The sequence below is a fragment of the Actinomyces sp. HPA0247 genome, assembly GCA_000411415.1.
Lineage (GTDB): Bacteria > Actinomycetota > Actinomycetes > Actinomycetales > Actinomycetaceae > Pauljensenia.
The window spans coordinates 93,104-150,774 of the sequence record KE150452.1 but is presented as its reverse complement, the minus strand read 5'-3'; the positions used below and the strand labels follow the sequence as shown (position 1 = coordinate 150,774).

Genomic DNA, 57,671 nt, shown 5'->3' with positions numbered 1-57,671 from the left:
CGAGGCCTACGTCCCCCAGACGGACACGTTCATCGAGAAGGATTCCTCGATCAACGACGAGGTCGAGCGCCTGCGGCACAGCGCCACGAACTCCCTGCTCACGCGGCGTGATACCGTCGTCGTCTCCTCCGTGTCCTGCATCTACGGCCTCGGTACTCCCGAGGAATACGTGGCCCGTATGATCGAGCTCGAGCGGGGCATGATTATCGACCGTGACGCGCTGCTGCGTCGCTTCGTCGCCATGCAGTACGTGCGTAACGACATGGCGTTCACGCGCGGCACCTTCCGCGTGCGCGGCGACACGATCGAAATCATCCCGGTGTATGAGGAGCTCGCGATTCGCATCGAGATGTTCGGCGACGAGATCGATTCTCTCGCGGTGCTGCACCCGCTGACCGGCGACGTGATCGACCAGGTCGACCACACCTACCTGTTCCCCGCCTCGCACTATGTGGCGGGTGAGGAGCGCATGAAGAAGGCGATCGCCTCGATCGAGGACGAGCTTGACGACCGTCTCGCATGGTTCCGGGCGCAGAACAAGCTCCTCGAGGAGCAACGCCTGCGCATGCGCACGACCTTCGACCTGGAGATGCTCAAGGAAATCGGCTCCTGCTCGGGCGTCGAGAACTACTCGCGCCACATCGACGGGCGAGGCCCGGGCACACCCCCGCACACGCTCCTGGATTACTTTCCCGACGACTTCCTGCTCATCATCGATGAGTCCCACGTGACCGTCCCACAGATCGGCGCGATGTTCGAGGGCGACATGTCGCGCAAGCGAACCCTTGTCGACTACGGATTCCGCCTGCCCTCGGCGATGGACAACCGCCCGCTCAAATGGGATGAGTTCACGCAGCGCATCGGCCAGACCGTCTACCTCTCCGCGACCCCCGGCCCCTATGAGCTTGAGCGCTCGGACGGCGTGGTCGAGCAGATCATTCGTCCGACGGGCCTCGTCGATCCGCTCGTTGTCGTCAAACCCACCGAGGGACAGATCGATGATCTCCTCGAACAGGTGCGGCTACGCGTTGAACGCGACGAGCGCGTCCTCGTCACCACCCTCACCAAGAAGATGGCCGAGGAGCTCACGACCTACCTGGCCGAACGCGGCGTCAAGGTCGAGTACCTGCACTCCGATGTCGACACGCTGCGCCGCGTCGAGCTGCTGCGCGAGCTGCGCCTGGGCACCTTCGACGTGCTCGTCGGCATCAACCTGCTGCGCGAGGGCCTGGACCTGCCCGAGGTCTCCCTCGTCTCCATCCTCGACGCCGACAAGGAAGGCTTCCTGCGCTCCACCCGTTCCCTCATTCAGACGATCGGCCGCGCCGCCCGAAACGTGTCCGGCGAGGTCCACATGTACGCCGACAACATGACGGATTCGATGAACGAGGCCATCTCCGAGACGATGCGTCGTCGCGAAATCCAGATCGCCTACAACAAGGAACACGGCATCGATCCGCAGCCACTGCGCAAGAAGATCTCCGACGTCACCGACATGCTGGCACGCGAGCAGGTCGACACGCAGACGTTGCTTGAGGGCGGATACCGCAAGGAGAAGAGTAAGCGGGAGCGCACCGACGCGACCGGTGGGGGTCGCGCCGTGACGTCGGGCCAGCGCGCCGAAGCTGAGCTCGCCGAACTCATCGAGGAACTATCCGCTCAGATGATGACCGCCGCTCAGCACCTCCAATTCGAGGTCGCTGCTCGTCTGCGCGACGAAATCGAAGACCTCAAGAAGGAACTGCGTGCCATGAAGCGAGCACACTGAGCGTGCTTTCTGCCCGGCATGGTCAGACATGGGAGGTAGCCCCGGCCTCGTCTTGTGGGAGCAGCGCGCATCGTCAAGGCGACAGACGCCACTTGTCATGAATCACCGGACAGCGGCTGTGTCCGACTAGGATAGAGATGTAAGCGGAGGGGAGTACTCCCACCAACAGTGGCGTCGTCATCACGACGGCCCGCCCACGCGGCGCGGCCTCCGGTGTCACTGGCCAGGTATTTCTGGCGGGAAGAGACCTCCGGTACCCGACTCGTACCGGAGGCACCCGTATGCACGTGCACGCGCTCGCCTGGATCGTTTTGGCGGCCATCATCCTCACCATGATCGTTGTCGACATCGTCGGCCACGTCCGTACCCCCCACGAACCCACTCTGAAGGAAGCGGCTTGGTGGTCGCTCGCCTACATCGTCATTGCCCTGATCTTTGGTGGCATTGTCTGGGCTTTGTGGGGGCCGGAATACGGCCAGGAATACCTCGGCGGCTACATCACCGAGAAAGCACTCAGTATTGACAACCTCTTCGTGTTTGTCATCATCCTGTCCTCTTTCCGCGTGCCGCGTAAGAACCAGCAGGAGGTCCTGCTGGCGGGCATCGTCATCGCCCTCGTGTTGCGGCTTCTTTTCATCCTGGCGGGCGCCGCGCTCATCGAAAACTTCTCGTGGGTCTTCTACCTTTTCGGCGCGTGGCTGCTGTGGACTGCGATCAGCCAGGTCCGTGAAGGATCTGGCGACGATGATGATGAGGAGTACCGTCCGCCGTCAATTGTGCGCTGGGTGTCGAAGATTGTTCCGGTCACCGATGGCTTCATCGGTTCGCGTATGCTCTACCGTCACGGGGGCCGCACCTACATCACACCGATGCTCCTGTGCGTGATCGCGATCGGCACCGCCGACGTCATGTTTGCCGTCGACTCGATCCCCGCGATCTACTCGCTGACCTCCGAGGCCTACCTGGTCTTCGCTGCCAACGCATTCTCACTGCTCGGCCTGCGTCAGCTTTACTTCCTCATCGACGGCCTGCTGGATCGTATCGTCTTCCTCCACTATGGCCTCGCCGCTATTCTCGGCTTCATCGGTTTCAAACTCATCAACCACGCGCTGCACACGAACGAGCTCCCCTTCATTAACGGCGGTCACGAGGTTTCTGCCATTCCCGAGCCATCGATCGCGTTCTCGCTCTGCTTTATCGTGGTGACAATTCTCGTCACGGTCATGGCCTCTCTCGCGGTTTCTCGCAAACGGCGTGCGCGAGAAGAGCTTGGCTCGGCAGAGCGCTAAAATTTCCTCGTTAGATAGTTAAGAGGTACTCATGGTTGTTCATCCGTGGGCGTGGGGCATTCTCGCCCTCGTTGCCATCGGTTTGGTCGTGCTCGATTTCCTCGGGCATGCGCGTAATCCACACCCGCCCACGGCTGGCGAGGCTGCTCGCTGGACCCTGTTCTACGTTGGTTTGGCCGCCATTTTTGGTGTTGGTATCTGGCTGACCAACGGGTGGCTCTACGCCCAGGAGTTCTACGCGGGTTGGGCGATGGAATGGTCGCTGTCAGTCGATAACTTGTTTGTGTTTATCCTGATTCTGAAGGCCTTCCGGGTTCCGCGCGAGAATCAGCAAAAGGCGCTGCTGTTCGGCATTGTGATTGCGCTGCTGCTGCGCCTCGTGTTTATCCTGCTGGGCGCAGCCCTCGTTGCGCGCTTCTCGTGGGTCTTCTTCCTCTTCGGACTGTGGCTCCTGTGGACGGCGTTTTCCCAGATCAAGGAGACCATTACCGGTGGGGAAGACGATGAGGAGTACGAGGAGAATGCGTTCATTCGTATCGTGCGTCGCGTCCTGCCGATCACGGACGGTTTCATCGGCAACCGCATGCTGTATCGCCACGGTGGACACACTTATCTGACGCCGCTGTTCGTGGTTGTCTTGGCGCTCGGTTCTGCGGATCTAATGTTCGCCTTCGACTCTATTCCCGCGATTTTTGGCATCACCTCGCAGGCTTTCCTCGTGTTCGCGTGCAACTTGTTCGCGCTGATGGGCCTGCGCCAGCTCTTCTTCCTCGTGGATGCGCTGCTGGGCAAGCTCGTGTATCTGGGCTACGGCCTCGGTGTGATCCTGAGCTTCATCGGCATCAAGCTGATTCTCGAGGCTTTGCACACCAACACGATCCCGTTTATCAACGGTGGCCGGGGATTCGAGTGGGCGCCCGAGATTTCCGTGTCGGTGTCGCTGGGCGTCATCGTTGTCACCTTGGCGATCACAGTCGTCGCCTCGCTGGTGCGTACTGCCATGGATGAGGGGAGCGGCGGTGACCGTTGAGAACGTGAACATCGATGAGCGCGGCCTGAGTGCCGCTGAGGTGGCCGAACGTGTTGCGCGCGGCGCTGTCAACCGCGTGAAGGACCGCACCTCTCGGTCGATGGCATCGATTATCCGTGAGAATGTGCTGACGTTGTTCAACGCGATCATCGTCGCGGCGTCGGTCATCGTTCTGCTCTTCGGAGACCTGCGCGACGGCATTTTCGGCGGCGTCATGATTATCAACGCCGTGATCGGTATCGTCTCTGAGCTGCGTGCGAAGCGCACCCTGGATTCCCTCGCGATCGTCGATGCCCCGCAGGCGACGGTTCTGCGCGACGGCACGCTGCACGTTGTCCCGGCGCGAGACGTTGTTCTCGACGACGTCATCGATCTGACGCTTGGTGACCAGGTGAGCGTGGATGGTACGGTGCTCTCCTCGGCAGGCCTTGAGATCGACGAGTCGCTGCTGACTGGCGAATCGCGCCCCGTCAAGAAGAAGCAGGGCGATCAGCTGCTGGCGGGCACGAGCGTCGTCGCGGGTTCGGGACGTATGGTTGCCACGGCGGTCGGCGAGCGGGTCTATGCTCAGGGTTTGTCTGAGCAGGCGCGCGCCTTTACGCGTACGGTCTCCGAGATCCAGACCTCGATCAACCGGGTGCTGCAGGTTGTCTCGGTGATGCTGCTCCCGATTGTCGTCCTCACGTTCTACTCGCAGAATCGCATTGCTGGCGGTCACGGGGGAGACTGGCGCGAGGCGCTCGTGCTGTCGGTTGCCTCGGTGATCGGCATGATTCCGCAGGGGCTCGTGCTGCTGACGTCCATGAACTTCGCGATCGGCTCGGCGACGCTGGCCCGCCGTGGCGTGCTCGTTCAGGAACTCCCGGCGGTTGAGGTACTCGCGCGCGTGGACTGCCTGTGCCTGGACAAGACGGGCACGCTCACCACCGGCGGTATCCGCGTGCATCGCGTCGAGGTCGTCTCTGGCGACGAGGCCGTGGTCCTTCGTGCGCTGGCGAGCGCCGCGAGCGACCGCACGAATGCGACCGCCGAAGCGATCTGGCAGCACCTGGGAGAAGCCGAGCAGACCGGCGCCACCGAGCGCATCGAGTGGGCCGTCCCCTTCTCGTCGGCCCGTAAGTGGAGCGCGTGGGGGAGCGAGGACGCATCCTGGATCCTCGGTGCTCCCGAGTTCGTTATTGACGAGGCCTCGGATGACAACGCGCAGCTCCTGGCCACGGTGCGTGGCATCGCGCAGGAGGGCTCCCGCGTCGTCGCGCTGGTTCGCGCTGATGCGGCCGTCGTCAATGATGAGCTACCCGCCAACCGTGCGGTGGCTGCCCTTGTCGTGCTCGAGGAGGACCTGCGCCCCGACGCCGCTGAAACACTGGAGTATTTCCGTTCGCAGGACGTGCATGTGCGCGTCATCTCGGGTGACAATCCGACGACGGTCGGGGCGCTGGCCGCGCAGGCTGGCCTGACCGCCCCCGACGGGTCGCCCGCTCGCCTCATGGATGCGCGCGATCTGCCCGAGGACCTCACCTCCGAGGCGTTCATCGACGCGATCGAAAACCACGATGTGTTCGGGCGCGTGACGCCCGAACAGAAGCGTGCGATGGTCGGTGCCCTGCAGGCTCGTGATCACTGCGTCGCGATGACGGGCGATGGCGTCAACGACGCCCTTGCGCTCAAGGATGCCGACCTCGGTATCGCAATGGGCAACGGAACACAGGCCACGAAGGCGGTCGCCCAGATCGTCCTCGTCGACTCGAAGTTTTCCGTCCTGCCGGGTGTCCTGTCCGAGGGACGCCGCATCATCGCGAACATGGAGCGCGTGTCGTCGCTGTTCCTGGCGAAGACCACGTACGCGGCCGTGCTGGTCATCGTGACGGCTCTGGTCGGCTGGCGCTACCCGTTCCTGCCGCGTCAGTTCAGCTACATCGATTCGCTGACGATTGGTATCCCCGCGTTCTTCCTGGCCCTGTGGCCGAACCCGCGTCGCTACGTGCCGGGATTCCTCAAGCGCACGCTGTCGCTCGCGATGCCCACGGGCGTGATTCTTGCGGCGGCCGCCCTCACTGCCTTCGGCATTGTTGACGGCCCGCCGCAGTCGCGCGAGTCGACGGCCGCGATCCTCTCGCTCATGCTGGGTGCGATCTGGCTCCTCGTCATTACCTCACGACCGCTGTCGACCTGGAAGTGGGTCCTGCTGGCGTGCGTCATCTCGGCTACGGTCGGTGGCGTTTTCATTCCACAGGTTCGTGGTTTCTTCTCGATGGTTGCACCCACCGGCCACGAGTGGCTCGTCATCGTGTGCGTCGGTGCCTGCGCCGCCCTCCTCATCGAGGTTGCTCAGCGCATTTTCTACGCGCACCAATTCAAGCGTTCCCTGGAGGGCTAAGCCAGAGTCGATACGAGTCGAGGCCGGTGTCGGGTGATAGACCCGGCCCCGGCCTCGTTCGTCTGTATTAGTCAGAACGCCCGGATCACGGGGTTCCACTCGCGGATGAGGCGCGCCTGGATGACCTCGGCGACGTAGAAGGGATCCTCGTTGAGGATGCGCTCAACGTCGGCCTCGCTCTCGGCGTTGATAAGGAGAAGTGCGCCGGGGATTTCGCCGACGAGGGGACCGGACGCGATGTTGATCCCCTGCTCGAGCAGGCCGGACAGGAACGCGCGGTGCGTCGGACGAACCTCGTCCATGGTCTCGGTCATCGACGGGTTGTAGACGTATTCAACTGCATAGTAAGCCATACGCATAACACTAGACCTGATCCCGGCATTTGCCTAGATGGCGGATAGTATCGAATGGTGCATGACAAGCTAATTATCCAGGGTGCTCGCGAACACAACCTCAAGGACGTCAGCCTTGAGCTGCCCCGCGACTCCATGATCGTCTTCACCGGCCTGTCCGGCTCGGGTAAATCATCCCTCGCCTTCGATACGATTTTTGCCGAGGGGCAGCGCCGCTACGTCGAATCCCTGTCCTCCTACGCGCGCCAATTCCTCGGGCAGATGGACAAACCCGACGTCGACTTCATCGAGGGTCTGTCACCCGCCGTCTCCATCGACCAGAAGTCGACGTCGCGCAACCCGCGCTCGACCGTCGGCACGATCACGGAGATCCACGATTACCTGCGTCTGCTCTACGCCCGCGCCGGTGTGGCTCACTGCCCTGAGTGTGGGGCGCGCATTCAGGCGCAGACTCCTCAGCAGATCGTCGACCGCGTGCGCACGATGGACGAGGGCACGCGCTTCCAGGTGCTCTCCCCGGTCGTGCGCGGCCGTAAGGGCGAGTATCAGGACCTCATCGACGAGCTGCGCTCCGAGGGCTATACGCGCGCGATCATCGACGGTGAGATGGTCCGCCTCGAAAACGCCCCTAAGCTGGAGAAGAAGCTCAAGCACACAATCGAGGTTGTTGTTGACCGCCTCGTCGTGCGCGAGGGCATGCGCCAGCGCCTGACCGATTCCGTCGAGACCGCGCTGCGGCTCTCCGACGGCCTCGTCGTCATCGACTGTGTTGACCTGGACGCCGATGATCCGGAGCGCCGTCGCCGCTTCTCCGAGAAGCGTGCCTGCCCCAACGACCACCCGCTGATGCTCGACGAGATCGAGCCGCGTACCTTCTCTTTCAACGCACCCTATGGTGCCTGCCCGGATTGCTCGGGCCTCGGCTTCCGCCTGGAGGTTGACCCGGAGCTGGTCGTGCCTGACGAGGAGCTCTCCCTCGCCGACGGCGCGGTCATCCCCTGGAACTCGAACTTCAAGTACCACAAGAAGCTTCTCGAATCCCTCTCCAAGGAGTTGGGCTTCGCGATGGGGACGCCCTGGAAGTCGCTGCCGAAGAAGGTCAAGGACGCTGTCCTCTACGGCAAGGACTACGAGGTCACGGTGAAGTTCCGCAACCGCTGGGGGCGCGAGCGCTCCTACACGACCGGATTTGAGGGCGCGGTCAACTACATTGAGCGCAAGCGCGAGGAAACCGAGTCGGCCGCCGTGTCCGAGAAGCTCGACTCTTACATGCGCGAGATTCCCTGCCCGACGTGTCACGGGGCCCGCCTGCGCCCCGAGGTCCTGGCCGTTCGCATCGGGGACAAATCGATCGCCGAGCTCTCCGACATGTCGATCTCGGATGCCCGCGAATTCCTCGCGAACGTCGAGCTCGAGCAGCGAGCACGTTCGATCGCCGCGCCCATCCTCACCGAGATCGAGGCACGCCTGGCCTTCCTCGTGGACGTGGGCCTGACCTACCTGACGCTCTCCCGCGGTGCTGGCACGCTGTCGGGTGGCGAGGCGCAGCGCATCCGTCTGGCGACGCAGATTGGCTCCGGCCTCGTCGGCGTCCTGTATGTGCTCGATGAACCCTCGATCGGCCTGCACCAGCGAGACAACCGCAAGCTCATCGCGACGCTCGAGCGCCTGCGCGATCTCGGCAACACGCTCATCGTCGTCGAACACGACGAGGAGACGATGGAAGCGGCCGACTGGATTGTCGACATCGGTCCCGGCGCGGGCGAAACCGGCGGCTGGGTCGTCCACTCGGGCCCGCTGGCCGAGCTCCTGAAGAACCGCAAGTCGCTGACCGGCCAGTACCTGTCCGGTAAACGCCGTATTCTCCTGCCGCCGACGCGACGTCCCGTCGACAAGAAGCGCGTCGTCACAGTCAAGGGCGCGCGCGAAAACAACCTGAAGAACGTCGATGTGTCCTTCCCGCTCGGTGTCTTGACTGCCGTGACCGGTGTGTCCGGTTCCGGTAAATCGACGCTGGTCAACGGCATCCTGTACCGCACCCTGGCCTCGCGCCTCAACGGTGCGCGCATGGTGCCCGGCCGTCACCGCACGATCACGGGCATCGAGCAGCTCGACAAGGTCGTGCACGTGGACCAGAGTCCGATCGGCCGTACGCCGCGTTCGAACCCGGCGACCTACACGGGCGTGTGGGACCAGATCCGCAAGCTGTTCGCCGAGACGCAAGAGGCGAAGGTGCGCGGCTACGGTCCCGGTCGATTCTCCTTCAACGTCAAGGGTGGGCGCTGCGAGTCCTGCAAGGGCGACGGCACCCTGAAGATCGAAATGAATTTCCTGCCCGACGTGTACGTGCCCTGCGAAGTGTGCCATGGCGCCCGCTACAATCGCGAGACCCTCGAGGTCGAGTACAAGGGCAAGACCGTCGCCGACGTGCTCGACATGCCGATCGCGGAGGCCGCTCAGTTCTTCGCGCCGATCTCGCGCATTGCCCGCCACCTCAACACGCTCGTCGAGGTGGGCCTGGGCTACGTGCGCCTCGGCCAGAGCGCCACGACCCTGTCGGGCGGCGAGGCCCAGCGCGTGAAGCTGGCCTCCGAGCTGCAGCGACGTTCGACCGGCCGCACGGTGTACGTGCTCGATGAGCCCACGACGGGCCTGCACTCCGAGGACATCCGTAAGCTCCTCCTGGTGCTGCAATCCCTGGCCGACAAGGGCAACACCGTGATTGTCATCGAGCACAACCTGGATGTCATCAAGAGTGCCGACTGGATCATCGACATGGGTCCCGAGGGCGGCGCAGGCGGCGGCGCGGTCGTCGCGCAGGGCACGCCCGAAGAGGTCGCACAGGTGAAGGAATCCTTCACCGGCCAATACCTCGCCGAGGTGCTTGCGAAGGAAGCCGAGCGCGACGCCGCAGCCGTGTAGCGGGAGCGGTTAGGATGGGCCCATGCGCTACTACGGCCACATGTACTACTGGCCCGGATGGGTCCATCTGATCGTTCTCCTGCTGATCGGCGTCTCTGTTGCCATCACGGTGCAGGCCCTCATGGCGCGTTCGGCCGGACGCTCACGCGTCTTTGGGCTCTCGTGCGGCTTTGTGGCTGGTATCGGAAATCTCAGCATGTGCGTGCTCGCGCAGGCGGAGGCCCGCCACACGTGGCAGATGTCGATGGTCGGTGCGCTCTACATTCTCGCGGGCACCTTCGTCCTGATCACGCTCGCGTCCCTGTGGAAAGACGGCTCCGGCGGTTTCGCCTGGTCGCGCGCATTCCACCTGTTCCTGCTCGTCGGCCTGGTCGTGGCCGCGATCATGGAGTTCGCGTATCGCCTGGCGTACTGGATCCCGCTGCCTGTCGCGGGTGTCGCGGTCCTGCTTGCGCTATTTGGTGCGTTTGTCGCCGGTCGCAACAGTCGAGACTAGGAGACGTTCAAAGCACGAAGTGGCCCCGGCCTCGTATGTTACGAGGCCGGGGCCGTTTCGTCGGATCGGGATCCCTGGGCTGGTCGCCGGGTTACTCCTGGCTCTTCGCAGCCTCGCCCGAGGCGTACAGGGCGTCGACCTCGTCGGCGTAGTCCGCTAGGACGCGGCGTCGCTTGAGCTTGAGGGAGGGCGTCAAGTAGCCGTTCTCGACGGTGAAGGCCGCATTGACGATGCGGTAGCGGCGGATTGACTCGGCGCGCGAGACTGCCTTGTTGGCGCGGGCGATCGCCTTCTCCAAAGACTCACGCACTTCGGGCAGGTTCGCGGCCTGCGCGGCATCCACGACGGGCAGGCCGTGAGTGGCCAGCCACTCGGGCAGCATCTCCGTGTCCAGGGCGATGAGCGCGCCGATGTAGGGGCGGTTGTCGCCCACCACGACGATGTTCGCGATGAGCGGGTGCGTCGACAGCGACTCTTCGAGGATCTCGGGGGAGACGTTCTTGCCGCCCGCGGTGACGATGAGTTCCTTCTTGCGACCCGTGATGCGCAGGTGACCGCGATCGTCAATCGACGCGAGGTCGCCCGTCTTGAACCAGCCGTCGACGTAGGCCTCGGCCGTGGCCTCGGGCAGGTTGTGATAGCCCTTCGACACGGAGATGCCCTGGACGAGCAGCTCGCCGTCGGGAGCGATCTTCATCCGGTTGCCGGGCCAGGGGAAGCCCACCGAGTCCGGCGGGAAGTCCTGCGGCGTCTCCACGGAGATCGGGCCGGTCGTCTCGGAGAGGCCATATCCCTGCAGGAGCGTGATGCCCAGGCCGCGATAGAAGTTCGCGAGGTCGAGGGCCAAGGGAGCACCGCCCGAAATGATGGTATGCAGGTTCGGGCCCAGGATTGCGCGGACCTTCGACAAGACAAGTGCGTCGGCGACACGGCCGCGCAGCTTCAGCGCGGTCGACGGACCGGGTGAGGGCATTGCTGACGCGTCGGGGACGGGTGTGGTGTCGGGGCCGGGACCCGCAACGGCGGACTCGGGCAGGGGAGAATCCACGTAAGCGGTGGCCCGAGAAAGTGCGCGTGCCTGCTTGGCTGCCCAGGCGAACATGCGGCCCTTCACGCCGCCGCCCGCCTTCGCGGCCGCAGCGTTGTAGACCTTCTCCATGACGCGCGGAACCACGAGGAGCATCGTCGGTTTGAATGTCGCAATATCGTTCACGAGATTACGAGTGTCGGGGGAGAACGCGGTGACGCCTTGCCCCGCGAGCAGGCAGTACATGACGAAGCGCGCGAGCACGTGGGCAACCGGCAGGAAGAGGAGGGAGCGAGACTTCGGGTCGTTGATGAGCACCGGCAGGAAGTCGTAGGCCTGCAGCATCGGCGAAATGAAGTTGCCGTGCGTGAGGACAACGCCCTTGGGCATGCCCGTCGTGCCGGAGGTGTAGATAACTGTCGCCTCGTCGCTCAGCTTGACGGCGTCGGTGCGCTCGCGCACCTGCTCGACCGTGACCCCCTGAGCGGCGCCCGTCAGCACTCGCTCGGCACCGCGGTCGAGGGAGAGGATATGACGGACGCCCTCGGTACGCACGGACTCGACCAGCTCGGCCTGCTGGGTGGTCGCCGTGATGACGATACGTACATCAGCATCAGTCAAAATATGCGCGATCTGGGACGCAGAGTCCGTCTCGTAGATCGGGACCGTGATGGCACCACAGGACAGTGCGGCCACATCGATAAGTGCCCACTCGTAGGAGGTGGGCGCCAGGATCGCCAGGTGCTCGCCGGCCTCGAGGCCCATGCCGATGAGACCGCGTGCGATTGAGTCGGCTTCGCCCAGGAACGTCTCCATGGTGACCCGGCGCCACGCGCCGACGTTGGAACGCCGCTCAATCGCGACCTGGCCGGGGTGAGATGCCACGCGCTGGTGGAGCATCTTCGGCAGGTTCATGTCCTCGGTGGCCTCTCGCGTTGCGATCGACTCCCAAGAGCCGTCTGCGAGCCTGCGTACCGTCATTGCGGTCCTTTCGTGGGGTGAGCGCGCTGCGCTGTGTTGGTGGAATCAGTTCTTCTTGGAGCGGTGGAAGAAACCACGCTTCTTCGCCGGCTCGGCGGAGACGGGGCCGCCGTACAGGGCGTCGACCTCGTGCGCATAGTCGGTGAGCACCTTGCGACGGCGCAGCTTCATCGATGGGGTCACGTAGCCGTTCGCGACGGTGAAGGTGGCGTCAATAATGCGGAACTTGCGGATCGACTCTGCGCGAGAGACGGCCTTGTTGGCGCGTTCGACGGCCTTCTCGAGTGACTCGCGCACGGCGGGCAGCTCGGCGGCCTCGGTGGGCGAGCACTGCGGCAGACCGTGCTTGGCAAGCCAGTCGGGCAGCATGTCGGCGTCGAGCGTGAACAGGGCTCCGACGTAGGGGCGCTGATCGCCCACGACAATGACGTTGGCGACGAGCGGGTGCGTGGCGAGGGAGTCCTCAAGGACCTCGGGGGAGACGTTCTTTCCGCCCGCGGTGACGATGAGTTCCTTCTTGCGGCCGGTGATGGTCAGCTGCCCCTTGCGGTCGATGGAACCCAGGTCGCCGGTGTGGAACCACTTGCCGTCGGGCATGACCTCGGCGGTCTGCTCAGGCAGGTGGTAGTAGCCGGGCATCACCGACTGGCCGCGCACGAGGATCTCCCCATCCTTGGCTGTCTTAATGAAGTTGCCGGGCAAGGGGAGTCCGACGCCACCGACGGGATTCTTGCCGATGTGCTGGACAGCGATCGGTCCGGTCGTCTCGGACAGGCCGTAACCCTGGATGAGGGTGAGTCCCATGCCGGCGTAGAAGTGCGCGAGATCGGTGGCCAGGGGTGCGCCGCCGGAGACGATGTAGCGCAGGTTGGGTCCGAGGATGGCGCGGATCTTCTTCAGGACGAGCGCATCGGCGATGCCATGGCGCATCTTCTTGAACATGCCGGGTCCGAAGGTCTTCTCAGAGGCGATCGAGTAGGTGCGTGCCTGCTTGGCGCTCCACGCGAACATGCGGCCCTTGATGCCGCCGCCCGCCTTGGAGGAGGCTGCGTTGTAGACCTTTTCGAGGACGCGGGGGACGACGAGGAGCACGGACGGCTTGAAAGCCTGGATGTCCGGCAGCAGGTTCTTGATGCTGGGAGAGAACCCGAGCACGCCCTGGCCGGACAGGATGACGTGCATGACGAGGCGGGCGAGCACGTGGGCGACAGGGAGGAAGAGGAGCAGGCGTGTCTCGGGCGAGTCGATCACCTCGCCAAGGACCTGGCGCGCACCTTGCGCGGTGGCCACGAAATTCGCGTGCGTGAGGGCGACGCCCTTGGGGTTACCGGTCGTCCCCGAGGTGTAGATGATGGTTGCGATATCCGAAGACGAGATGGTGGCGCGGCGCTGCTCGACGTTCTCGATGGTGATGCCGGTGGCGGCGCGGGCGATCATGCGCTGTGCGCCGCGATCGAAGGAATCGATGGCAACGGTGTGTCCGGGGGCGACCGAGTGCACGAGCTCGGCCTGCTGCGTCGTGGCCGTGAAGACGCGGGTCACGTGTGCGTCGGTGAGGATGTGCTCGATCTGGGCGGCTGAGTCGGATTCGTAGATCGGGACGGTGATTGCGCCGATCGAGAGCAGCGCGAGATCGAGGAGGAGCCACTCGTACGAGGTCGGGGCCAGGATTGCGACCGCGTCACCTGCCTGCACGCCGAGGCCGATGAGGCCACAGGCGGTGTACTCGACCTGGCGCTGGAGCTCGCCGGCGGTCAGAGAGCGGGTGGAGCCGACGGAGGAGCGCTGCTCGACGCACACCTGGTGCGGGTGGGTGAGGGCCCGCTTGGCCAGCATGTCGGGCACGATGTCATGGTCGCCGACCTTGTACGTCGGCTTGATCGTGTACGAGCCATCGCGCATGCGCTTCATCGTGTCCTCCTGGGTATCGGTTCAAAGACTGAACAACAGGTCCGTTGTGAGTCTACTGGGTATGGCGCGGCCCCCGCCCCATAATCGGGGCGGGGGCCGCTGAGTGACGATTAGATCACAGGTCGTAGTAGAGCTGGTACTCGAAGGGGTGCGGGTAGGCACGCATCGGGGCGACCTCGTTGGTCTCCTTGTATTCGAGCCAGGTGTCGATGAGGTCCTGCGTGAAGACGTCGCCCTCGGTGAGGAACTCGTGGTCCTCGCGCAGTGCGTCGAGGGCGGCCTCGAGGGAGCTCGGCAGCTTCGCGATGTCCTGGTACTCGGCCGGGGGCAGCTCGTACAGGTCCTTGTCGATCGGCGCGGCCGGCTCGATGCGGCGCTTGATGCCGTCGATGCCCGCCATGAGGCACGCGGAGAACGCCAGGTAGGGGTTCGCGCTCGGGTCCGGCACGCGGTACTCCACGCGCTTGGCCTTGGGGGATGTGCCCGTGACGGGGATGCGGATGCACGCGGAGCGGTTGCGCGCCGAGTACACGAGGTTGATCGGAGCCTCAAAACCGGGAACCAGGCGTCGGAAGGAGTTCACCGACGGGTTCGTGAAGGCGAGGAGCGCGGGCGCGTGCTCGAGCAGACCGCCGATGAACCAGCGGGCCGTGTCGGACAGGGAACCGTAACCGCGCTCGTCGTAGAAGAGGGGCTCGCCGTTCTTCCACAGCGACATGTGGGTGTGCATACCCGAGCCATTGTCACCGAACAGCGGCTTGGGCATGAAGGTCGCGGAATGGCCGAACTCAAGGGCGGCGTTCTTAATGACGTACTTGAACTTCATCATGTCGTCGGCCGCAGTCTGCAGCGTCGCGAAGCGGTAGTTGATCTCCTGCTGGCCGCCCGAGCCGACCTCGTGGTGGGCGCGCTCAATCGTCAGGCCGACCTCCTCAAGGAGGCGGCTCATCTCGTCGCGCACGTCGGCGTACTTGTCGGCGGGGGAGACGGGGAAGTAACCGCCCTTGACGGCCACTTTGTAGCCCATGTTGCCGCCCTCTTCGACGCGACCGGTGTTCCAGTACGCCTCGGGCGAGTCGACGGAGAAGAAGGTGTTGTTCGGGGTGACCTGGTAGCGCACGTCGTCGAAGAGGTAGAACTCTGCCTCGGCGCCGATGAAGCACTCGTCCGCGATCCCGGTCGAGCGCAGGTAGGCCTCGGCCTTCGCGGCCACCTGACGCGGGTCGCGAGAGAAGGGCTCGTCAGTGAAGGGGTCGACGATCGAGAAGTTGACGACCAGGGTCTTGCGATCGCGGAACGGGTCCACGAACGCGGAGGAGATGTCCGGGATGAGCTTCATGTCGGACTCGTGAATCGCGGTAAAGCCGCGCACCGAGGAGCCGTCGAACATCAGGCCGTCCGACAATGCGGCGTCCAAGAATTCGCTCACGGGGATCGTAAAGTGCTGCTGAACCCCGGGGACGTCGCAGAAGCGCACGTCGACGAGTTCAATGTTCTGCTCGGAGATAAAGTCTGCGACCTCTTGAGTGGAGGTGAACATGAACGTCCTTCTTAGTGGGAGAGCTGTACTCATTGGTCAAGAATGGGTCAATTCGTAACCAAGACCAGTATATGCCTACAGGTGGCGAGCGCGCGTATTGGTTTCAATATTCAAAGGTTTCATGACATAGAGCACGCCCGCGGTGGGCATCGGGCGCACCCAGCCCCGGCCTCGTACCCTGGGAGCGTGGCTGATCCTTCGACGTACCGACCCCGCACGGGAGATATTCCGACCTCGCCGGGCGTCTACCGATTCTCCGACCCGCAGGGCCGCGTCATCTACGTCGGCAAGGCCAAGAACCTGCGCAATCGCCTGACGAACTACTTCCAGGACCTGGCGAATCTGCATCCGCGCACCCAGCAGATGGTGACAACCGCGAGCGCCGTCCAGTGGACCGTTGTGCGCTCCGAGGTGGAGGCCCTCACGCTGGAGTTCACGTGGATTAAGGAATTCAATCCGCGCTTCAACGTCATGTTTAAGGACGACAAGTCCTACCCGTACCTGGCGGTGTCGATGGGGGAGCGTTTCCCCCGGGTGCAGGTCACGCGTGAACGCAAGCGCGCGGTGTCGCGCTACTTTGGTCCGTACACGCAGGTGTGGGCGATTCGCGAAACGATCGATCAACTCCTGCGAGTGTTTCCGATGCGCTCATGCTCGGCGGGCGTGTTCCAGCGGGCGAAGGCGCAGGGACGTCCGTGCCTGCTCGGCTACATCGATAAGTGTGCGGCGCCGTGCGTGGGCCGTATTTCGATGGAGGAGCATCGCGAGCTCGCCGAAGGGTTGTGTCAGTTCATGGAGGGTCGTACGGGGCCCGTCATCCGTGACCTGGAGGAGCAGATGCGCCAGGCGTCGGCGGAGCTGAACTTCGAGCGTGCGGCGAAGCTGCGCGATGACGTCAAGGCGCTGCGCACGGTGCTGGAGCGCAACGCGGTCGTGCTGGATGATGGCTCTGACGCGGACGTATTCTCCCTCGTCAGCGACGACCTGGACGCGGCGGTACACGTCTTCCACGTGCGCGGTGGGCGCATCCGAGGCACGCGCGGCTGGGTGATTGAGCGCGTGGACGGTGCGGACGATGCCGCGCTCATGGCTCGCCTCCTCGAGCAGGTGTACTCGTCGGCGTCGACAGACGAGGCCGGGGCCGGGAAGGCCGCCAAGGTAGCGGCCGTCAGCGTGGACGATGTCGCGCACACGCCCACATCGGCGATTCCGCGCGAGGTGCTCGTATCCGTCGAGCCAGAGGAGAAGGAGACGATTGCGCGCTGGCTGCGGGAGGTGCGCGGCGCGTCCGTGTCCGTGCACGTTCCCAAGCGCGGTCCAAAGGCTCAGCTCATGGAGACGGTGACCGAGAATGCCCGGCAGGCCCTGGCTCTGCACCGCACGAAGCGGGCGGGCGACATTACGGCGCGCTCGAAGGCACTCGAACAGCTCGCCGAGAACCTTGATCTGCCGGCAGCACCTCTGCGCATCGAGTGCTACGACGTGTCGCACACAGGCGGTGAGAACCAGGTTGCGTCCATGGTGGTTTTCGAGGACGGCATGCCGCGCAAAGACGCCTACCGCACCTACAACATCCGCGGCGAGGACGGCAGTGGGACGCCAGATGATACGAGCGCGATGAACGAAGTCCTCACCCGACGCTTCTCGCGACTGCTGGCCGAGGAAGCGGGCGTCGAAGGCGAAGACGAGGACGGCGTCGCCTATGCGTCCGGTCCCATCGACGCGACGACGGGGCGCCCCAAGCGCTTCTCCTACCGCCCCGATCTGGTTGTGGTCGATGGTGGCCTCCCGCAGGTGAATGCCGCGCGAGCCGCTCTGGACGCCGTGGGTGCGGACGTGCCCGTCGTCGGGTTGGCAAAGCGCCTGGAGGAGGTATGGATCCCAGGTGACGAGTTCCCTCTCATCCTGCCGCGCACGTCGGAGGCCCTCTACCTTCTGCAGTACCTGCGCGACGAGTCCCACCGCTTCGCAATCACGAAGCACCGCAAGCGCCGTTCGAAGGCCCAGCGTCGCTCGGTCCTCGATTCCGTCCCAGGGCTTGGACCTGCCCGTCAGGCCGCGCTCCTGAAACATTTCGGCTCCGTTAAGCGGATCCGCGAGGCATCCGTGGAGGACATTGCCGAGGTCAAGGGCGTGGGACTCGGTCTCGCGCGCACGATTCGCGATAGGCTTGCGACATCGTCGAGGGAGGACACACCATGACATTGACGCTTCCCGTGCCGCTGCCGGCGCGCGTGCTGCTGCTTGGATCGGGCGAACTCGGTAAGGAAGTGACGATCGCTCTGAAGCGCTACGGATGCACCGTCATCGCATGTGACTCCTACCCGAATGCCCCCGCCATGCAGGTTGCGGACGAGTCGCGCGTTGTCGATATGAGTGACCCCGAGGCCTTGCGTGACGTGCTCAACGGCGTCGATGTCGACCTTATCGTTCCCGAAGTGGAGGCCATCGCGACGGACGAACTGAGTGCATGTGAGGATCGCGGCGTGCGCGTCGTTCCCAACGCTTTCGCCGTCCAGGCCACGATGGACCGCCAGCGCATCCGCACGCTCGCTGCGTCCCTGTCCGGCGTGCGCACCTCCGCATTCCGATTCGCACGCAGCGAGGCCGAGCTGGCTACCGCCCTCGACGAGGTCGGATACCCCGCCTTCGTCAAGCCGACGATGTCCTCCTCAGGGCACGGCCAGTCCCGCGTGACAGGACCCGAGCAAGCCGCGTCCGCCTGGGCCCACGCAGAGGAAGATGCCCGCGCGACGACGGGCGTCGTCATCGTCGAAGAAGGCGTCGACTTCGACTACGAGATCACGCTGCTCACCGTGCGCTCCTGGGACGCGGCATCGGGCACGGTGACGACCAGCTTCTGCGCGCCCATCGGGCACCGCCAGGAGGGCGGTGACTACGTCGAATCCTGGCAGCCCATGGCCATGAGTGAGGCCGCCCACGACGCCGCCCGTTCGATGGCCAAGGCCGTCACAGACGCCCTCGCCGAGGCCGGAAACGGCCCGTGCCTGGGCATCTTCGGCGTCGAGTTCTTCGTGCGCGGCGATGAGGTCTGGTTCTCCGAGCTCTCGCCCCGACCCCATGACACCGGCATGGTGACGATGGTGACGCAAGCACAGTCCGAGTTTGAACTGCACGCCCGCGCGATCCTGGGCCTGCCCGTCTCGACGACGCAGAAGACGCCCGGTGCCTCTGCCGTCGTCAAGTCGACCAGCGCCATCGACGTCCCCGTCTACAACGGCGTGGCCGACGCCCTGGCCACCGCCGACATCGTAGGTATCTTCGGCAAGCCGATCAGCCGCGCCGGCAGGCGCGTCGGCGTGGTCGCCGCCACCGCAAGCACGCCGAAGGAAGCACGAGTCATCGCCAGACGCGCCGCCGCAGGTATCTCCATCGACGAGGCCCCCGCGCCTTGCGCGTAACCGCTCCCACCCACCAGCCCAGCCCACCCGTCAGGAGGACGCCATGCCCGACCACACACCCACGGACGACCTCGATGAACGCCAAGCCCAGGCCTCGTCGATGAACGAGGAGAACCCTCCCACGGTTCCCGAGGGCATCGCCGTGCGCGACATGATGCGGGTGAAGTACGAGCCGCGCGCCTCGAACGAAGTCCTCATCATCACCGGCTACTCGGGAGCGGGCCGGACCGGTGCCGCTCGCGCGCTTGAGGATCTGGACTGGTACGTCGTCGACAACCTGCCGCCGACTATGCTGCCCGCTCTCGTCGGCATGATGTCGAATGACCCCGCGGCCGGCGTGCACCGCCTGGCGGTCGGCGTAGACGTTCGCTCGCGCACCTTCTTCCGCACACTGGACGCCACACTCGAGCAGCTCAAGGGCGCTGGCATCGCCTACCGCATTATCTTCCTCGAGGCCAACCCCGAGACCCTCGTGCGCCGCTACGAATCCAACCGTCGTCCCCATCCGCTCCAGGGTGCCGGCACGCTCATGGACGGCATCAAGGCCGAGATGCGTCTCCTCGCGCCCCTGCGCCGCGCCGCCGATGAGGTCATCGACACGTCCACCATGAGTGTCCACGATTTGACCCGGCGCATCCGTGACATCGTGGCGGGGGAGGAGCACCCCCTGCAGGTGACCGTCGAGTCTTTCGGTTTCAAGCACGGCCTCCCACTCGACGCCGATCACGTCGTTGACGTGCGTTTTCTCAAGAACCCGTACTGGGTGGACGAGCTGCGTCACCTCACCGGCAAGGACCAGGCCGTCGCCGACTACGTACTCTCCCAGCCGGGTGCGCGCGATTTTGCTCTCGGATATGCCGACCTACTGGCCCCCATGCTGAGCGGGTATCTGGCAGAATTGAAGCCATTCGTCACGATCGCCGTCGGATGCACGGGCGGAAAGCACCGCTCGGTTGCTTGCTCCGAGGCGATCGCCAAGCGCCTGCGCACACACGGATACACGGTTCGCGTGATGCACCGTGACATTGGGAGAGACTAATGCCCTATCTTGATGCAGCCGGCTGGGTTCAACGTGGAGAATCCGGCCAGAACATCGTCGCCCTCGGTGGCGGACACGGCCTGTCCGCCACCCTGCGCGCACTGCGCCACATCACCCGAGCGCTCACGGCAGTCGTGACCGTCGCCGATGACGGTGGTAGCTCCGGCCGTCTGCGCCAGGAGATGCCGATCCTGCCCCCCGGTGACCTTCGAATGGCCCTTGCATCCCTGTGCGAGGAGTCCGAGTGGGGACTGACCTGGCGAGACGTCATGCAGCTACGCTTGGATACGAGCGGGCCACTCAACGGCCATGCGCTCGGCAACCTGCTGATCTCTGGCCTGTGGCAGCTCCTCGACGATCCGGTTGAGGGCCTCGACTGGGTCGGCCGTCTCCTTGGCGCGCAGGGCCGCGTCCTGCCCATGTCGACGACGCCCATTGACATCGAGGCAGACATGAACGACGGGGGACGCCGCTACGTCGTGTCCGGTCAATCGAAGGTCGCCGTCGCCCCCGGCACCGTCGAGCACGTGCGCATCACGCCTGAAGCCCCCGAGGTCCCCTCTGCGGTCACCGACGCCATCTCCGAGGCCGACTGGGTCGTGCTGGGTCCTGGCTCCTGGTACACGTCGGTTATTCCGCACCTCCTGGTCCCCGACATCAACCGCGCGCTCGCGACGACGGACGCGCACCGCGCGCTCGTACTCAACCTGGCACGCCAGCGCGGCGAAACCGACCTCATGTCAACCGCCGATCACGTGCGTGTTCTGCGCGAGTACGCGCCCATGCTCAAGCTTGACGTCGTTGTGGCAGACCCCACGGCCTGTGATGACATTGACGAGCTCATCGTTGCAGCCGAGGAGCTCGGCGCGCGCGTTCTTCTGCGCCAGGTTCGTACGGGAGACGGCGCCCCGCATCATGACCCGTTGCGCCTCGCCGCCGCCCTGCGTGACGCATTCGACGGCTTCCTTGGTGAGGTCGGACAGCCTGAAACGTGGTTACCTTAGAACCTGTTGCCTGTTGACAAACGACATCACACCCGAGGAAGAATCCGTGTCTCTGACATCTGACATGAAGGACGAGCTGGCGCGCGCCGTCATCACGACGCCGTCCGAGGTGGCCGCCGAGGTGAGCGCAACACTGCGTTTTGCGGGTGGCCTGCACCTCGTGGGCGGTCGCATCCTCGTCGAGGCCGAGCTCGACTCACCCGTCGCCGCGCGACGCCTGCGTACCTATCTGCAGGCGCTGTACAACGCCGAGTCCTCCGTCGTCGTGGTGTCCGGATCGTCTCTGCGCCGAGGCAAGCGCTACGTTGTGCGCGTCGTTCACAAGGCCGACGAGCTCGCTCGCTTGACTGGTCTCGTCGATTCACTGCGCCGTCCTGTGCGTGGCCTGCCACCCGTTCTTGTCGCCTCAGGAACCGCAGAGGCCGCTGCGATTTGGCGAGGTGCTTTCCTTGCCCGCGGTTCACTCATGGAGCCCGGTCGATCCTCGTCGCTCGAAATCACGTGCCCCGGCCCCGAGGTGGCTCTCGCGATGGTGGGCTGTGCGCGCAAGCTGGGAGCAGCAGCGCGATCGAAGGAGGTGCGCGGCACCGACCGCGTGTCCGTCCGCGACTCTGATGCGATCGGTACCCTGATTTCCGCGATGGGTGCGCCCCAGACCTTCGAGGCCTGGCAGGAGAGACGCGAACGCCGCGAGGCGCGAGGCAGCGCCAACCGACTGGCTAACTTTGACGATGCGAATCTACGCCGTTCCGCGCGTGCCGCGGTCGCCGCCGGTGCCCGCGTTGAGCGAGCTTTCGAGATTCTTGGGGACGACGTGCCGGCACACCTGCTCGAGGCCGGTACCCTGCGGCTGAAGTACAAGCAGGCGTCCCTCGAAGAGCTCGGCAAGCACACGAATCCGCCGCTCACCAAGGATGCTGTCGCCGGACGCATCCGTCGACTCCTGGCCCTTGCCGACAAGGTCGCACACGAACGAGGCATTCCGGACACCGAATCTGCACTCACCCTCGACATGCTCGATGAGGACTGAGGTCCCTGATTCCTGTCGCTTCGTCCCGATCTGAACGAGAATTACCCCACGTGCAGATTTTCAAATTGGATTGTGACAGAGCACGCTCTGGGGTGTAGATTAGGAACTGCTGGAACCGCAGACATCTGTGGGCTGGGCTGGCAACCCGCACGCCCGGTTGCATCGAATACCGTGCCCCGCGAGGGGCACGAGCAGGAGGAACATAGTGACCACCCGCGTTGGCATCAACGGCTTCGGCCGCATCGGCCGCAACTTCTTCCGCGCTGCTCTCGAGCAGGGCGCGGACATCGAGATCGTCGCCGTTAACGACCTCACCGACAACAAGACCCTCGCTCACCTGCTGAAGTACGACTCGATCACGGGTCGCTTCCAGGGCGAGGTCTCCTACGATGACGAGGGCATCGTCGTCGACGGCAAGCACATCAAGGTGCTCGCACAGCGTAACCCCGCCGACCTGCCCTGGGGCGAGCTCGGCGTTGAGGTTGTCGTTGAGTCCACCGGCTTCTTCACCGACGGTGAGAAGGCCAAGGCTCACCTGGACGCTGGCGCCAAGAAGGTCGTCATCTCCGCTCCCGCGAAGAACGTCGACGGCACCTTCGTCATGGGCGTGAACGAGGACAAGTACGATGGCGCCACGATGAACATCGTGTCGAACGCCTCCTGCACGACCAACTGCCTCGCCCCCCTGGCCAAGGTTCTCGAGGAGAACTTCGGCATCGAGCGCGGCATCATGACCACCATCCACTCCTACACGGGTGACCAGCGTGTCCTCGACGCTCCTCACAAGGACCTGCGTCGCGCCCGCGCCGCGGCCCTGAACATGATCCCCACCAAGACCGGTGCTGCCCAGGCCGTCGCCCTGGTCCTGCCCGAGCTTGAGGGTAAGTTCGATGGCCTCGCCGTCCGCGTCCCCACCCCGACCGGCTCCCTGACCGACCTCACCTTCATCGCGAAGAAGGAGGTCTCCGTCGAGGCCGTTAAGGCTGCCGTCAAGGCCGCTGCCGAGGGTGAGCTCAAGGGTGTTCTCGAGTACACCGAGGATCCGATCGTGTCCTCGGACATCGTGGGCGACCCGCACACCTCGATCTTCGACGCCACCGAGACCAAGGTCATCGGCAACCTCGTCAAGGTCCTGTCCTGGTACGACAACGAGTGGGGCTACTCGAACGCTCTCGTTCGCCTCACCGCCCTCGTCGGCTCCAAGCTCGCCTGAGCACACAGCTGATACACCAGCCATGAGCTGATCAGCGAGATGCCCGTGCACCCTCGTGCACGGGCATCTCCTACATCGCCACCGCCTTCAGACCGAAAGGACTCCTCGTGAGGACCATCTCCACCCTGGGCGACCTGCGCGGCAAGCGCGTCCTCGTCCGCTCCGACTTCAACGTTCCGCTCAAGGACGGCGTCATCACCGATGATGGCCGTATCCGCGCGGCCCTGCCGACCCTCAAGACCCTCACCGACGCTGGTGCCAAGGTCGTTATCATGGCCCACCTCGGCCGCCCCAAGGGCAAGGTCGACCCCGCCTTCTCGCTGGCCCCCGTCGCCAAGCGCCTCGCTGAGCTTTCCGGCGTGAAGGTCACGCTGGCCTCCGACGTCGTTGGCCCCTCCGCTGCCGAGACGGTCGCCGCTCTGGGTGATGGTGAGATCGCCCTGCTCGAAAACGTCCGTTTCGATCCCCGTGAGACCTCCAAGGTCGACGAGGAGCGCGAAGAGCTCGCCCGCGAGTACGCCAAGCTCGGCGACGCGTTCGTCTCCGACGGCTTCGGCGTCGTCCACCGCAAGCAGGCATCCGTCTACGACATCGCCAAGCTGCTGCCCTCGGCCGCCGGCCTGCTCGTCCTCAAGGAGATCGAGTCCCTGTCCAAGGTGACCGGCGACCCCGAGCGCCCCTACGGCGTCGTCCTCGGCGGCTCCAAGGTCTCCGACAAGCTCGGCGTCATCGCCAACCTGCTGAAGAAGGCCGACATGCTCTTCATCGGCGGCGGCATGGTCTTCACCTTCCTCGCCGCTCAGGGCTACTCGGTGGGCAAGTCCCTCCTGGAGGAAGACCAGATCGACACCGTTAAGGGCTACATCGCCGAGGCCGCCGAGCGCGGCGTCGACCTCGTCCTGCCCGTCGACGTCATCGTCGCCCCCGAGTTCGCGGCTGACGCGCCCGCGACCGTCGTCAAGGTCGACGCTATTCCTGATGACCAGATGGGTCTGGACATCGGCCCCGAGTCCGCGAAGCTCTTCGCTGACAAGCTCGCGACCGCCAAGACGGTGGCCTGGAACGGCCCCATGGGCGTCTTCGAATTCGACGCGTTCGCCGGCGGCACCCGCGCCGTCGCCGAAGCCCTGTCCAAGGGCTCCATGTTCTCCGTCATCGGCGGCGGCGACTCCGCCGCAGCCGTGCGCCTGCTCGGCTTCGACGAGAACACCTTCTCCCACATTTCCACTGGTGGTGGCGCCTCCCTCGAGCTCCTCGAGGGCAAGGTTCTGCCCGGTATTGCAGTTCTGGAGGACTGACTCATGGCACGCACCCCCCTGATGGCCGGCAACTGGAAGATGAACCTCGATCACCTCGAGGCCAACCACCTTGTCCAGGGCCTGGCGATGGCTCTGTCCGACGCTGGCCACGACTACTCCAAGTGCGAGGTCCTCGTGATCCCGCCGTTCACCGACATCCGCACCGTTCAGACCATCGTCGACGCCGATGATCTCCAGATCAAGTACGGCGCCCAGGACGTCTCGATCCACGACAACGGCGCCTACACCGGTGAAATCTCCACCGAGATGCTCACCAAGCTCGGCGTCACCTACGTGGTCATGGGCCACTCCGAGCGCCGCGAGTACCACGGTGAGTCCGACGAGCTCGTCGGCGCCAAGGCCCGCAAGGTCTTCGACGCTGGTATGACCCCGATCCTGTGCTGCGGCGAGGCCCTCGAGATCCGCAAGGCCGGCACCTACGTTGACTTCGTGCTCGGCCAGATCCGCGCCGCCCTCGCCGGCTGGAAGGCCGAAGAGGTCGCCAAGATCGTCATCGCTTACGAGCCCATCTGGGCCATCGGCACCGGCGAGACGGCATCCGCCGAGGATGCTCAGGAAGTGTGCGGCGCCATCCGCGCCGCCCTGGCCGAGGACTTCGGCGCCGAGACCGCCGAGTCCACCCGCATCCTCTACGGCGGCTCCGCCAAGCCCGGCAACATCAAGGAGCTCATGGCTCAGCCCGACGTCGACGGCGGTCTCGTCGGCGGCGCGTCGCTGAAGGCTGACTCCTTCGCCGCCATGGCGAACTTCTACGCCTGAGCAACGCTCGCGCGCCCGTACCATCCGGCCACCCGAGCCGGGTCGGAGCGGACGCGAGGTGGGGCCAACCGGTGTGCCGGTTGGCCCCACCGGCATTCTCGGATAATATAGGGTTGTATGTGCCTCGAGTCGGGGCGACCTGCGATAGAAACTGGATTGATTGTGACCATTCTGAACAATGTGCTGATCGTGCTGATCTTCCTGACCAGCATCCTGCTGACCCTGACCATTCTCATGCACAAGGGACAGGGCGGCGGCCTCTCAGACATGTTCGGTGGCGGTATTTCCTCGTCGGCAGGCTCCTCCGGTGTCGCCGAGCGTAACCTGAACCGCATTACGATGGGCACGCTGTTCATTTGGCTGGCATGCATCATCGGATACGTTCTTCTCGCGAAGTTCGGCGGCTGATCTGTCGTGATCGACATCGTGCTATGGCTCCCCACGCTCGTGTGGGGAGTCATTTTCATATGGTCGTACCGTCGCGAGCCTCGTCAGTTCCGCAACGCTTTCTTCTTCTTTTTCCTATGTGTGTCCGCTCTGGGAGCGTTGTCATTCCAGCTTGATCAGTGGTGGATCACACTTCCGATCGGCCTCGCTGTCGCTCTGGCACCATTCATCACCATTATTTTCATGCTCGTGAACGAGGTACAGTTGGTGCGCCGCGAAGGATTCTCGCTGTCGCACGCGCTGCCGCTGCTGTTTGCATGCGCGATTGTTGCCTGGTTCCTCGCGGTTCCGCTTGCGCTTGTCGTTGAAGCTCCCGGACTCGTCCTCGGCTTCCTATTTGCGCTGACGCTGTGCGGGGCTTGGTTTTTCCTGTCTTTTACTGCGCTGCTGCTGTATTCCTGGTTGTACCGCTCACTGCCGCGCAAGCGCCAGTATGAGTTCATCGTTATCCACGGAGCCGGGTTGAACGGCACGGATCTGACGCCGTTGTTGCGTGGGCGCGTCGATCGGGCTTACGAGCTATGGGTCAATCAAGGCAAAGAGGGTGTCTTTGTTCCGTCGGGCGGACGAGGAGCCGACGAAGAGATTTCTGAGGCCGAGGCCATGGCGCGGTACCTGCGCTCGCGTGGGGTTTCAGATTCGGCGATCGTCCTGGAGGATCGATCGACGACGACGTGGGAGAACCTGACGTATTCACGGGATCTGATCGCGCGCCTCAGTAACGGCACCCCGGAGCGAGTCGCGTTGGTGACGAGTGACTATCACGTGTTCCGCACTGCGATGTACGCACGCGCGGTGGGTTTCAGCGCGGATGGCCTGGGCTCAAAGACAGCGAGCTATTATTTTCCGACTGCCTTTATCCGTGAGTTCATTGCGATCTCGCGGCGCTACTGGTGGCCGTATGCACTTATCATGGGACTGTGGGCGCTGGCGATGGTCACCATCTACGCTCTATCTGCGGTGCGGTGAGCCCGTCGTTACGCCAGTTTGATGCCAGAGGCAGCCGCCTCGTCGAGGTAAACGTGCGTCGTCGGGGAGAGGATCCCTGCGACGGGTAGGTCGAGGGGCGATGCGCCGGACAACGCGCGGCCGAGGGCGTCGGCCTTTGCTGCACCGGCGGTCGTCAGCCATACCTCACCACACGCGCGCATAACGGGCATCGACACCGTGATGCGCTCAGGCGGGGGCTTGGGCGAGTTGCGTATCGCCAGGATGGGGGAGGCCTCGTCCATGTCGACGCGTCCCGGGAAGAGGGAGCAAATGTGCCCGTCGGGACCCATTCCGATCAGCGCAATATCGAAGGAATGATCGCCCATGAGTGAGCGCCAGGTCTGGGTAAACGCCGCGGTTGCATTGTCGAGAGAACCAGCGCCGGGTGCACACGTGTCGGCGGTCGGCATACGCACGAGGTCCACGCCGGTGGCCGCGTGAAAGAATCCTTCCCAGGCCTGCTCGTCGTTACGGTCCGCATCCCCGGCCGCAACGTAGCGCTCATCGACCAGCCATACGCGAATGCGCGACCAGTCAACCTCATCGACATGCGGTGCCAGCGAGGGGAGAAGGGACGTGGTGATAGCTCCGCCGGAAATGGCAACGTTGACCCGCACGTCGGTGTCGGCCTCGTCAATGAGCTGGCGCAGACGGGCGAAAAATGCGCGACCGACGGCCGCATTCAGCTCGTCGATAGTTGGAAAAACCTCGAGCGTGTGAACAGAAACCATGTCACTCGCCTTCAGAGGACAGAGCTAGCCGCGGCAGCTCCTCGGTGAGGAGCTCTCCGTAGTAGACGTCCGGATCGAGACGGCGCAGGTCTTCCATGAGCGAGTCCTGAACGGAGCGGCGTGCCAGGTTGACGCTTCGATCCTCGAGGCCCGGGCGTGAGAGGCATGCCACCGAGGAGGAGGCGCTGCGCGACAGGGACACAGTCGAGCCATCATCAAAGAAGAACGTGATGTCTGTGATCGTGAGGGCTCCGGGATCGACGACGCGCTCGACGGGTACGCCCAGCTGGTGGTGCAGCCACGCGGCAACGAGGAACGGCGAGGGGTGCGTCGCGTTACCCGCGACGCGGATCGAGGACGGCAGGCGATCAAAGTCTTCGGCGATGGCGGCTAGCAGCGCACGCCACAGCGTCACACCGGCCCACGCGAGATCGATGTCGCCGGGGGTGTAGACGGCCGACAGCGCGGACAGCGTCGCCATCGGGCATTCGGTCGCACGCGAATCGGTGATGCGCTTGACCGCGAGGCGGCCGAGTGGGTGCGTACCAGGATTTTGCGGCGGAGCCACCGGCCAGTAGGTGACGACAGGAGTGTCCGACTGGAGCAGTGGCATGACGAGCGAGTCAATGTTCGATGCTGCCTCGCCGCGCGGTTCCAGGATGATGATGTCGGACAATCCCGCCGCGTCGCCGACGCGAATCTGAGCGTTGAGGCGTGCGGTTCCTTCGGTGGACTCGGGCTCGACGATGACGATCACGCGGCAGGGGTGCTCGCGCGAGACCGCGTCGGATACATCGATCGCGTTGTCGACATCGATCAGGTCGGGCACGCAGATGAGCAGCGTGAGGACGCGGCTGAGGGCGGCCGATCCGCGCTCGTCACGCAGCTCGACGATGCGGGATGCGACCTCGGCGGACGTGGTGTTCTTCAGGGTGATGATCACGGGAGCCTCCAGAAACGGCCGTCGCGGGCCAACATGTCGTGCGCGGATTGGGGACCCCAGGTGCCGGGGGTGTAGGGCTCGGGCTGCCCCTGGGTTTCCCAGAAGGACAGGATCGGGTCGAGGATCTTCCACGAGGCCTCGACCTCGTGCTGGTGCGGGAACAGGGGAGCGGAACCGACGAGTGCGTCAAGGATGAGCCGCTCGTACGCCTCGGGGGAGTCCTCGGTGAACGCGTGACCGTAGGCGAAGTCCATGGTGACGTCGCGCACCTGCATCGAAGTGCCCGGAACCTTGGCGCCTAGCTTGAGGGTCAGGCCTTCGTCCGGTTGGACGCGGATAACGAGCGCATTCTGTGCGGATTCGCTGAGGGCCGAGCTGCCGAATGGCACGTGTGCCGAGCGCTTGAAGATCACCGCGATTTCGGTGACGCGCTTGCCGAGGCGCTTGCCTGCACGCAGATAGAAGGGCACGCCCGCCCAGCGGCGTGTGTCGACGAAAAGCTTGATCGCTGCAAAGGTCTCGGTTGTCGAGTCGGCGGGGATACCGTCCTCCTCGAGGTAACCGCGTACGCGGTCTCCTCCTTGCCAACCACCCGCGTACTGGCCGCGTGCGGTATCGATGGCTAGGTCATCGGGCAGGCGTACTGCGGAGAGAACTTTCTCCTTCTCGGCTCGGATTTCCTCGGGCGTGAAGCGCACGGGTTCCTCCATGGCGGTCAGCGCCATGAGCTGCAGCAGGTGGTTCTGAATGATGTCGCGGGCTGCGCCGATGCCGTCGTAGTAGCCAGCGCGCGTGCCGATGCCGATGTCCTCCGCCATCGTGATCTGGACGGAGTCGACGTAGTTTGCCTTCCACAGAGGCTCGAACATGGCGTTCGCGAAGCGCATGGCCATGATGTTCTGGACGGTTTCCTTGCCCAGGTAGTGGTCGATGCGGAAGACGTCCTTCTCGTCGAAGATCTGCGAGATCACGTCGGAAAGCTCGCGTGCCGACTCGAGGTCGTGTCCGAAGGGCTTCTCGATGATGACGCGTCGCCATTCGCGACCCTGTCGCTTGTTGAGGCCGGTGTCCGACAGGTGCTTGGCGACGACTGGGAAGTACGACGGAGGAATGGACAGATAGAAGGCGTGGTTGCCGCCGGTGCCGCGTGAGTGGTCGAGTTCGGCGACGGTCTCGGCGAGGCGACGGTAGGCTTCCGGATCGTCGAAGGTACCGGAGACGAAGCGCAGTCCGGAGCGCAGCTGGTTCCACGTGCCCTCGTTAAATCCGGTGCGGGTGTGCGCCTCGATGGACGCGCGCACGTATTCCTCGAAATCCTGCGGGCTCCAGTCGCGGCGCGCAAAGCCGGTCAGAGAAAACGCGGGGTGGAGGAGACCTCGGTTGGCGAGATCGTAGATCGCGGGGAGCAACTTCTTGCGGGCGAGGTCACCGGTGATACCGAAGATGACGAGGCCGCAGGGCGGTGAGATACGCGGAAGCCTGCGGTCCTGGGGGTCGCGCAGGGTGGGGATCTCGTTGGTCACGAGTAGTCTCCGTTCGCTCAAGGGTTGGGACAAGGCCGGGGCCCGAACGCGTCATCCTTAGGGTGAGCGCAGCGGGACCGAGGACCCACACATGTTTACGAGAATAGGGCTGCTGGCACGCCCTCGCGCGCCAGCAGCCCTATGTTCAGTTCAGTTGACTAAAAAGTCACGAACGAGCGGCCTCGATGGATTCCTTCGCAGCGGCGGCCACGTGCTCGGCATCGATGCCATACTCCTTGAAGAGGAGTTCGCCCGGCGCGGAGGCGCCGAAGTGCTCGATGGAGACGGCGCGGCCGGCGTCGCCGATCCAGCGGTACCACGGCAGAGCGATGCCGGCCTCGACAGAGACGCGGGCGCGCACCGACGGGGGCAGGACGGAGTCGCGGTATTCGCGGTCCTGGGCCTCGAACCAGTCGAGGCAGGGGACGGACACGACGCGGGCGGCCACGCCCTCGGCTGCCAGGGCCTCGCGTGCCTCAAGGGCGACGGAAACCTCGGAGCCGGAGGCCAGCAGGATCACGTCGGGTGTGCCCTCGGTGTCGGCCAGGACGTAGGCGCCGCGGGCGAGGTCCTCGGTGGTGGCCAGGCCGGTGCCTTCGCCGCGTGCGGGGTTGGGCAGGTTCTGGCGCGACAGGACGATGGCTGCCGGGTGGGACTGCTCGAGGATGGCCTTCCAGGATGCGGCCGTTTCAGCGGCGTCAGCGGGACGCACGACAGCGAAGTTCGGGATCGCACGGTAGGAGGCGAGGTGCTCGATCGGCTGGTGTGTCGGGCCGTCTTCGCCGACGCCGATGGAGTCGTGGGTCCACACGTAGGTGACCGGCAGGTCCATGAGGGCGGCGAGGCGCACAGCGCCGCGCATGAAGTCGGAGAACACGAAGAACGTGCCGCCGTACGCGCGGGTGAAGCCGTCGGCGGCGATGCCGTTGAGGGCCGCGCCCATCGCGAATTCGCGCACGCCGAAGTGGAGGTTACGGCCGAACTCGTTGCCGCTGAACGCCGACGAGGAACGGTGCGCGGGCAGGAACGAGGGCTCGCCCTTGAGGAACGTGTTGTTCGAACCGGCGAGGTCGGCGGAACCGCCCCACAGTTCGGGCAGCACCGGGGCGATCGCGTTGAGGACCTGGCCGGAGGCGGCGCGGGTCGCGATGGCCTTGCCCTCTTCGAAGGTCGGCAGCGCGGTCTCCCAGCCGTCGGGCAGGCGGCGTTCGAGGAGGCGCTCGAGCAGGGCGGCCTGTTCGGGGTGCGCGGCCTTCCACGCCTCAAAGCGCGCGTCCCAGTCCTTGCGGTACTCGGCTGCGCGAGCGGCGGCGCGGGCGCGAACCTCGTCCACGACTGCCGAATCGGCATCGAACATCTTCTCGGGATCGGCGCCCAGGGCCTCCTTCAGGCCCTTCAGGGCCTCGGAGCCGAGCTTGGAGCCGTGGATGCCACCGGTGTTCTGCTTGCCGGGGGTCGGCCAGCCAATGATGGTGCGCAGCGCGATGAGCGAGGGCTTCTTTGTTTCGGCCTTGGCGGCCTCGAGTGCGTCGTTCAGAGCCGCCGTGTTCTCCTCGTAGGAGCCGTCCTCGCCGAGCCAGTCGACGCGCTGGACGTGCCAGCCGTAGGCCTCGTAGCGGGCCAGGACATCCTCGGTGAAGGCGATCGAGGTGTTGTCCTCGATGGAGATGTGGTTGTCGTCCCAGATGACAGTGATGTTGCCGAGTTCCTGGGTGCCTGCCAGGGAGGAGGCCTCGGCGGAGACGCCCTCTTCGAAGCAGCCGTCGCCGGCGATGACGTAGACGTTGTGGTCGAAAACGGACTCACCGAGCGGAGTCTCGGGATCGAGCAGGCCGTGGAGGCGGCGGGCGTTCATGGCGAAGCCGACGGCGGACGCGATGCCGGTGCCCAGGGGGCCGGTGGTGATCTCGACGCCTTTGGTGTGGCCGTACTCGGGGTGGCCGGGGGTGAGGGAGCCGGCGGTACGCAGCGTCTTGATGTCGTCGAGTTCAAGACCGAAGCCGGAGAGGTAGAGCTGGACGTACTGGGTCAGCGAGGAGTGGCCGGCCGAGAGGATGAAACGGTCGCGTCCGATCCAGCGCGGGTCGGCAGGATCGACGTTCATGACCTTGTTGTAGAGGAGGTAGGCGGCGGGGGCGAGCGAGATCGCAGTACCGGGGTGGCCCGATCCTGCCTGCTCGACGGCGTCGGCGGCGAGGAGCTTAGCGGTCTTGACCGCTTCGTCATCAATGTGATCCCAGTGAAGTGACACGGTGGTCTCCAGGTGTTGGGCCCCAGCGTTGGGGCGGAAATGGTTTACCGCGTCACAGTCTAGCGAATATGTGCGAATGCCGATAGCGCTCACGCACATATGTTGCACAGTCGCTTACCCTGTCACCATGACGTCTCTGGAAGCTCTCGTCCGCGACTGGGTGGATTATCTGCGCGTTGAAAAGGGGGCATCCGCGCATACAGTTTCAAACTATCGCCGGGACGCCATCCGATACGCGTTTGACATGAAGGATCGCGGAAAAATTGATATTGGGGACGTCAGCGTGCGCGACATCGAGGACTACATGATGCGTCTGGCATCTGGAGCGGTCACGGGAACTCCTGCCGCCGCATCGTCCGTGGCACGTGCGTCGGCTGCGATCCGCGGGCTGCACAAGTACGCGCTGACCGAAGGAGTGGTCGCGACGGACGCGGCCGCTCAGCTGCATGCCCCGCGTCAGGGGCGTCATCTGCCCAAGGCTCTCTCCATCGATGAGGTCGGGCGTCTGCTCGATGCTGCTCACGCCGACGATTCACCGATCGGCCTCCGTGACGCGGCGCTGCTCGAGCTGCTGTACGCAACCGGGGCGCGCGTCTCTGAAGCGGTGTCCCTGAGCGCGGATGACCTCGATCTCGATGGCGACGTTCCCGTTGTGCGCCTGTTCGGCAAAGGGCGTAAAGAAAGGATCGTTCCGGTCGGTTCTTTCGCCGTCGACGCGCTCCACGCATACGGGGTGCGTGCTCGACCGGCTTTGGCAGCACGAGGCAGGGGAGAGACGGCATTCTTTCTGAACTCACGCGGTGGTGCGCTGTCGCGACAGAGCGCATGGACGGCTATCCGACGCGCGGCTCAGGCCGCTGATCTGGGGGATCGTGTTTCTCCGCATACGTTGCGGCATTCGTTCGCGACGCACCTGCTCGAGGGGGGCGCGAGCGTACGCGAGGTTCAGGAGCTTCTCGGGCATGCGTCGGTCGCAACGACGCAGATCTACACCCAGGTGACCGCACAAGCGCTGCGTGAGGTTTTCACCCTGTCGCACCCGCGGGCGCGTGGCACCGATGCATCCGCGCGGTGATGAATTAGGATGGGGGCGTGACCACGAACTCGCATCCTACGCTGACGCCAGACCTGCGCGAAGAGCCGGTCGATTTCCCTGTGCCCGCGCCGCTGTCGGGGCACGGTCCCGCTCGCGTGATCGCGATGTGCAATCAGAAGGGTGGCGTCGGCAAGACGACGACGACTATCAACTTGGGCGCCGCGCTGGCCGAGTACGGTCGACGGGTCTTGATCGTGGACTTCGATCCCCAGGGTGCCGCCTCCGTCGGCCTGGGCATTAATGCGCTCGACATGGAGCAGACGATCTACACGCTGCTCATGAACCCGAAGGCGGACGTCAAGGCGACGATCTGCCACACATCGACGGAAAACCTCGACATCATTCCAGCAAACATTGACCTGTCCGCGGCTGAAGTGCAGCTCGTCAATGAGGTGGCCCGCGAGAGCGCGCTGGCCCGCGTTCTGCGGCATGTCGAAGCCGATTACGATGTGGTTCTGATCGACTGTCAGCCGTCCCTCGGTTTGCTCGCGGTCAATGCCCTGACCGCGGCTCATGGAGTGATCGTCCCGGTGGAGGCGGAGTTCTTTGCACTGCGTGGCGTCGCGCTGCTCGTCGAGACCATCGAGACGGTGCGCGATCGCATCAATCCGCGTCTCAAGATTGACGGCATCGTCGCCACGATGGTTGACTCGCGCACGCTGCATTCGCGTGAGGTCCTCCAGCGCCTGCAGGAGGCATTCGGCGACCTCGTGTTCGATACGCGCATCGGCCGCACCATCAAGTTCCCGGACGCGTCTGTGGCGACCGAGCCGATCACCTCCTATGCTCCCAACCACGCGGGCGCACACGCCTACCGTCGACTCGCGCGGGAAGTCATTGCCCGTGGTGACGCGGCCTGAGAGTCTCGAGGTCCAGGGGGAGTTTGACCTTTTCGCGGTCTCGCTCCCGGTTTTTGAAGGCCCCTTCGATCTTCTCCTGTCGCTGATCGCCCGCAAAAAACTTGACATCACGGAGGTTGCACTCGCCCAGGTGACCGACGAGTTCATCGCTTTCATGCAGGCGTCTCCGGACTTATCTCGTACGACGGAGTTCCTGGTTGTGGCAGCGACACTGCTCGACATGAAGGCGTCTCACCTGCTGCCGGTTATCGACGAGGAGGAGAATACCTCGCTGGCCGATCTGGAGGCCCGTGATCTGCTCTTCTCCCGGCTCCTTCAGTATCGCGCGTTCAAGGAAGCAGCGAAATACCTTGATCAGCGGATGGGGGAGTACAGCTCGTACGTCGCCAGGGATGTGCCCCTGGAGGCGCATTTCGCAACGCTTCTTCCCGAGCTGCGTTGGTTGACAACGCCCGAGGACCTCGCTCGTCTCGCCGCCGATGCGTTATCTGCCGCAACGCCGACGGTGCAGGTCACTCACTTGCATGATCCCGTTGTGCCCGTGCGCGAGCAGGCACTCCTCGTCAGTGCGATGCTCGCGCAAGCGGGTTCTATGACCTTCCATGAACTCGTTGAGGATGCTGCCACGCGTGCCGTGGTCGTTTCGCGTTTCCTCGCCCTGCTTGAGCTCTATCGGCGAGGCGCCGTCGAGTTCGATCAGGAGAACGCGCTCGGGGCGCTCACGATTCACTGGACTGGCACACAGGGCCGCATCGATATCGACGTGGATGACTACTCGGGAGCGGGCGACGAAGATCCTGCCCGGGCCTCGTTGAACAGCGCCATACGATCTGACGGCGAAGGAGATAACGCTGATGAGTGAGCACTTGCTGCGCGGCCCCATCGAGGCAATCCTCATGGTGGCATCGGAGCCGGTTGACGCATCCGAGCTCGCCGACGTCCTCGGCGTCAGTGCTGACGATATTGAGGCCGAACTGCGCGCGCTTGCCTCTGAGTACCTGGGCGAGGGGCAGGATCGCCCGCGCGGTTTTGAGCTACGCGAGGTGGCGGGTGGCTGGCGCATCTATTCCGCTCGCGCATACGCCGACGTCGTCGGCCGCTTCGTCGTCGGATCGTCTCACGCCCGCCTGTCGCAGGCCGCCCTGGAAACGTTGGCCGTCATTGCCTACCGCCAGCCCATTTCACGGACTCGTATCTCCCGTATCCGCGGCGTCAACGTGGATGGTGTCGTACGCACCCTCATGGCTCGAGGCCTTGTAGAAGAGACGGGGCTGACACCCTCCGGTGCGCGCCTGTACGGGACGACCGGCGAATTTCTTGAGAAAATGGGATTAACGAGCCTGTCGGAGCTGGTACCGTTGGCACCCTACCTGCCAGACGCCGACGCGCTGGATGAATTGGAGGAAGAACTATGAGGGCTAACCCCTACACCGAGGGTGGAGTGCGCCTGCAGAAGGTGCTCGCCCAGGCCGGCGTCGCATCTAGGCGTGCGTCCGAACAGATGATCGCCGACGGTCGCGTGAGCGTGGACGGCACCGTTGTGCGCAGCCAGGGCGTGCGTGTCGACCCCGCGAAGCAGGTCATTCACGTGGATGGTGAGCGCCTGATCCTCGACGAGACCAAGCACATCGTCCTGGCGGTCAACAAGCCGATCGGCACCGTGTCGACGATGAGTGACCCGGAGGGCCGTCCCACGATCGCGGACCTCATCGCTGACTATCCGGAGCGTCTGTACCACGTCGGTCGCCTTGACATCGACACCTCCGGCCTCCTCCTGCTGACCAACGACGGTGAGCTGGCTAATCGCCTGACTCACCCGTCCTATGAGATTCGCAAGACCTACGTGGCGCGTTTGCACGGCGAGGTGAAGCCGGGCGTCAAGCGTGCCCTCATGAACGGAATTGAGCTGGAGGATGGTCCGATCAAGGTTGATTCCTTCCGCATCGTTGATACCTACGGCGACATCACGACCGTCGAGATTGTGGTGCATGAGGGTCGTAACCGCCTGGTGCGCCGCATGATGGAGGCCGTCGGATACCCGGTGCGTGAGCTCGTGCGCACCGGCTTCGGCCCCATCACGCTTGACCATCTCAAGCAGGGGACGACTCGACGCGTCAAGGGCAACGCACTGACTGCGCTGTACGGAGCCGTCGGACTGTGAGTGGCGAGAGCGGGGCGCTCGGGCAGCGAGTCGTATCGACTGTCGGTCCGGTCCTCATCATCGGCTCGGGTTTGCTCGGTGCGTCGCTTGGCCTCGCGCTGCGGGCCGGGGGAGTGCGCGTCTACCTGGAGGATGCTTCCCCCACGTCACTGCGCTTGGCCTGCGATGTCGGTGCGGGTGAGGCTTTTGGTGACGTTCTCGCCGAGGCCGGGGTGCGCCGCTCCGGGTGCGGTCTGGATCGCCCAGGCTACGAAGCCCCGCGTCTCGTCGTCGTCGCAACACCTCCGGATGTCGCCGACCGCATCATCGTCGAGTCGTTGCTGCGTTTCCCCGACGCGATTGTCACCGACGTGGCGTCGGTGAAGGATGCTGTCGTTGCCGATGTCCTCTCTGGCTTGCGCTCTGAGGGATGTCTTGACGCGGCGTCGCGCTACGTCGGCTCCCACCCGATGGCGGGTCGCGAGCGCAGCGGAGCCGGGGCTGCCGATGCGGACCTGTTCTACGGACGCCCGTGGGTGATCGTCGCTCACGAGACAACGTGGCCGCGCGCGGTGCTGACTGCACGAGCGTTGGCGACGGACGTTGGAGCCGTGCCGCTCGAGATGAACGCTGGAACGCACGATCATGCGGTTGCCCTCGTGTCGCATGTCCCGCAACTTGTGTCGTCGATGCTCGCCGCACGCCTTGTCGATGCTCCCGCCCAGGCTCTCGGCCTGGCCGGTCAGGGATTGCGTGACACTGCGCGTATCGCGGGCTCTGACCCTCGTCTCTGGACCGCCATCTTGGCGGGCAACGCAGGGCCCGTCGCATCGATTCTGCGCGATCTGAGAGGCGATCTTGATGACCTTCTCACGCACCTGGATGCTGCCGCCGACTTGGGGCCGCTACGCGGTGGGAGCGTTGGGGCCATCAACCGCGTTATGACCGCTGGTAACCAGGGGGTGTCCCGCATTCCCGGTAAGCACGGTGGTGCTCCGTCGCGCTATGCGGAGATTGAGGTTCTCATTCCCGACGAGCCTGGCGCGCTTGGGCGACTCTTTAGCGAGCTTGGCGAGTCTGGCATCAACATTGAGGACCTCGTCCTTGAACATTCGGCGGGCGCACAGGCTGGCGTTGCCCGTGTCATGATCGACCCCGCTGTTTCCGACCGCTGCGTCGCAGACCTGCAGGAGCGGGGCTGGCGACTCATCACCCACTCAACACCTCGATGAGGAGAATGCAGCAATGAACGACTCGATGCGCCAGGACGCCATTTCGCGCGTCGGTATCACGATCGCTATCGACGGCCCGGCGGGCTCTGGCAAGTCCACGGTCTCGAAGGCTCTGGCGGCCAGGCTTGGTATCGGATATCTCGACACGGGCGCGATGTACCGTGCGCTCACGTGGTACTGCCTGGATCGCGGCATCGATCTGGCTGACAAAGCCGCAGTTGCGGCTGCGGCACATGAGATGCCGCTGCGCTTGGTCTCTGACCCGTCGGATCCGCACGTGTGGGTGGGGGAGCGTGAGATCACTCAGGAGATCCGTGAACCGCGCATCGCGCTGGAGATCAAGCACGTGTCGACGAATCTTGACGTGCGTGCGTGGATGGCGGCGGAACAGCGCAGGCGCATGATGGAGGCCCGAGAGCAAGGCTCCGGGATGATTGCGGAGGGACGCGACATCACGACCGTGGTCTGCCCTGACGCTGACGTGCGTATCCTTCTACTCGCCGATCAAGAGGCGCGTCTACGCCGCCGCACGCTCGAACTCTATGGTGATGCGACCGAGGAACACATGGAGATTGTGCGCGCTCAGGTAGAGGGACGCGACAAGGCAGACTCCGCAGTATCAGAGTTCATGGTCGCGGCACCTGGCGTCGCCACTGTCGATTCCACGGGTCTCGATATCGAGGGTGTGTGCGAGGCTGTTCTCGCCTACGTCGATGAGGACCTGGTGCGCCGCGACGCTCAGTAATACGCGCACGTGAACATGAGTGTGCCCCGCACGATAGGTGCGGGGCACACTCATGTTTTGCGTCAGTAGCCCGGGTTGTTCTGTCCCTGCGAGATTTCTCCGGGGGGTTGCGTGCCGTAGCCATAGGTCGGTCCCTGGTTGGGCGCGGTGCCGTATGCTGGGCCTTGAGCTGTGGGCATGCCGTAGCCCTGTCCCTGTGCCGGATTGGTGCCGTAGCCATAGGTCGGCCCCTGGTTGGGCGCTGTGCCGTATGCCGGACCTTGTGCTGTGGGCATGCCGTAGCCCTGTCCCTGTGCCGGATTAGTACCGTACCCGTTGCCGGGGAACGATCCGGGTGAGCTCTGCCGTCCGGTGTAGGGATGCTTGTACGACCACGGCGGGCTGAATCCCGTATACCACGAGCGACCGGGGGCCTCGGTGCCTTGAGGATAGCCCGTGACACCGTACTGGGGGCCGTTGGCGCCGGTGTAGTTCGGCATGTCGTGGATATCCTTGCGTGCCCGTCGGTAGACGATCACCTGGATGATGCAGGCCGGTAACAAGATGACGAAGAAAACCCCGATCATGATGAGGACCGCGATGGCGGTCGCCCCTGATTCCGAACTCGTCGAGGTACTACGGCGTGCGGGAGCAACGGTGCTTGAAGTCACGCTAACTGGGGGAGTGCGGGGGACAGATGCCTCGTTGCGGTCGCTTGTGCCACCAAGTGCAGGCATGACGGTACTTGCGACGGTCGATGTGTGTGGTTCGGCAGACGCGTGCGTCGCAGGACCGATGAAAGCGGTCGTCGCGCAGGCGAGGGTGGCTCCGCAGATGAGGAGCCGATGAGACAGCATGTGGTGTTTCCTCCCAGCGTGATCTGGCGGTCCAGCGCGATGGAGCGGTATAGGACCCCGCCTAGTGTAGTGCGTGACGGAAGAATCGACGTGGACTCTGTCGCGTGGTGGATACTGACGACTCGAGTTGTGCGCGCGCACCCGCTTCGCAGATCGTCGAGCGGTCGAGGCAGACGCGAGACGTCAGTAGCCGTTTCCGTACGTGCCGTTTGTGCCGGTTGGCGGGTAGCCGCCCTGCTGATTGCCGTAGTAGTTGCCGTAGTCGCCCACCGGATAGCCGCCTCCCGCCTGCATCGGCGTGTTCATGGGAGCTCCGGTTTGTGGATACTGCGGGCTGCCATAGCTTCCGGCCGTGACGCCGTACTGCGGTCCACTGGGGCCGTTGTAATTCATCATCCGCGATTGCCGACCCCCGTTTTGGGAAGAAATGTATCGGAAAAGGTAATAGCCGCCGGCGAGCAAGGCAAAAATAATCAAGGAGATGAGGAGCGCTACCGGGTCATGGGAGGTCGTCCGTGAGCGGAAACGACGACGTGTTGGTGCTGGCGCCGATGAGCTTGCCTGCACTGCATGACCGGTAGTTGCAACGCTTGAGGGGGCGCTCTGAGTGGTCACGATGACTGAGCTTGCCTGTGCTGACGAGGCATCCCAGGTCCCAGCAGATGGTGCCGCGATACCCGTGAGAGCGAGTGCGAGGGAAGCTGAGATTGTCAGAAGGCGACGGGTAGCCATAAGGGGTACTCCCACGATGCTTGTTGTCGGTAGATAAGTATCAGTGTAATCGCGTAGACACGTCAGGACCGCTTGTTCCGTGTGGCGATACGTGCACGCAGTCTCAGAAGACGGGGTGCGTGTCCTCGTTCGGTGGCGGTGTGTCGTGGCGCACGCCTGTCGGCTTGCTTCCTGATCGCCGGGTGCGCTATAGTTCTACAGGTCGCCACGGCGACGAATTAAATACGGGCTGTGGCGCAGCTTGGTAGCGCACTTGACTGGGGGTCAAGGGGTCGTGGGTTCAAATCCCGCCAGCCCGACGAAAGAACCGTGAGGGTATGTCCCTCACGGTTTTTTGTCTGTCCGAACAGGTCTCGCCTGCATTGTTTGCGACGGAAGGGACCTCTGTCCTTAGTGGTGTGCGTGCCCACAATTTGTAACCGAAATGTGATCCACAATTAGTCGCATTTATTTCGCCCGGTAAAACGTGGTTTTCGGAATAGATCGGCCGATTTTCGCAGGTAGAGGATGGTCGTTCGATGTGCGTGGGCAATCACAAGTACTTCAACGCCTGGAGTAAACTGTTTCACAGGTCGAAGTCGTCAACGGGGATGATTTCGACCTGCTTACTTTCGTCGGGCGTGCTGTGGATACCTGACCGCGGGTGGCTTCCGTGTTTGTTCGTCAGCTGCCGCTTGTGAGTGCGCGGATGCGTGATCTTTCCTCTTCCGACGACGAACCCCGGCCTCGTTCGGGGTGGAACGAGGTCGGGGCTACGCTGCGTGCAGGGCTATACGACGATCATTCAGAGCCAGGAGTGGCCTTGTCCGTGCCAACCACGGCGAAGTCCTCGAGCGTGGGAGTCTGAGAATCGGGATTTTGAAACTCGGTCACTGTCGTCACCTCGTGGACGGCCGGATCCGAAACCGTCATCCCAGTTGTGTTCCCCGCTTGATCGACGATGTTGAGGCGGTTATCGGCGTCGAGCTCAACGATGAACAGGTCTTCGAGCTCACCAGCACCAGCTGAGGAGAGTTCACCGCGCAGCCATTCCTCATCGCGATGAGCCAGCTCGAGGTTGTCGGCCACCGCCTGACCGTTAGAGACCAGAACGTAGTTAACGCCGCCCTCGCCCTTGCGGCGCACAGTCAGGGAGCCGTTTGCTTCACGCTGAACGAGCTGGAGATCGTGGAGCGAGAAAATGCCCATCCCGCGCAGCTCAGCCAGAAACTCGACCGGGTCAAGCTTGTGATCAGTGCTGTCGAGCGCATCTTGGGTGAATCGTCCACCTTCGATAATCGTGTATGCCTTTCCCATGACGAGCGAGCGCGTCGACATGAATTTCGACGTTAGGTAATTGAGTCCGGAAACGATCGCGAAGGTGATGAGCAGGAAGCTGATGTACTCCGCAAATGAGATGGCGTGATTGTAGATGACGCCGCCGATAGTGCCACCGAGGATAAAGTTCCCGATAAAGTCGATCGGCGTCATCTGGACCGTCTGCTGCTTGCCCGTGAGGCGCAGGTGGAGGACGATCAGGATGATACCGATCAGGAGCTTAAAGACCGTCATTTCGAAACCGTGAATATCGAACATGACATCACTCTATCCGCAGGTGGGAACCTTTAGTCCCACAGTGTGATTAGCTCGTCGGATCTGCGTCGATTGCGCCCTGAATGTCGTGGAAGATCAGATTAGAAATCTCCACCTGCACCTTCTCAACCTTCGGCACGTCACGCAGGAGCAGCGGGTCGTCTGCGGAGGTCTGGAGGGCAAGCGTGCCGCAGCCGAAGATGCGGTCGTCGAAGTCCTTTTCGATTTGGATGTCGGAAATGCGCGTGAGGGGCAGATCGTGGCCGGTGCGCTTGATGACGCCCGTGCGGGTGATGACTCGCTTCGTCGTCACCGTGTAGGTCGTCGTTATCCACTTGATCCAGGGAACAAGGATGAGTGGAATCGACAGGAGGAGCACAGCGATCCAGATGGTCGCGAGTGCCCAGTAGCGCGCGTTCTCGGGGACGTAGAAGGAGCCAACTGCGGCGGCGATCACGAGGATGGACTCGACGATGATCGCGGGCAGCAGCTTCTTGATGTGAGTATGCATGTGGCGGACGACGATCTCGTCCTGGCTGAGAAGCTTCTGTGACAGTGCCATGGGACCATCATGCCAGATAGAGCCAGCCAGTGAGTATGTGCGAGTGATAGGTGTGCCTGCCGTGTTTCGATGCTAGACCGGGCGCCGATGCGTTCCGACGATGTCCGTGTTGACGATGCCGATCGCGGCCATGAGCGCGAGCATCGTGGTCGGACCGACGAATCGAAATCCTCTGCCTTTCAAGTCGGCGGCCAGAGCCTGCGACTCCGGCAGCTGCGTGGGCACCTCCTCCTGCGAGCGGGGACGCGGATCCTGGGGAGGACGGTAGGACCAGACGAGGTCACCGAGATGCGACGGACCGTTCGGATCGGCGTCGCCGCGCAGGGCGACTGTCGCACGGGCATTCGTTATCGCCGCCTCGATCTTCCGACGGTTGCGAATAATGCCCGGCTCGGTGAGGATGCGCTCGATGTCTGCGTTGTCGAACGCTGCGACACGATCGGGGATGAAACCTCGAAAAGCAGCGCGAAATGCGTTGCGTTTGGCCAGTACCGTGCGCCAGGAGAGCCCAGCCTGGAAGCCTTCCAAGACGAGGCACTCAAACACTCCGACCTCGTCGTGAACGGGGAGTCCCCATTCACGATCGTAATAGTCACGGATGAGTTCGTCGTGGGACGCCCACGTAGGACGTACGAGGCCATCGTTGCACCGTACGAGCCCATCGGGAAGGGGGAGGACAACAGGGCAGTGGTGTGAAGTAGTCATAACGCGATCCTGCTCCTCGGCGAGGGGTGCGTCAACGCGTCAGGGCAGACCTGTGGATACTCGCACGGATCAGTCATGGCCTGTGGATAACAGCGTAGACGGGCACAACTGGGCGCGACAGATAGCGGGGCGGGATACCACCGATGTGGTATCCCGCCCTTACTTGTGACCTGTCGTGAAGACTACTTGCGACGCCTCTCGCGCACACGCACCGAGATCTGGATCGGTGTCCCTGCGAAACCGAAGGTCTCACGCAGACGACGCTCGATGAAACGACGGTATCCGGGGTCGAGGAATCCGGTTGTGAAGAGGACGAAGCGCGGAGGTTTGCTCGACGCCTGTGTGCCAAAGAGGATACGAGGCTGCTTGCCGCCGCGAAGCGGGTGCGGATGAGCGGCGACGAGCTGACCGAGGAATGCATTGAGCTGCCCCGTGGGGATACGGGTCTCCCAGCCTTCGAGCGCAGTGTCCAGAGCACGCACGATGCGATTCGTGTGCCATCCCGTCTTAGCGGCGAGGTTGATGCGCGGCGCCCACTGGATCTGCACGAGCTCACGCTCAAGCTCGTTCTTAATCTCCTTTTGGCGCTCCTCATCGACGAGATCCCACTTATTCGTGACGACAACGAGAGCCCGTCCTGCATCGATCACCTGCTGAACGACGCGCACATCCTGCTCGGTGAGAGGGGCCGAGCCATCGATGAGGACCAGCGCGACCTCCGCCTTTTCGATAGCGGCCTGAGTGCGGATCGACGCATAGTAGTCGGCACCCGTCGTCCGGTGCATCTTTCGGCGGATGCCAGCGGTATCGACGAACCACCACGAGCGGCCATCCAGCTCGATGAGCTCGTCAACGGGGTCGCGAGTCGTACCTGCAAGCTCGTTGACGACGACGCGCTCGCCGCCGGCAAGGGCGTTAAGAAGAGACGACTTGCCGACGTTCGGCCGCCCCACTAGGGCAACGCGCCGCGGGCCGCCAGAGGGTAGCGCCGTGGCGACGGCAGACTCGGTGGGCAAGACCTCCATGACGACATCGAGGAGGTCGCCGGTACCCCGTCCGTGCAAAGCAGAAATGGGGTAGGGTTCGCCCAATCCGAGGCTCCACAGGTACGCAGCGTCTGCTTCCTGCAGCGGCGAGTCGACCTTATTCGCGGCGAGGATAATCGGCTTCTTCTTCGACCGAAGCATCTCGACGATGCGTTCATCGGAGGCGGTCACGCCGACGGTCGCATCAAGGACGAGCACGACAGCGTCCGCTAGGTCGACCGCAATCTCTGCCTGCTCAGCAACGGAACGGTCCAGACCTTTGACGTCAATCTCCCAGCCGCCTGTGTCGACAAGCGTGAAGTCGCGACCCGCCCATTCGGCCGGGTAGGAGACGCGATCTCGAGTCACGCCGGGCGTATCTTGCACAACGGCCTCGCGCCGTCCAAGAATACGGTTCACGAGCGTGGATTTTCCAACGTTTGGGCGACCGACGACAGCGAGAACGGGAAGCCCTGCGGCCACATCGCCTGCTTCCGCGAGCGCCGCTTCACCGGCCAGAAGCGCCAGGTCCTCCTCGTCGAGATCGAACTGATCGAGGTTCGCGCGCATGACGCGAGCACGCGCCTGCGTCTCCTCGTCGCTCAGGTCGAGCGCGAGAGACGAGGCCACGGCCTCGTCGGCACTGTCGTTCTTGAGGCCGTCCGCCTCGAATTCGGCGGGCGCGTCGGGCTGATTGTCAAAGTCATTCACCCGCCCAGTCTACGGCGTGGCGCGCCGCAAAGGCCCGATGGGAGCCCCGGCGGCGCGCCAGTTCACAGATAACGGTGCGTTACTCGTGCGCGCGCACGTCGCCTTCGAGGACCTCGGCGGCGACGGGAACGTCGTTGTAGCGGTGGTGGATCCCTTGGATCTCTTGATACCACTCAGCGCCCTTGCCTGTGATGATGACGGTGTCACCGGGCTGGGCAGCGAGGATAGCGCGGCGCACGGCGTCGCGTCGGCAGGTCGTGACCTCGGTGACGTCAGCCATGTCTGGGCGCACGGAGGCGATGCCTCGGAGGAGATAGTCGCGAATCGACTGGGGATCCTCGGTGCGTGGATTCTCATCCGTCACCCATAGGATGTCTGCCTCGCGGGCAGCGATTGCAGCGAGCTCCTCACGTTTTGAGGCATCGCGGTCGCCATCTGTGCCGAAGACGATGACAACGTTGCCCTCCGTGAGCTCACGTGTCGAGCGCAGCGTCCACTCGAGCGCCTCTGGCGTGTGCGCGTAATCGACGATCACGAGCGGTTGTCCACCCGGCGTGGGGTTGACCTTTTCCATGCGGCCGGGGATCTGGGGAGCATCCTCGATGGCGGAGATGACATCGGCGAGTTCGATGCCCAGGCTGACGGCGCTGACGATCGCGACGGCGGTGTTTTGGATATTGACCTCGCCGAGGATAGGCATCGCGACGCGATGGCCGACGCCCGACGGGTCGACGAGGGTGAAGACGGTGCGACCGATCGCCTTATCGGGCGTCACATCGCGAACCTGCCAGTCGGCGTCGTTGTCTGTCAGTGCGGACACCGTCGTCACCGGGACGGTGGCCTGCTGGGCGAGACGACGGCCCCACTCATCGTCGACGCACACGACGCCACGGCGAGAGTGCTCAGGAGTAAACAGCAGAGCCTTCGCCTGGAAGTAGTTCTCCATGTCGCCGTAGTAGTCGAGGTGGTCGTGCTGCAGGTTTGTGAAAGCCGCAACGTCGAAGACGATTCCGTCGACGCGGTGCAGCGAGAGAGCGTGAGCGGACAGCTCAATGACACCGGCTCCGCAACCGTACTCCTCGGTGGCTGCCAGGAAACGGGCGATGACGGGGGCCTCGGCGGTCGTACGGACGGCCTCGAACGAAATTGGGCCGACGTGCGTTTCTACGGTGCCGCACAGTGAGGCGTTGGGGAAACGTGACGCGATGGCTGCGCGCATCAGATACGAGGTTGTGGTCTTGCCGTTCGTGCCCGTGACGGCCATCGTCGTCAGACGCGTCGCAGGGGATGCGTAAACGTTGGCACACAGCTGCGGAACGACTCCTCGCGGGTCGGCCACCTGCACGACGGGCACGCCCAGGCCTCGTTCACACGCCTGCGTGCGCCCATCCTCATCCGTGAGAATCACGCTTGCCCCGGCCTCGATCGCCGCGTGAGCGAAACGGATGCCGTGTTGCTTGAGGCCGGGAATCGCGACGAACAGCCAGTCCGGCTCGCAGTCGTCGGAGGACACGGTGATGCCGCGAAGGCGCAGCGCCGAGTCCGCAATCGACGCGCGGCTGCCATCAGGGGCGAAAAATCCGTGGATCTCCAGGCCCGACAGTGCGGTCGCTAGTGACACGGGGGCAACCGTGGGGCGAATATCAATCACTGAAGTCATGTCCCTACTGTAGTTCGTCGCTGCGGCGGCGCGCGCCACACGGAGCGGCCGTGACACAGTAGGATAGGTGTCATGCAGATTTTGACACGCAACGAAGCAACACATCGCGCTGCCCATCTACACGTCTCAGCCATCGACGTCGTGGTCGATATCCGAGCCGCCCAGGACACGACGATTCCCACCTATCCTGTGACGTCGACGCTGACGATGACGTCGGACGAGGAGCGCACCTTCATCGACATCGTGGGTGATGTCACCGAGGTGCTTCTCAATGGTCACCCTCACCCGTTCGAGGATGACGAAGACCGAGTCTGGGTCGCTGGACTTCCTGTAGGGGAGCCCATCACCCTGGAGGTGCGCGCCCTCGCGCGCTACTCGCGCAGTGGTGAAGGCCTGCACCGCTACACCGATCCCGAGGACGGCGAGGTTTACCTCTACACCCAATTTGAGCCCAACGATGCTCACCGCGCATGGCCGTGCGTTGACCAGCCGGATGTGAAGCCTGAATGGACATTCCACGTCATCGCACCGGCGGGCTGGGTTGTCTCCTCCAACGGGATTGAGACAGGCGTTGAGTCCGTGGACGAGATGGGCGCGCTCCGCCATGACTTTACGGCGACCCGCCCGCTCTCCAGCTACATCACGGCGATCGTTGCTGGCCCGTGGGCGGTCATCGAGGGAGGCACCTGGAGCGGTGGCGCGTCGGATGGCGGGCATGCTGAGCTGGCGCTGCGACTCCTGTGCCGTCGTACGCTTGCGCGTTACCTCGACTCCGATGATGTCTTCGAGGTGACCCGCGCCGGACTCGACTTCTACCATGCGCGCTACGGCGTCACGTTCCCGTGGGGGTCCTACGACCAGGTCTACGTGCCCGAATACAACCTGGGCGCGATGGAAAACCCGGGCTGCATCACCTTCAACGAGAACTACATTTCGCGTTCGGCACCCACGTTCTCCGAGCGTCAGCGCCGCGCGAACACGACGCTCCACGAGATGTGCCACATGTGGTTCGGAGACCTCGCCACACCCTCGTGGTGGGACGACCTGTGGCTGAAGGAATCATTCGCGGAAAACCAGGGGGCCAGCGCTATCGCAACCGCCACGCGGTACGTGGGTGAATGGGCGAACTTTGCGATGAACCGTAAGATCTGGGCCTACACGCAGGACCAGATGCCGACCACGCACCCGATCGCCGCAGATATTCCGGACGTCGCAGCTGCAAAGACAAACTTCGACGGAATCACATACGCCAAGGGCGCGTCCGTTCTCAAGCAGCTGGTTGCCTGGGTCGGTGAGGATGCCTTCTACGAGGGAGCGCGCCGCTACTTCGCCGAGCACCAGTTCGGTGCGACCAACCTGCAGGACCTCCTGGTTGCGCTTGAGGGAGCCTCACGCCAGGAACTGTCCTCCTGGAAGAACGCGTGGCTGGAGACCTCTGGTCCGTCGACGCTGTCCGCTTCGTGGACGACGGATGCAGTTGGTGCGATCACAGACTTCACACTGCATCAGAGTGGCGAGGCCTGTGGGGGAGTTCTGCGCCCCCACCGCGTCACGCTGTCCACGTGGCGCGTCGCTGCCAGTGCTCTTGAACGTACGCACAGCTTCGACGTGCGCATCGAGGGGGAACAGGCCCCGATCGATCCCGATGGAGTCCTTGCAGTTCCCGGTGGCGCCGCCTCCGCTGACCTTGTCGTCATCAACGATGACGACCTGACCTACGCGATCTCGCGCCTGGATGAGCGTTCGACAGACGTCGCGCTGACCTACGTGGCGTCGATCGATGTTGCGCTCACGCGTGCGGTCATCTGGGCGTCGTTGTGGAACGCGGTTCGCGACGGCTTGCTCGACCCGCGTCGCTTCATCGTCGCTGTCCTCACGGCTGTCCCCGCGGAGACTGAGCCAGCCATCCGCGACCGTCTGCTTCTCTTCGTCGCCGAAGCGATCTCGTCATTCCTGCCGGGTAGCCTGCGCACAGACGTGCACGATCAGGTCCTGGCGACCACGATCCGGCTGTCTCGCGAGACAGAAGATGCTGATGCCTGGCGCTCCTACACGCGTGCCTTTATCGCCGAGTTTGCGGCACGCGGTGGCGATGAGTACGAAGCGACGGTGCGCGGCTTTGCGGCCAGCGATAACCCCGACATTGCCTGGCGTGCGCGCCGAGCGTTGGCGGCACGAGGCCTCGTCGATGCTGGCGCGGTCGAGGCGTGGCGCAGCGCCGACGGCTCGGGCGAAGCAGCGCGTATGAGCGTCGAAGCGCTCGCCTCCCTGCCCATTGAAGAAGCTCGTTCCCACGCGTGGGACTCGGTCTACTCAGAGACCCTCTCAAACGATTTCCTAACGGCGACGCTCGCCGGTCTGCAGGCCTCGTCGTGGGATGGCGAGACAGGTATTGAGGCCGCCGTCGATCGTCTGCGTTCCTACTGGGAATCCCACACGATTGGAATGGCACTGCGCTACGCCAATGGGGTGCTTGCGTACGGACTCGATATCGATCGAGACGGCAGCGTCGAGCGCTCGGTGGGTCTGCTGCGCTCCTGGCTCGACACGAATGACGATGCGCCCGCGCAGCTGCGCCGCATTGTCATCGAGCATCTCGATGCTTTCGAGCGTGACGAGCGCGTGCAGCGCCGTTGGAAGCAGGACCAGTGACACACAGGGGACATCGAGGCGACGCGGCGGGGGAGGCAGTGCAGGCCACCCAGGCCGTCCCTGTCGACCCTGCTGCCTCGATGTCCCTCCTGAACTCCCTGCTCGCCAATCCTCTCGATGCCGGCTACGAGCACTATCGCGCCGATCATGGTTCGAGGCCGGCGAGCCTCGCCGGCAAGATCGGTGTGTTTGCGGTTGCCGTCGCACTCGGTTTCGGGTCGATCGTTGCGACCTCATCGCTGCGCGCGCCGGCAGGGGACGTGAAGTCCGATCTCAAGACTCAGGCATCCCAGCGTTCGGCGACCGTCGAAGCCTTGAATGACGACGTGCAGTCGCTGGGACGCGCCATCGATCAGTACTCCCAATCAGGCTCGGGCGCAGCCTCCGACCCAGCGCAGGACATGGTGACCGCAACGACCCCGGTACACGGCCCCGGTATCACCGTCACGCTCACGGATCGCAGCGGTCCCGGCAAGGGGAGTGGAACTGTGCGCGACCAGGATCTCGCAATGGTCGTCAACGCCCTGTGGGCTGCCGGCGCTGACGCTATCTCCATCAACGGCCAACGGATCGGCCCCGACACATTCGTACGCACAGCCGGTTCCGCCATCCTCGTCAACGTCACCCCCGTGTCCTCGCCCTATGAGGTCCGCGCGATTGGCGACTCGAACGCTCTGTCCGTCTCTCTCGTACGGGGTGCCACGGGTGACTACCTGTCGGCTGCGCAGTCGGTGACCGGTATGACCGTCTCTTCGAAAGTCTCCGACAACATCACAATGGAGGCGCTCACGCTCACGGACTCCCACTACGCAACACCGGTGGGGGCATCCAACGAAGGAGGTTCTTCATGATTGCCGTCATCGGCTTGATCATCGGCATTGTCCTTGGTGTGCTTCTCGATCCGACGGTGCCAGCGTGGCTTGCCCCGTTCCTGCCCGTAGCCGTTGTTGCGGGTCTCGACGCTCTTTTCGGCGCCGGGCGGGCATGGCTTGAAGGCCGCTTCGCCGACAGAGTATTCGTCACATCCTTTTTCTGGAATGTTGTCGTGGCCTGCCTCCTTGTGTTTCTGGGGACACAGCTCGGTGTTGGCTCGGCAATGACGACGGCAGTTGTTGTCGTTCTTGGCATTCGTATTTTCTCCAACACGGCATCGATTCGCCGCCTACTGCTGAAGGCTTGACATGAACGAGGAACCCACGACAGCTCCCTCAAACGACGAGATAGCTAAGGAACGCACTCGCGCGCATGGCGCCCATCGCGAAGAACGCGTCCACCCCCGTTTGTGGACGCGCGCTCGCCAAGCATTCTTCGCGCTTCCCCGCGGACTCCATGTCGTGATGCTCGTGATCTTCATGATTCTTGGATTTGCCCTGGCGACTCAGGTGCGCGCACAACGCTCGGATCCGCTTGAGGGCCTCTCGGAACAGGATCTCGTGACTGTTCTCGATGAGCTCAGTACGCAGGAGCAAAACCTGCGCAACCGACGAAGCGAGCTGAGCAGTGAACTTGACGACCTGCGCAGCGCGGCCAGCGATGCCGACGCTCGCGAGCAGGCGACACGTAAGGCGCAGACTCAGGCGCAAATTGCAGCAGGCACCGTCGCTGTGCACGGTCCCGGTGTGACGGTGGGCGTGACAGATCCCGGCGCGAACCTGACAGCTACGCAGTTCGTTCAGACTCTGGGGGAGCTGCGCAACGCCGGGGCCGAGGCCATCGAGCTTAACGGCGTGCGTCTGTCAACGCGTTCGGCCTTCACCGGCCAGGCTGGCGCGATCGTCGTTGACGGAACCCCGATCGCCTCACCATATACGTGGAAGGTGATCGGCGATGGTCAGACGATCGCGACGGCACTCGATATTCAAGCGGGCTCAGCGGCGCAAATGCGCGCCAAGGGGGCGACGGTGACGATCACGCCTGTTGATGATCTATCGATTTCGTCGACCGCCACTCCGAAGCCCCCGCAGTTTGCTACCTACGGATGAGGACGTTGGTTGTGGGCGTTTCACCCTGGCGTTCCCGCGCCTGATACAAGGCAAACGTTTACACTTATCAGAGTCCATCTTCTTACTTATTGGAGCGCACAATGTCTGACAACCAGCCGTTCGATCCGACTGCAACCTCAGTTTTCGGCTTGGCGCCTGTGGTTGATGAGGTCGAAGAGGCACCCGTTGCGCTGTCCGCTCGTGATCGCGAAGCAGTGGAGGCGCTGCCTGCAGGCTCGGCGCTGCTCATTGTTCAGCGCGGGCCGAACACGGGTGCGCGTTTCCTCCTTGATCCAGAAGTGACCAATGCCGGTCGCTCTCCCAAGGCTGACATCTTCCTTGATGATGTCACCGTGTCGCGTAAGCACTGCCAGTTCATCGCATCCGAGGGCGGGCACATCGTGCGCGATTCGGGTTCCCTCAACGGCACGTACGTCAACCGTGAGCGCGTCGATTCCATCGCGCTGCATGCCGGTGATGAAGTGCAGATCGGAAAGTACCGCTTGACCTATCAGCCGTCGACCAAGCAGGCCTGACGTGTCCGCAGCCGTTGCGCATGCGCGGGCGGTGCCCTCATCTCGTGAGGCACGCTCATGGCCGCACGACGTCGATCACAGCCCTGAGCTGTCGATCGGCCGCGTTGTCGACGCGCTGAAGGAGGAGTTTCCTGCGATCTCGCTGTCTAAGGTGCGCTACCTGGAGAGCGAGGGGCTAGTGACGCCCGCGCGTACGGGTTCGGGCTACCGCAAGTACTCGGCCGCTGATGTGGAGCGGTTGCGCTACGTGCTGACGGAGCAGCGTGACTCTTTCACTCCGCTCAGCGTGATCCGCACGCAGCTCGATGCTCTCGATGCTGGGCATACACCGGCCAAGCGCAGGGTGGCCCAGGTCGTCTCGTCTGAGGGACAGACCGTGTCGCTGGGCGGACGTCGGGCTATCCCTGCTGCCGACTTGGCTGACTTGACGGGCGTCGATATGGAGACGCTCGAACGCTACACGCGCCTGGGGCTGATTACGCCGGATCTGGCTGGATACTTTCCTGCACGCTGCGTTCAGACAGTGTCTGCAATTGCGCGGCTGGAGTGCGCTGGTGTCGACGTGCGCGTGCTGCGTGCGGTTCGTCAGGGTGCCGAGCGTAGCGCTGACATTATCGATCAGACCGTTTCCTCGCAGCGGGGACGAGGCCGTGGCGCGGACCGCGAACGGGCGCGTGCTCGGGCGGTTGAGCTGGGAGAGCTGTTCGCCGAGCTGCATCGTGAAATGTTGACGGTTGCTGTGTCAGCACTCGCGGACGATGGTGACTAAGTCTCATGTTGAACATGAAGGTTAGACTCGCCGCTTCGGTCATTGACCACCGTTCATCGGTGCTCTACCGTAGTCCTGTTCTCATCAAGTACCACCTGCAAGGAGCCCGACAGTGAGCGCAGAAGCGAACGCCGTTAGCCGGCAAGGCATGCTTTTCGGCGACCCGCTCGAAGGCCTTGATACCGACGAGATGGGCTACCGTGGCCCGGTTGCATGTAGCGCCGCTGGTATCACCTATCGTCAGCTCGACTACTGGGCTCGCACCGGCCTTCTCCAGCCGTCTATCCGCGCTGCACGCGGTTCTGGCTCCCAGCGCCTCTATTCCTTCCGTGACATCCTCGTTCTGAAGGTCGTGAAGAAGCTTCTCGATGCGGGCGTGTCGCTGCAGCAGGTGCGCGTCGCCGTGTCGTCGCTGCAGAACAGGGGAGTCGACGATCTCGCATCGATCACCCTGATGAGCGATGGGGCCTCTGTGTACGAATGCACGTCGACGGACGAGGTGATTGACCTCCTTCAGGGCGGCCAGGGTGTTTTCGGCATCGCCGTGGGTCGTGTCTGGCGCGAGGTTGAGGGGTCTCTTGCCGAGCTGCCGCTTGAGCGTTCGGAACCGGCTTTCGTCGACGAACTGGCGGAGCGACGTCGCTCCAAGCTTTCTGCATCCTGACGAGACCGAAACGACGATAAGGTGTGGGGGCCATGCTCAGCCTGGCCCCCACACCTTTGTCTTGCGTCGGTGAGGATTAGCGGCGCCCGAGCGGGCGGCTCACTGTGTACGACGACTCGACGTCGGTGATCTCAACGGTGACTAGACCGTTCTCATCGACGATGTAGGACTCTTCGATGAGGGGCCCATCATCGGTGCGTACGACGGGGATCGTGGTGAGGTCGATATCGTCGCGACGCAGCGCTCGATCGAAGGGAACGATAACCTCGCCGTAGGGCTGTAGGTCGCCGCGCGGCACCCCGGCCTCGTCGAACGACGAGTACTCGACGAAACGGAAATAGCCGATGTTGTGTGCCGCCCGGTAGCGGCGCTTGATGGTCAGTTTTTCTCCCGGGGCTAGCTCTGTGTTGGGCTCCAGGAGGGTATCGAAGGAGATGAAGCTTCCTGCCTCGCGCTCACGGAACACGCCAACGCCGCGCGAGAGTTGTTCGCGCACGGTGTATGCGGCCTCGGGATCAGCACCGATGGCAAGTCCAATTGCTGTCGATGCTGCGGTGTGTGGCGACCGGTGGACACGGCGCCCAAAACGCGACCGCAGGATGCGCGCCACGAGCGGAAGCTGCGAGCCACCGCCCACAACGTAGAGACCGGCGATGTCTCCGCCCAGCTGACCGACGCCTGAAGCATCGGGAACAAGGAGCGGTTCCATGGCGGCGACGGTTGAGTCGACGAGGGGAGTGGCAGCCTCGTAGAAGTCAGCGACGGGGATAGTGACGGGCTCGCCGTCAACGGAGACGGTAATGAACTTCGTCGAGGGGGAGAGGGTCTCCTTCGCATCGCGCGCGTCCTCGACGAGGCGTTCCCACGCCTCGTCGCCGAGCTTGCCGGAATCAGTGCCAGCTGCCGCAGCGAGCCGGTTAGCGAGCACGACATCGAAATCGTCCCCACCGACCATGTTAAGTCCGCGCGATCCCATGACCTCGTGCAGGGTTCCTGTGGCCGACACGATCGATGCGTCGAATGTGCCGCCGCCCAGGTCGTAGACGAGGATCGCGGTGCGCTTCGAGTTGAGCGTTCCCGCGTGACGGTGGGTGTACTCAAAGCCTGCGGCGGAGGGCTCGTTCACCATTGCGAGGACGTCCCAGCCAGCGCGTCGGAAGGCCTCGAGGGTCAGGAAGCGTTGCGCAGACCATGCGTGTGCGGGGACGCCGACTAGAGCCTCAAGTGGCTCGGAAGCAGGCAGGGAAGCAACGGAAGAGTTGGTGCGCAGCTGACGTGCGACGTAACTGAGGAAACCGGTGAGCGCGTCGAGGATCGAGATGCTGTGGTTGCCCAGGCGCAGAGTGGATGTGTCAGTCACCGACGGGTCGGAGAGCAGGCGCTTGAAAGAACGCAGGTGAGGAGCGCCCTCGCGGGCTGCATCTTCTGCGTCGAAGCCGTAAACCAGGTGGTCGCCGTCAAGCGCGATAATTGACGGAACAAAATCGACCGTATCGTCGTTGTTGTTGACAAAAGAGACGATGGGATAGTTTCCCCGGTCAACGATAGCGATCGCGGTGGTCGTGGTGCCAAAATCAACTCCGAGTCTCATGGCATCCACCCTAGCGTTTATTGAGGGGCGCTCCTAGGACGTCTCGCCGGTTGTTCGCACATTCCTGGGTAACGCCCTGTTCGTAATGGTGACAAAGAGCCAGGCAAGCAGGAAGTACATGCAGCCTGCAATGGCGTCAACCACATAATGATTGCCAGTTGCGACGATTGTCACGATCGTGATGGCGGGATGAAAAGCGAGAAGGAGTCGCGCCCACCATGAGCGCCACACATATGTTCCGAGCATGACGGCAACCCATATGGACCAACCCGTATGCATCGATGGCATCGCACCGTAGGGATTGGCGAGCGTACCGAACAGTTGTGAATAGGCTGATGTGTGAGCGGCGACGGCGTCGACGAAGCCGAGATCGGGGACGAGGCGTGGGGGAGCCAAGGGGTAGGTCCAGTATGTGATGAGCGCGCCGATCGTCATGATGACGAGTGTCCAACGAGCCCGGCGGTAAAAGGCGGGGGCCTTGCGCCAGAGGACGACCAGTGCGAAGCCGGTCATTGCAAGGAACGAAACCGCGTACTGTGCAGATGCGAGCGAGGCGAGCAGCGGGTGGGCGATCAGCCATGCGTTGGCCGAACATTCGATAAAAAGGCCGATGCGCGACTCGAATGCGGCGACGTCATGCGCATGGGATATGGCGACGGACTCGGGAGCCTTAGCCAAGAACGAGAGGACGGAGTAGGCAAGGCACGCCAGTGAGAGAGCGATGACCTCACGAAGAGCAGGGGTGTGCTGGGAGCGTACTTGTCGGTCCGTCGTCATGACAGCAACTGTACCGCGTGCTCGGAGAGGGGTCGATAAAGAAAAACGGACATAATGTACATTATCGGATCGTGGGGATGGGGCGGCGACGAGGCCGTGAGCGCATTCCGCTTGACGTGTCAGATAGAATGGTTCCGTTTCTTATCTACGTCCAGGAGGCTGTTATGGCTGACCGCGCACTGCGTGGCATGCAGATCGGTGCGAAGTCCCTCGAATCCGAGGACGGCGTTGTCTTCGCCGACCGTTTCATTGTTCGTTATGCGTGCCCGAACGGTCATGAGTTTGAGGTCACGCTCTCCAGCGAGGCGACGGCCCCTGCAACCTGGGAATGCAAGTGTGGCCAGCAGGCCGATCTGATCGGCGAGACCGTCGAGGACGAGGAGAATAAGCCCGTTAAGCCTCAGCGCACCCACTGGGACATGCTGCTCGAGCGCCGTTCCATCGAAGAGCTTGAGGTCGTTCTCTCCGAACAGCTCACCGCTTACCGTGAGGGCCGCCTGCGGCCCGAGGGCTCCTATCGGAAGGGCTGATTACTTCGAGAACACTCGACGGGCGGCTTGGGTCACGCGACCCAGGCCGCCTTTCGTGACCATCACGAGCTCCTCAACGAAGATGGATGAATCCAGCTTCGACTCGCCAGCGATGCGCTCGTCGAAGGTGATGGGCACTTCGGCGATCACCGCTCCCAGAGATCGTTCGAGTTCGGTCATTTCCACCTGGAATCCAAAGCCGGTGGTCGCTACCCGATCAAGGACCTCGTTCTCCTGTAGGAAGGCGGCGCGGTGCAGGCGCAGACCTGCCGTTGCGTCCTTCACCGGTGTACCCAGGCAGAATCGGACATAATAATTGCCCGCCTTTGAGAGCGCGACGCGCTTGTGAGACCAACCGTTAATACGTCCGCCCGGGACCCATCGTGACCCGATGACGAGGTCCGGTTGATCGGGTCCGGCCATGCGCGTCAGCAGCTTCGGTAGATCCACTGGCCGGTGTGAACCGTCCGCGTCCATCTGGAGAATGAACGGGTACTCGTGCTTGATGCCCCAGCCCATACCGTCAACGTAGGCGGTGGCGAGGCCGGATTTGGCAGGTCGATGGAGGATGTGTAGGCGGTCCTCGTTCTGTCGGCGAGAGTCAACCCACTCCCCCGTCCCATCCGGCGAGGAGTCATCGACGATAAGGATGTGCGCGTGGGGCACATGAGACCAGATCTGCGTCAGAATGCCTGGAAGCGTCTCCATTTCGTTGTATGTCGGGATCACAATCAGGGTGTGGTCCCCCTGCGGAGAAGGAACAAGGCGCTCAGAAACAGTCATGGGTCACATTTTGCCGAACTTAGTCGTGCGATGCACGCCTGGCGCGCGCTCGGGCCCTGATACGTCGCCCGACAACCGTGCCAAGGGCGGACAAACAGATGACCAGTGTGGCAGCCATGACGATGTTCGGGATCCTCTCCCCCGCTCGCGCGGTCAACGTCAGCGACGTACGAAGTGGAATATCGGCGGTGAGTGTTGTCGCCTGCTCGGTGCCGGTTTGCTGCAGGATCGAACCATCGGGACGAATAACGTAGGAATGGCCCGTCGTCGATGCCTGAATAGCGCTGCGCGAGTACTCCATCGCTCGCATGCGTAGGAGCTGGCCCTGCTGCGCGGACTCTCCTGAGGACCGGAAATGATAGTTGTTTGACGGGACGATGATGGCTTGGCCGCCGCGAGCGACACCGTCGCCAATCACCATGGGATAAGCCGCTTCGAAACAGATGCCGACCGTGAGGGGGACGTCGCGTCCATCGCGTGCGTGCACCGTCATGAGGGGTGGCTCCACCCCCGCTTCCATGTCTCGGCTTGACTGTGCGACTTCGGTCGCGAAGGACGCGATGAATGCACGGAACGGAATGAATTCACCAAAGGGGACGGGAACGTGTTTCGAGTATCGAGCCGATTCCTCCAGCCCCTGACCGGGCTCCCAGATCGCGAGCCAATTTTTGACGCGATCACTTTCATTGAGGTTCGTGTAGCCGATCAAGACAGGTGCGTCGAGCGCCGTGGCTGCACGATCGACTGCCTGTCCGATCGCAGGGAACGCGAGCGGATCACGGTCGACGGAACCTTCGCCCCAGATCGCCAGGTCGAGAGGGTGTTCAACCACCTCCGGGGAGCTCGCGAGCTCGAGGGAGGCGCGCATGTTGTTGCCGGTCACCTCGCCCTCACGCTTGTAAGCCTGTGCACCCGGCAGCGCAATGTCACCTTGGACGACACCGATCCGTAGCATTCCGTTCTCTGCCTGGTTCGGCAGCGTCAGAGCGAGGGGCGCGACGTATGCAGCCACAACGATAACGGCGAGTGCTGGACGCGAAAACCAGTGCTCGCGAATCAGTGACGCATCGCGAGCCGCGAATGCGCGGCGAACGAGAACTGCGAGCGCGATGACAACCGCAGTGATCAGTGTCGTTCCGCCGT

General features: G+C 63.7%; 50 protein-coding genes and 1 tRNA gene (2 of these 51 running past the window's edge). 32 read left to right on the top strand and 19 right to left on the bottom strand.

Features of this window, described 5'->3' with window-relative positions:
* From uvrB to HMPREF1478_RS08755, 4 genes are all read left to right on the top strand, one after another.
* Positions 1 to 1,768 carry the 3' portion of an excinuclease ABC subunit UvrB gene (gene uvrB / locus HMPREF1478_RS08770; RefSeq protein ID WP_016461716.1) on the top strand. It extends 317 nt beyond the left edge of the window, so the window shows 1,768 of its 2,085 coding nt (coding positions 318-2,085); its start codon lies off the left edge, out of view; its stop codon occupies positions 1,766 to 1,768.
* A 281-nt stretch (positions 1,769 to 2,049) separates the two neighbouring features.
* Positions 2,050 to 3,057 carry a TerC family protein gene (locus HMPREF1478_RS08765; protein ID WP_016461715.1) on the top strand — a complete coding sequence of 336 codons (1,008 nt, stop codon included), beginning with the start codon at positions 2,050 to 2,052 and terminating at the stop codon, positions 3,055 to 3,057.
* A gap of 31 nt (positions 3,058 to 3,088) precedes the next feature.
* Positions 3,089 to 4,087, top strand: a complete 999-nt coding sequence (locus tag HMPREF1478_RS08760) for a TerC/Alx family metal homeostasis membrane protein (protein ID WP_016461714.1) — start codon at positions 3,089 to 3,091, stop codon at positions 4,085 to 4,087.
* Entirely contained in the window at positions 4,077 to 6,467 is a 2,391-nt protein-coding gene (locus tag HMPREF1478_RS08755) for a cation-translocating P-type ATPase (RefSeq protein WP_016461713.1), read from the top strand. The genes HMPREF1478_RS08760 and HMPREF1478_RS08755 overlap by 11 nt, the downstream gene beginning before the upstream one ends.
* Positions 6,468 to 6,538: 71 nt before the next feature.
* Here the strand turns inward: HMPREF1478_RS08755 and HMPREF1478_RS08750 are convergent, their stop codons facing one another.
* A complete protein-coding gene (locus HMPREF1478_RS08750) occupies positions 6,539 to 6,820 on the bottom strand; it encodes a YciI family protein (RefSeq protein ID WP_034475661.1) in 282 nt (93 codons plus the stop codon).
* A 57-nt stretch (positions 6,821 to 6,877) separates the two neighbouring features.
* Here HMPREF1478_RS08750 and uvrA point away from each other — a divergent pair, with 57 nt between their 5' ends.
* Entirely contained in the window at positions 6,878 to 9,742 is a 2,865-nt protein-coding gene (gene uvrA / locus HMPREF1478_RS08745) for an excinuclease ABC subunit UvrA (protein ID WP_034475658.1), read from the top strand.
* 22 nt (positions 9,743 to 9,764) lie between these two features.
* Positions 9,765 to 10,238, top strand: a complete 474-nt coding sequence (locus HMPREF1478_RS08740; RefSeq protein ID WP_016461710.1) for a hypothetical protein — start codon at positions 9,765 to 9,767, stop codon at positions 10,236 to 10,238.
* Positions 10,239 to 10,329: 91 nt separating this feature from the next.
* On the opposite strand, the gene HMPREF1478_RS08735 is transcribed toward HMPREF1478_RS08740, so the two are convergent.
* The 3 genes from HMPREF1478_RS08735 to glnA all read right to left on the bottom strand — a co-directional run bounded on the left by HMPREF1478_RS08735 (position 10,330) and on the right by glnA (position 15,697).
* The gene (locus HMPREF1478_RS08735; protein WP_016461709.1) at positions 10,330 to 12,246 is read right to left on the bottom strand and encodes an AMP-dependent synthetase/ligase; all 1,917 of its coding nucleotides are present in this window, start codon (positions 12,244 to 12,246) and stop codon (positions 10,330 to 10,332) included.
* Between the two features lie 45 nt (positions 12,247 to 12,291).
* Complete coding sequence (locus tag HMPREF1478_RS08730) at positions 12,292 to 14,157, bottom strand: AMP-dependent synthetase/ligase (RefSeq protein WP_016461708.1); 1,866 nt, start codon at positions 14,155 to 14,157, stop codon at positions 12,292 to 12,294.
* A 115-nt stretch (positions 14,158 to 14,272) separates the two neighbouring features.
* Positions 14,273 to 15,697, bottom strand: coding sequence for a type I glutamate--ammonia ligase (glnA, locus tag HMPREF1478_RS08725; RefSeq protein WP_016461707.1), 1,425 nt, complete (start codon positions 15,695 to 15,697; stop codon positions 14,273 to 14,275).
* A gap of 186 nt (positions 15,698 to 15,883) precedes the next feature.
* Between glnA and uvrC the strand changes: the two genes are divergently transcribed.
* The 10 genes from uvrC (at position 15,884) to HMPREF1478_RS08675 (ending at position 26,899) form a co-directional block, all read left to right on the top strand.
* Positions 15,884 to 17,899: an excinuclease ABC subunit UvrC gene (gene uvrC, locus HMPREF1478_RS08720; protein WP_016461706.1), complete on the top strand. Its 2,016-nt coding sequence runs from the start codon at positions 15,884 to 15,886 to the stop codon at positions 17,897 to 17,899.
* Complete coding sequence (gene purT, locus HMPREF1478_RS08715; protein ID WP_016461705.1) at positions 17,896 to 19,119, top strand: formate-dependent phosphoribosylglycinamide formyltransferase; 1,224 nt, start codon at positions 17,896 to 17,898, stop codon at positions 19,117 to 19,119. Before uvrC ends, purT begins: the two co-directional genes overlap by 4 nt.
* A gap of 43 nt (positions 19,120 to 19,162) precedes the next feature.
* Positions 19,163 to 20,158, top strand: coding sequence for an RNase adapter RapZ (gene rapZ, locus HMPREF1478_RS08710; protein WP_016461704.1), 996 nt, complete (start codon positions 19,163 to 19,165; stop codon positions 20,156 to 20,158).
* Positions 20,158 to 21,162 carry a gluconeogenesis factor YvcK family protein gene (locus tag HMPREF1478_RS08705; RefSeq protein WP_016461703.1) on the top strand — a complete coding sequence of 335 codons (1,005 nt, stop codon included), beginning with the start codon at positions 20,158 to 20,160 and terminating at the stop codon, positions 21,160 to 21,162. Before rapZ ends, HMPREF1478_RS08705 begins: the two co-directional genes overlap by 1 nt.
* Positions 21,163 to 21,208: 46 nt before the next feature.
* Positions 21,209 to 22,192: a DNA-binding protein WhiA gene (gene whiA / locus HMPREF1478_RS08700; RefSeq protein WP_016461702.1), complete on the top strand. Its 984-nt coding sequence runs from the start codon at positions 21,209 to 21,211 to the stop codon at positions 22,190 to 22,192.
* 205 nt (positions 22,193 to 22,397) lie between these two features.
* A complete protein-coding gene (gene gap, locus HMPREF1478_RS08695; protein ID WP_016461701.1) occupies positions 22,398 to 23,405 on the top strand; it encodes a type I glyceraldehyde-3-phosphate dehydrogenase in 1,008 nt (335 codons plus the stop codon).
* Between the two features lie 107 nt (positions 23,406 to 23,512).
* Positions 23,513 to 24,703, top strand: coding sequence for a phosphoglycerate kinase (locus HMPREF1478_RS08690; RefSeq protein WP_016461700.1), 1,191 nt, complete (start codon positions 23,513 to 23,515; stop codon positions 24,701 to 24,703).
* Positions 24,704 to 24,706: 3 nt separating this feature from the next.
* Positions 24,707 to 25,483: a triose-phosphate isomerase gene (tpiA, locus tag HMPREF1478_RS08685; protein WP_016461699.1), complete on the top strand. Its 777-nt coding sequence runs from the start codon at positions 24,707 to 24,709 to the stop codon at positions 25,481 to 25,483.
* A 162-nt stretch (positions 25,484 to 25,645) separates the two neighbouring features.
* A complete protein-coding gene (gene secG, locus HMPREF1478_RS08680; protein WP_034475601.1) occupies positions 25,646 to 25,891 on the top strand; it encodes a preprotein translocase subunit SecG in 246 nt (81 codons plus the stop codon).
* Positions 25,892 to 25,897: 6 nt separating this feature from the next.
* The gene (locus tag HMPREF1478_RS08675; RefSeq protein WP_016461697.1) at positions 25,898 to 26,899 is read left to right on the top strand and encodes a YdcF family protein; all 1,002 of its coding nucleotides are present in this window, start codon (positions 25,898 to 25,900) and stop codon (positions 26,897 to 26,899) included.
* A gap of 8 nt (positions 26,900 to 26,907) precedes the next feature.
* Here HMPREF1478_RS08675 and pgl read toward each other — a convergent pair whose 3' ends face one another.
* From pgl to tkt, 4 genes are all read right to left on the bottom strand, one after another.
* The gene (gene pgl, locus HMPREF1478_RS08670) at positions 26,908 to 27,651 is read right to left on the bottom strand and encodes a 6-phosphogluconolactonase (protein WP_016461696.1); all 744 of its coding nucleotides are present in this window, start codon (positions 27,649 to 27,651) and stop codon (positions 26,908 to 26,910) included.
* A gap of 1 nt (position 27,652) precedes the next feature.
* On the bottom strand, positions 27,653 to 28,594 hold the full coding sequence (locus HMPREF1478_RS08665; RefSeq protein ID WP_016461695.1) for a glucose-6-phosphate dehydrogenase assembly protein OpcA: 942 nt from the start codon (positions 28,592 to 28,594) through the stop codon (positions 27,653 to 27,655).
* Entirely contained in the window at positions 28,591 to 30,117 is a 1,527-nt protein-coding gene (zwf, locus tag HMPREF1478_RS08660) for a glucose-6-phosphate dehydrogenase (protein WP_016461694.1), read from the bottom strand. Before zwf ends, HMPREF1478_RS08665 begins: the two co-directional genes overlap by 4 nt.
* A 166-nt stretch (positions 30,118 to 30,283) precedes the next feature.
* On the bottom strand, positions 30,284 to 32,368 hold the full coding sequence (gene tkt, locus HMPREF1478_RS08655; protein WP_198008392.1) for a transketolase: 2,085 nt from the start codon (positions 32,366 to 32,368) through the stop codon (positions 30,284 to 30,286).
* 127 nt (positions 32,369 to 32,495) lie between these two features.
* Here tkt and HMPREF1478_RS08650 point away from each other — a divergent pair, with 127 nt between their 5' ends.
* Genes HMPREF1478_RS08650 through cmk form a run of 7 tightly spaced genes read left to right on the top strand, consistent with a single transcriptional unit; the run spans position 32,496 to position 38,441 of the window.
* A complete protein-coding gene (locus HMPREF1478_RS08650) occupies positions 32,496 to 33,443 on the top strand; it encodes a site-specific tyrosine recombinase XerD (protein WP_016461692.1) in 948 nt (315 codons plus the stop codon).
* A 17-nt stretch (positions 33,444 to 33,460) separates the two neighbouring features.
* Positions 33,461 to 34,324 (top strand): ParA family protein, encoded by an 864-nt coding sequence (locus HMPREF1478_RS08645; RefSeq protein ID WP_016461691.1) that lies wholly within the window; start codon positions 33,461 to 33,463, stop codon positions 34,322 to 34,324.
* Positions 34,308 to 35,186 (top strand): segregation and condensation protein A, encoded by an 879-nt coding sequence (locus HMPREF1478_RS08640; RefSeq protein ID WP_016461690.1) that lies wholly within the window; start codon positions 34,308 to 34,310, stop codon positions 35,184 to 35,186. Before HMPREF1478_RS08645 ends, HMPREF1478_RS08640 begins: the two co-directional genes overlap by 17 nt.
* Entirely contained in the window at positions 35,179 to 35,739 is a 561-nt protein-coding gene (gene scpB / locus HMPREF1478_RS08635) for an SMC-Scp complex subunit ScpB (RefSeq protein WP_016461689.1), read from the top strand. Before HMPREF1478_RS08640 ends, scpB begins: the two co-directional genes overlap by 8 nt.
* The gene (locus tag HMPREF1478_RS08630) at positions 35,736 to 36,485 is read left to right on the top strand and encodes a pseudouridine synthase (RefSeq protein ID WP_016461688.1); all 750 of its coding nucleotides are present in this window, start codon (positions 35,736 to 35,738) and stop codon (positions 36,483 to 36,485) included. The genes scpB and HMPREF1478_RS08630 overlap by 4 nt, the downstream gene beginning before the upstream one ends.
* Complete coding sequence (locus HMPREF1478_RS08625) at positions 36,482 to 37,696, top strand: prephenate dehydrogenase (protein ID WP_016461687.1); 1,215 nt, start codon at positions 36,482 to 36,484, stop codon at positions 37,694 to 37,696. The genes HMPREF1478_RS08630 and HMPREF1478_RS08625 overlap by 4 nt, the downstream gene beginning before the upstream one ends.
* A 13-nt stretch (positions 37,697 to 37,709) precedes the next feature.
* On the top strand, positions 37,710 to 38,441 hold the full coding sequence (gene cmk, locus HMPREF1478_RS08620; protein ID WP_016461686.1) for a (d)CMP kinase: 732 nt from the start codon (positions 37,710 to 37,712) through the stop codon (positions 38,439 to 38,441).
* A gap of 62 nt (positions 38,442 to 38,503) precedes the next feature.
* Here the strand turns inward: cmk and HMPREF1478_RS08615 are convergent, their stop codons facing one another.
* Together HMPREF1478_RS08615 and HMPREF1478_RS10955 are read right to left on the bottom strand one after the other, a co-directional pair.
* Positions 38,504 to 39,277 carry a hypothetical protein gene (locus HMPREF1478_RS08615; RefSeq protein WP_016461685.1) on the bottom strand — a complete coding sequence of 258 codons (774 nt, stop codon included), beginning with the start codon at positions 39,275 to 39,277 and terminating at the stop codon, positions 38,504 to 38,506.
* Between the two features lie 183 nt (positions 39,278 to 39,460).
* The gene (locus HMPREF1478_RS10955; protein ID WP_286127324.1) at positions 39,461 to 39,583 is read right to left on the bottom strand and encodes a hypothetical protein; all 123 of its coding nucleotides are present in this window, start codon (positions 39,581 to 39,583) and stop codon (positions 39,461 to 39,463) included.
* Positions 39,584 to 40,234: 651 nt separating this feature from the next.
* Between HMPREF1478_RS10955 and HMPREF1478_RS08610 the strand changes: the two genes are divergently transcribed.
* Positions 40,235 to 40,308 (top strand) — tRNA-Pro (locus HMPREF1478_RS08610).
* Positions 40,309 to 40,789: 481 nt separating this feature from the next.
* Here the strand turns inward: HMPREF1478_RS08610 and HMPREF1478_RS08605 are convergent.
* The 5 genes from HMPREF1478_RS08605 to HMPREF1478_RS08585 all read right to left on the bottom strand — a co-directional run bounded on the left by HMPREF1478_RS08605 (position 40,790) and on the right by HMPREF1478_RS08585 (position 46,244).
* Positions 40,790 to 41,584, bottom strand: coding sequence for a DUF421 domain-containing protein (locus HMPREF1478_RS08605; protein ID WP_016461683.1), 795 nt, complete (start codon positions 41,582 to 41,584; stop codon positions 40,790 to 40,792).
* A 46-nt stretch (positions 41,585 to 41,630) separates the two neighbouring features.
* Positions 41,631 to 42,143 (bottom strand): PH domain-containing protein, encoded by a 513-nt coding sequence (locus tag HMPREF1478_RS08600; protein WP_016461682.1) that lies wholly within the window; start codon positions 42,141 to 42,143, stop codon positions 41,631 to 41,633.
* Between the two features lie 72 nt (positions 42,144 to 42,215).
* Positions 42,216 to 42,848, bottom strand: a complete 633-nt coding sequence (locus HMPREF1478_RS08595) for a DNA-3-methyladenine glycosylase I (protein WP_034475595.1) — start codon at positions 42,846 to 42,848, stop codon at positions 42,216 to 42,218.
* 182 nt (positions 42,849 to 43,030) lie between these two features.
* Positions 43,031 to 44,584, bottom strand: coding sequence for a ribosome biogenesis GTPase Der (gene der / locus HMPREF1478_RS08590; RefSeq protein WP_016461680.1), 1,554 nt, complete (start codon positions 44,582 to 44,584; stop codon positions 43,031 to 43,033).
* Positions 44,585 to 44,663: 79 nt separating this feature from the next.
* Complete coding sequence (locus HMPREF1478_RS08585; RefSeq protein ID WP_034475591.1) at positions 44,664 to 46,244, bottom strand: UDP-N-acetylmuramoyl-L-alanyl-D-glutamate--2,6-diaminopimelate ligase; 1,581 nt, start codon at positions 46,242 to 46,244, stop codon at positions 44,664 to 44,666.
* 72 nt (positions 46,245 to 46,316) lie between these two features.
* Between HMPREF1478_RS08585 and pepN the strand changes: the two genes are divergently transcribed.
* The 7 genes from pepN to HMPREF1478_RS08550 all read left to right on the top strand — a co-directional run bounded on the left by pepN (position 46,317) and on the right by HMPREF1478_RS08550 (position 52,847).
* Positions 46,317 to 48,896, top strand: a complete 2,580-nt coding sequence (pepN, locus tag HMPREF1478_RS08580) for an aminopeptidase N (protein WP_016461678.1) — start codon at positions 46,317 to 46,319, stop codon at positions 48,894 to 48,896.
* Positions 48,893 to 49,747: a DUF881 domain-containing protein gene (locus HMPREF1478_RS08575; protein WP_016461677.1), complete on the top strand. Its 855-nt coding sequence runs from the start codon at positions 48,893 to 48,895 to the stop codon at positions 49,745 to 49,747. Before pepN ends, HMPREF1478_RS08575 begins: the two co-directional genes overlap by 4 nt.
* Positions 49,744 to 50,076, top strand: coding sequence for a small basic family protein (locus HMPREF1478_RS08570; protein WP_003796681.1), 333 nt, complete (start codon positions 49,744 to 49,746; stop codon positions 50,074 to 50,076). Before HMPREF1478_RS08575 ends, HMPREF1478_RS08570 begins: the two co-directional genes overlap by 4 nt.
* A gap of 1 nt (position 50,077) precedes the next feature.
* Positions 50,078 to 50,878 carry a DUF881 domain-containing protein gene (locus HMPREF1478_RS08565; RefSeq protein ID WP_016461676.1) on the top strand — a complete coding sequence of 267 codons (801 nt, stop codon included), beginning with the start codon at positions 50,078 to 50,080 and terminating at the stop codon, positions 50,876 to 50,878.
* A gap of 101 nt (positions 50,879 to 50,979) precedes the next feature.
* Positions 50,980 to 51,414: an FHA domain-containing protein gene (locus tag HMPREF1478_RS08560; RefSeq protein ID WP_016461675.1), complete on the top strand. Its 435-nt coding sequence runs from the start codon at positions 50,980 to 50,982 to the stop codon at positions 51,412 to 51,414.
* 1 nt (position 51,415) lies between these two features.
* The gene (ftsR, locus tag HMPREF1478_RS08555) at positions 51,416 to 52,183 is read left to right on the top strand and encodes a transcriptional regulator FtsR (RefSeq protein ID WP_016461674.1); all 768 of its coding nucleotides are present in this window, start codon (positions 51,416 to 51,418) and stop codon (positions 52,181 to 52,183) included.
* 112 nt (positions 52,184 to 52,295) lie between these two features.
* Positions 52,296 to 52,847, top strand: a complete 552-nt coding sequence (locus HMPREF1478_RS08550; RefSeq protein WP_016461673.1) for a MerR family transcriptional regulator — start codon at positions 52,296 to 52,298, stop codon at positions 52,845 to 52,847.
* A gap of 76 nt (positions 52,848 to 52,923) precedes the next feature.
* Here HMPREF1478_RS08550 and HMPREF1478_RS08545 read toward each other — a convergent pair whose 3' ends face one another.
* Together HMPREF1478_RS08545 and HMPREF1478_RS08540 are read right to left on the bottom strand one after the other, a co-directional pair.
* Entirely contained in the window at positions 52,924 to 54,438 is a 1,515-nt protein-coding gene (locus tag HMPREF1478_RS08545; protein ID WP_016461672.1) for an Hsp70 family protein, read from the bottom strand.
* Positions 54,439 to 54,471: 33 nt separating this feature from the next.
* Positions 54,472 to 55,215: a phosphatase PAP2 family protein gene (locus tag HMPREF1478_RS08540; protein WP_016461671.1), complete on the bottom strand. Its 744-nt coding sequence runs from the start codon at positions 55,213 to 55,215 to the stop codon at positions 54,472 to 54,474.
* A gap of 164 nt (positions 55,216 to 55,379) precedes the next feature.
* Here HMPREF1478_RS08540 and HMPREF1478_RS08535 point away from each other — a divergent pair, with 164 nt between their 5' ends.
* Entirely contained in the window at positions 55,380 to 55,745 is a 366-nt protein-coding gene (locus HMPREF1478_RS08535; protein WP_016461670.1) for an RNA polymerase-binding protein RbpA, read from the top strand.
* Here the strand turns inward: HMPREF1478_RS08535 and HMPREF1478_RS08530 are convergent, their stop codons facing one another.
* The gene (locus tag HMPREF1478_RS08530) at positions 55,746 to 56,528 is read right to left on the bottom strand and encodes a polyprenol monophosphomannose synthase (protein WP_016461669.1); all 783 of its coding nucleotides are present in this window, start codon (positions 56,526 to 56,528) and stop codon (positions 55,746 to 55,748) included.
* A gap of 19 nt (positions 56,529 to 56,547) precedes the next feature.
* Positions 56,548 to 57,671, bottom strand: the 3' portion of a protein-coding gene (gene lnt, locus HMPREF1478_RS08525) for an apolipoprotein N-acyltransferase (protein WP_016461668.1). Its footprint extends 496 nt past the window's final position; 1,124 of the gene's 1,620 nt are visible here — the last part of the coding sequence; its start codon lies beyond the right edge, outside the window; it ends in the stop codon at positions 56,548 to 56,550.

Excerpts from the sequence above, each read along its gene's own strand:
- glnA (WP_016461707.1), bottom strand. The coding sequence starts at position 15,697 with ATGTTCACCTCCACTCAAGAGGTCGCAGACTTTATCTCCGAGCAGAAC.
- tpiA (WP_016461699.1), top strand. The coding sequence starts at position 24,707 with ATGGCACGCACCCCCCTGATGGCCGGCAACTGGAAGATGAACCTCGAT.
- HMPREF1478_RS08605 (WP_016461683.1), bottom strand. The coding sequence starts at position 41,584 with ATGTTCGATATTCACGGTTTCGAAATGACGGTCTTTAAGCTCCTGATC.
- cmk (WP_016461686.1), top strand. The coding sequence starts at position 37,710 with ATGAACGACTCGATGCGCCAGGACGCCATTTCGCGCGTCGGTATCACG.
- HMPREF1478_RS08705 (WP_016461703.1), top strand. The coding sequence starts at position 20,158 with ATGCCCTATCTTGATGCAGCCGGCTGGGTTCAACGTGGAGAATCCGGC.
- HMPREF1478_RS08600 (WP_016461682.1), bottom strand. The coding sequence starts at position 42,143 with ATGGCACTGTCACAGAAGCTTCTCAGCCAGGACGAGATCGTCGTCCGC.
- scpB (WP_016461689.1), top strand. The coding sequence starts at position 35,179 with ATGAGTGAGCACTTGCTGCGCGGCCCCATCGAGGCAATCCTCATGGTG.
- HMPREF1478_RS08740 (WP_016461710.1), top strand. The coding sequence starts at position 9,765 with ATGCGCTACTACGGCCACATGTACTACTGGCCCGGATGGGTCCATCTG.
- HMPREF1478_RS08735 (WP_016461709.1), bottom strand. The coding sequence starts at position 12,246 with ATGACGGTACGCAGGCTCGCAGACGGCTCTTGGGAGTCGATCGCAACG.
- HMPREF1478_RS08615 (WP_016461685.1), bottom strand. The coding sequence starts at position 39,277 with ATGCTGTCTCATCGGCTCCTCATCTGCGGAGCCACCCTCGCCTGCGCG.
- HMPREF1478_RS08595 (WP_034475595.1), bottom strand. The coding sequence starts at position 42,848 with ATGACTACTTCACACCACTGCCCTGTTGTCCTCCCCCTTCCCGATGGG.
- HMPREF1478_RS10955 (WP_286127324.1), bottom strand. The coding sequence starts at position 39,583 with ATGAACACGCCGATGCAGGCGGGAGGCGGCTATCCGGTGGGCGACTAC.
- pgl (WP_016461696.1), bottom strand. The coding sequence starts at position 27,651 with ATGGTTTCTGTTCACACGCTCGAGGTTTTTCCAACTATCGACGAGCTG.
- HMPREF1478_RS08750 (WP_034475661.1), bottom strand. The coding sequence starts at position 6,820 with ATGGCTTACTATGCAGTTGAATACGTCTACAACCCGTCGATGACCGAG.
- HMPREF1478_RS08630 (WP_016461688.1), top strand. The coding sequence starts at position 35,736 with ATGAGGGCTAACCCCTACACCGAGGGTGGAGTGCGCCTGCAGAAGGTG.
- HMPREF1478_RS08560 (WP_016461675.1), top strand. The coding sequence starts at position 50,980 with ATGTCTGACAACCAGCCGTTCGATCCGACTGCAACCTCAGTTTTCGGC.
- HMPREF1478_RS08535 (WP_016461670.1), top strand. The coding sequence starts at position 55,380 with ATGGCTGACCGCGCACTGCGTGGCATGCAGATCGGTGCGAAGTCCCTC.
- HMPREF1478_RS08545 (WP_016461672.1), bottom strand. The coding sequence starts at position 54,438 with ATGAGACTCGGAGTTGATTTTGGCACCACGACCACCGCGATCGCTATC.
- HMPREF1478_RS08650 (WP_016461692.1), top strand. The coding sequence starts at position 32,496 with ATGACGTCTCTGGAAGCTCTCGTCCGCGACTGGGTGGATTATCTGCGC.
- HMPREF1478_RS08730 (WP_016461708.1), bottom strand. The coding sequence starts at position 14,157 with ATGAAGCGCATGCGCGATGGCTCGTACACGATCAAGCCGACGTACAAG.
- HMPREF1478_RS08565 (WP_016461676.1), top strand. The coding sequence starts at position 50,078 with ATGAACGAGGAACCCACGACAGCTCCCTCAAACGACGAGATAGCTAAG.
- HMPREF1478_RS08760 (WP_016461714.1), top strand. The coding sequence starts at position 3,089 with ATGGTTGTTCATCCGTGGGCGTGGGGCATTCTCGCCCTCGTTGCCATC.
- HMPREF1478_RS08530 (WP_016461669.1), bottom strand. The coding sequence starts at position 56,528 with ATGACTGTTTCTGAGCGCCTTGTTCCTTCTCCGCAGGGGGACCACACC.
- purT (WP_016461705.1), top strand. The coding sequence starts at position 17,896 with ATGACATTGACGCTTCCCGTGCCGCTGCCGGCGCGCGTGCTGCTGCTT.
- rapZ (WP_016461704.1), top strand. The coding sequence starts at position 19,163 with ATGCCCGACCACACACCCACGGACGACCTCGATGAACGCCAAGCCCAG.
- HMPREF1478_RS08540 (WP_016461671.1), bottom strand. The coding sequence starts at position 55,215 with ATGACGACGGACCGACAAGTACGCTCCCAGCACACCCCTGCTCTTCGT.
- pepN (WP_016461678.1), top strand. The coding sequence starts at position 46,317 with ATGCAGATTTTGACACGCAACGAAGCAACACATCGCGCTGCCCATCTA.
- HMPREF1478_RS08585 (WP_034475591.1), bottom strand. The coding sequence starts at position 46,244 with ATGACTTCAGTGATTGATATTCGCCCCACGGTTGCCCCCGTGTCACTA.
- HMPREF1478_RS08570 (WP_003796681.1), top strand. The coding sequence starts at position 49,744 with ATGATTGCCGTCATCGGCTTGATCATCGGCATTGTCCTTGGTGTGCTT.
- HMPREF1478_RS08765 (WP_016461715.1), top strand. The coding sequence starts at position 2,050 with ATGCACGTGCACGCGCTCGCCTGGATCGTTTTGGCGGCCATCATCCTC.